General features: G+C 69.7%; 57 protein-coding genes and 1 pseudogene (2 of these 58 running past the window's edge). 22 read left to right on the top strand and 36 right to left on the bottom strand.

Annotated features, from left to right (window positions below; translation table 11 throughout):
• The 6 genes from AC1ROC_RS09855 to AC1ROC_RS09880 all read left to right on the top strand — a co-directional run.
• On the top strand, positions 1-761 hold the 3' portion of the coding sequence (locus AC1ROC_RS09855) for a Gfo/Idh/MocA family protein (protein ID WP_492999863.1). Its footprint begins 247 nt before the window's first position; the window shows 761 of its 1008 coding nt (coding positions 248-1008); its start codon lies beyond the left edge, outside the window; it ends in the stop codon at positions 759-761.
• Positions 762-902: 141 nt separating this feature from the next.
• Entirely contained in the window at positions 903-1925 is a 1023-nt protein-coding gene (locus tag AC1ROC_RS09860) for a Gfo/Idh/MocA family protein (RefSeq protein ID WP_492999866.1), read from the top strand.
• 102 nt (positions 1926-2027) lie between these two features.
• Entirely contained in the window at positions 2028-2546 is a 519-nt protein-coding gene (locus AC1ROC_RS09865) for a GNAT family N-acetyltransferase (protein WP_492999868.1), read from the top strand.
• 324 nt (positions 2547-2870) lie between these two features.
• The gene (locus AC1ROC_RS09870; RefSeq protein ID WP_179150687.1) at positions 2871-3416 is read left to right on the top strand and encodes an NUDIX hydrolase; all 546 of its coding nucleotides are present in this window, start codon (positions 2871-2873) and stop codon (positions 3414-3416) included.
• A 57-nt stretch (positions 3417-3473) separates the two neighbouring features.
• On the top strand, positions 3474-4124 hold the full coding sequence (locus AC1ROC_RS09875) for an HAD family hydrolase (RefSeq protein WP_085367329.1): 651 nt from the start codon (positions 3474-3476) through the stop codon (positions 4122-4124).
• A gap of 4 nt (positions 4125-4128) precedes the next feature.
• Positions 4129-4857: an SDR family NAD(P)-dependent oxidoreductase gene (locus AC1ROC_RS09880; RefSeq protein ID WP_492999872.1), complete on the top strand. Its 729-nt coding sequence runs from the start codon at positions 4129-4131 to the stop codon at positions 4855-4857.
• 62 nt (positions 4858-4919) lie between these two features.
• Here the strand turns inward: AC1ROC_RS09880 and AC1ROC_RS09885 are convergent, their stop codons facing one another.
• Positions 4920-5291 carry a cupin domain-containing protein gene (locus AC1ROC_RS09885; RefSeq protein ID WP_085367331.1) on the bottom strand — a complete coding sequence of 124 codons (372 nt, stop codon included), beginning with the start codon at positions 5289-5291 and terminating at the stop codon, positions 4920-4922.
• A 96-nt stretch (positions 5292-5387) separates the two neighbouring features.
• On the opposite strand from AC1ROC_RS09885, the gene AC1ROC_RS09890 reads away from it, so the two are divergent.
• The 3 genes from AC1ROC_RS09890 to AC1ROC_RS09900 all read left to right on the top strand — a co-directional run bounded on the left by AC1ROC_RS09890 (position 5388) and on the right by AC1ROC_RS09900 (position 6395).
• Positions 5388-5687, top strand: a complete 300-nt coding sequence (locus AC1ROC_RS09890; protein WP_085367332.1) for a hypothetical protein — start codon at positions 5388-5390, stop codon at positions 5685-5687.
• Between the two features lie 82 nt (positions 5688-5769).
• Positions 5770-5970 (top strand): hypothetical protein, encoded by a 201-nt coding sequence (locus tag AC1ROC_RS09895; protein ID WP_085367333.1) that lies wholly within the window; start codon positions 5770-5772, stop codon positions 5968-5970.
• Between the two features lie 182 nt (positions 5971-6152).
• Positions 6153-6395, top strand: a complete 243-nt coding sequence (locus AC1ROC_RS09900; RefSeq protein WP_085367334.1) for a hypothetical protein — start codon at positions 6153-6155, stop codon at positions 6393-6395.
• Positions 6396-6437: 42 nt separating this feature from the next.
• On the opposite strand, the gene AC1ROC_RS09905 is transcribed toward AC1ROC_RS09900, so the two are convergent.
• The 7 genes from AC1ROC_RS09905 to AC1ROC_RS09935 form a co-directional block, all read right to left on the bottom strand.
• A complete protein-coding gene (locus tag AC1ROC_RS09905) occupies positions 6438-6731 on the bottom strand; it encodes a hypothetical protein (protein ID WP_492999877.1) in 294 nt (97 codons plus the stop codon).
• Positions 6732-6823: 92 nt separating this feature from the next.
• Positions 6824-9115 (bottom strand): glycoside hydrolase family 3 C-terminal domain-containing protein, encoded by a 2292-nt coding sequence (locus tag AC1ROC_RS09910; protein ID WP_492999879.1) that lies wholly within the window; start codon positions 9113-9115, stop codon positions 6824-6826.
• A 122-nt stretch (positions 9116-9237) separates the two neighbouring features.
• Positions 9238-12072, bottom strand: coding sequence for a hypothetical protein (locus AC1ROC_RS09915; protein WP_492999881.1), 2835 nt, complete (start codon positions 12070-12072; stop codon positions 9238-9240).
• A 68-nt stretch (positions 12073-12140) separates the two neighbouring features.
• Positions 12141-12965, bottom strand: coding sequence for a carbohydrate ABC transporter permease (locus AC1ROC_RS09920; RefSeq protein ID WP_085367338.1), 825 nt, complete (start codon positions 12963-12965; stop codon positions 12141-12143).
• On the bottom strand, positions 12962-13930 hold the full coding sequence (locus tag AC1ROC_RS09925; RefSeq protein ID WP_492999884.1) for a carbohydrate ABC transporter permease: 969 nt from the start codon (positions 13928-13930) through the stop codon (positions 12962-12964). The genes AC1ROC_RS09920 and AC1ROC_RS09925 overlap by 4 nt, the downstream gene beginning before the upstream one ends.
• Positions 13927-15291, bottom strand: coding sequence for an extracellular solute-binding protein (locus tag AC1ROC_RS09930; RefSeq protein ID WP_492999886.1), 1365 nt, complete (start codon positions 15289-15291; stop codon positions 13927-13929). The genes AC1ROC_RS09925 and AC1ROC_RS09930 overlap by 4 nt, the downstream gene beginning before the upstream one ends.
• Positions 15292-15338: 47 nt before the next feature.
• The gene (locus AC1ROC_RS09935) at positions 15339-16310 is read right to left on the bottom strand and encodes a carbohydrate kinase family protein (protein WP_492999888.1); all 972 of its coding nucleotides are present in this window, start codon (positions 16308-16310) and stop codon (positions 15339-15341) included.
• A 213-nt stretch (positions 16311-16523) separates the two neighbouring features.
• On the opposite strand from AC1ROC_RS09935, the gene AC1ROC_RS09940 reads away from it, so the two are divergent.
• Positions 16524-17300 carry a DeoR/GlpR family DNA-binding transcription regulator gene (locus AC1ROC_RS09940; protein ID WP_085367342.1) on the top strand — a complete coding sequence of 259 codons (777 nt, stop codon included), beginning with the start codon at positions 16524-16526 and terminating at the stop codon, positions 17298-17300.
• Complete coding sequence (locus AC1ROC_RS09945; protein WP_492999890.1) at positions 17297-18655, top strand: 6-phospho-beta-glucosidase; 1359 nt, start codon at positions 17297-17299, stop codon at positions 18653-18655. Before AC1ROC_RS09940 ends, AC1ROC_RS09945 begins: the two co-directional genes overlap by 4 nt.
• Here AC1ROC_RS09945 and AC1ROC_RS09950 read toward each other — a convergent pair.
• The 10 genes and pseudogenes from AC1ROC_RS09950 to AC1ROC_RS09995 all read right to left on the bottom strand — a co-directional run bounded on the left by AC1ROC_RS09950 (position 18645) and on the right by AC1ROC_RS09995 (position 32397).
• Positions 18645-19388: an HAD-IIB family hydrolase gene (locus tag AC1ROC_RS09950; RefSeq protein ID WP_085367344.1), complete on the bottom strand. Its 744-nt coding sequence runs from the start codon at positions 19386-19388 to the stop codon at positions 18645-18647. The genes AC1ROC_RS09945 and AC1ROC_RS09950 overlap by 11 nt on opposite strands.
• 99 nt (positions 19389-19487) lie before the next feature.
• Positions 19488-20492 (bottom strand): annotated as a pseudogene (locus AC1ROC_RS09955) (LacI family DNA-binding transcriptional regulator); the annotation flags it as partial.
• Positions 20474-25060, bottom strand: coding sequence for a polysaccharide lyase family 8 super-sandwich domain-containing protein (locus AC1ROC_RS09960; RefSeq protein ID WP_492999892.1), 4587 nt, complete (start codon positions 25058-25060; stop codon positions 20474-20476). The gene AC1ROC_RS09960 and the pseudogene AC1ROC_RS09955, both read right to left, overlap by 19 nt.
• Before the next feature lie 39 nt (positions 25061-25099).
• Positions 25100-26194: a glycoside hydrolase family 130 protein gene (locus tag AC1ROC_RS09965; protein ID WP_085367347.1), complete on the bottom strand. Its 1095-nt coding sequence runs from the start codon at positions 26192-26194 to the stop codon at positions 25100-25102.
• Positions 26195-26234: 40 nt separating this feature from the next.
• The gene (locus AC1ROC_RS09970; RefSeq protein ID WP_085367348.1) at positions 26235-27107 is read right to left on the bottom strand and encodes a carbohydrate ABC transporter permease; all 873 of its coding nucleotides are present in this window, start codon (positions 27105-27107) and stop codon (positions 26235-26237) included.
• A complete protein-coding gene (locus AC1ROC_RS09975) occupies positions 27107-28018 on the bottom strand; it encodes a carbohydrate ABC transporter permease (protein WP_085367349.1) in 912 nt (303 codons plus the stop codon). Before AC1ROC_RS09975 ends, AC1ROC_RS09970 begins: the two co-directional genes overlap by 1 nt.
• A gap of 61 nt (positions 28019-28079) precedes the next feature.
• Positions 28080-29411: an ABC transporter substrate-binding protein gene (locus AC1ROC_RS09980; protein WP_085367350.1), complete on the bottom strand. Its 1332-nt coding sequence runs from the start codon at positions 29409-29411 to the stop codon at positions 28080-28082.
• Positions 29412-29602: 191 nt separating this feature from the next.
• The gene (locus AC1ROC_RS09985) at positions 29603-30628 is read right to left on the bottom strand and encodes a LacI family DNA-binding transcriptional regulator (RefSeq protein WP_492999895.1); all 1026 of its coding nucleotides are present in this window, start codon (positions 30626-30628) and stop codon (positions 29603-29605) included.
• Between the two features lie 72 nt (positions 30629-30700).
• Positions 30701-31594, bottom strand: a complete 894-nt coding sequence (locus tag AC1ROC_RS09990; protein ID WP_493000015.1) for an oxidoreductase — start codon at positions 31592-31594, stop codon at positions 30701-30703.
• Complete coding sequence (locus AC1ROC_RS09995; protein WP_492999897.1) at positions 31594-32397, bottom strand: AraC family transcriptional regulator; 804 nt, start codon at positions 32395-32397, stop codon at positions 31594-31596. The genes AC1ROC_RS09990 and AC1ROC_RS09995 overlap by 1 nt, the downstream gene beginning before the upstream one ends.
• 75 nt (positions 32398-32472) lie before the next feature.
• Here AC1ROC_RS09995 and AC1ROC_RS10000 point away from each other — a divergent pair, with 75 nt between their 5' ends.
• The gene (locus AC1ROC_RS10000) at positions 32473-33771 is read left to right on the top strand and encodes a CynX/NimT family MFS transporter (RefSeq protein ID WP_492999900.1); all 1299 of its coding nucleotides are present in this window, start codon (positions 32473-32475) and stop codon (positions 33769-33771) included.
• Between the two features lie 47 nt (positions 33772-33818).
• On the opposite strand, the gene AC1ROC_RS10005 is transcribed toward AC1ROC_RS10000, so the two are convergent.
• Together AC1ROC_RS10005 and AC1ROC_RS10010 are read right to left on the bottom strand one after the other, a co-directional pair.
• Positions 33819-34385: a TetR/AcrR family transcriptional regulator gene (locus tag AC1ROC_RS10005; protein ID WP_492999902.1), complete on the bottom strand. Its 567-nt coding sequence runs from the start codon at positions 34383-34385 to the stop codon at positions 33819-33821.
• Positions 34385-34852, bottom strand: a complete 468-nt coding sequence (locus AC1ROC_RS10010) for a nuclear transport factor 2 family protein (RefSeq protein WP_492999905.1) — start codon at positions 34850-34852, stop codon at positions 34385-34387. The genes AC1ROC_RS10005 and AC1ROC_RS10010 overlap by 1 nt, the downstream gene beginning before the upstream one ends.
• A gap of 180 nt (positions 34853-35032) precedes the next feature.
• Between AC1ROC_RS10010 and AC1ROC_RS10015 the strand changes: the two genes are divergently transcribed.
• Positions 35033-35974: a hypothetical protein gene (locus AC1ROC_RS10015; RefSeq protein WP_492999907.1), complete on the top strand. Its 942-nt coding sequence runs from the start codon at positions 35033-35035 to the stop codon at positions 35972-35974.
• A 350-nt stretch (positions 35975-36324) separates the two neighbouring features.
• Positions 36325-36555 (top strand): hypothetical protein, encoded by a 231-nt coding sequence (locus AC1ROC_RS10020; RefSeq protein ID WP_492999909.1) that lies wholly within the window; start codon positions 36325-36327, stop codon positions 36553-36555.
• Here the strand turns inward: AC1ROC_RS10020 and AC1ROC_RS10025 are convergent.
• Both AC1ROC_RS10025 and AC1ROC_RS10030 read right to left on the bottom strand, forming a co-directional pair.
• Complete coding sequence (locus AC1ROC_RS10025) at positions 36552-36752, bottom strand: hypothetical protein (RefSeq protein ID WP_085367363.1); 201 nt, start codon at positions 36750-36752, stop codon at positions 36552-36554. The genes AC1ROC_RS10020 and AC1ROC_RS10025 overlap by 4 nt on opposite strands.
• Before the next feature lie 35 nt (positions 36753-36787).
• Positions 36788-37420: a TMEM175 family protein gene (locus AC1ROC_RS10030; protein WP_492999911.1), complete on the bottom strand. Its 633-nt coding sequence runs from the start codon at positions 37418-37420 to the stop codon at positions 36788-36790.
• Between the two features lie 38 nt (positions 37421-37458).
• On the opposite strand from AC1ROC_RS10030, the gene mraY reads away from it, so the two are divergent.
• Positions 37459-38565: a phospho-N-acetylmuramoyl-pentapeptide-transferase gene (mraY, locus tag AC1ROC_RS10035; RefSeq protein WP_085367365.1), complete on the top strand. Its 1107-nt coding sequence runs from the start codon at positions 37459-37461 to the stop codon at positions 38563-38565.
• A 24-nt stretch (positions 38566-38589) separates the two neighbouring features.
• Here the strand turns inward: mraY and csrA are convergent, their stop codons facing one another.
• The 10 genes from csrA to AC1ROC_RS10085 all read right to left on the bottom strand — a co-directional run bounded on the left by csrA (position 38590) and on the right by AC1ROC_RS10085 (position 46832).
• Positions 38590-38829, bottom strand: coding sequence for a carbon storage regulator CsrA (gene csrA / locus AC1ROC_RS10040; RefSeq protein WP_085367366.1), 240 nt, complete (start codon positions 38827-38829; stop codon positions 38590-38592).
• A gap of 9 nt (positions 38830-38838) precedes the next feature.
• The gene (locus AC1ROC_RS10045; protein WP_492999916.1) at positions 38839-39621 is read right to left on the bottom strand and encodes a hypothetical protein; all 783 of its coding nucleotides are present in this window, start codon (positions 39619-39621) and stop codon (positions 38839-38841) included.
• A 4-nt stretch (positions 39622-39625) separates the two neighbouring features.
• Positions 39626-41674 carry a flagellar biosynthesis protein FlhA gene (locus tag AC1ROC_RS10050; protein ID WP_085367368.1) on the bottom strand — a complete coding sequence of 683 codons (2049 nt, stop codon included), beginning with the start codon at positions 41672-41674 and terminating at the stop codon, positions 39626-39628.
• Entirely contained in the window at positions 41674-42762 is a 1089-nt protein-coding gene (locus tag AC1ROC_RS10055) for an EscU/YscU/HrcU family type III secretion system export apparatus switch protein (RefSeq protein ID WP_085367369.1), read from the bottom strand. The genes AC1ROC_RS10050 and AC1ROC_RS10055 overlap by 1 nt, the downstream gene beginning before the upstream one ends.
• Complete coding sequence (locus AC1ROC_RS10060; protein ID WP_085367370.1) at positions 42759-43520, bottom strand: flagellar biosynthetic protein FliR; 762 nt, start codon at positions 43518-43520, stop codon at positions 42759-42761. The genes AC1ROC_RS10055 and AC1ROC_RS10060 overlap by 4 nt, the downstream gene beginning before the upstream one ends.
• A complete protein-coding gene (locus AC1ROC_RS10065) occupies positions 43520-43795 on the bottom strand; it encodes a flagellar biosynthetic protein FliQ (RefSeq protein WP_085367371.1) in 276 nt (91 codons plus the stop codon). Before AC1ROC_RS10065 ends, AC1ROC_RS10060 begins: the two co-directional genes overlap by 1 nt.
• Positions 43792-44565: a flagellar type III secretion system pore protein FliP gene (fliP, locus tag AC1ROC_RS10070; protein ID WP_143465522.1), complete on the bottom strand. Its 774-nt coding sequence runs from the start codon at positions 44563-44565 to the stop codon at positions 43792-43794. The genes AC1ROC_RS10065 and fliP overlap by 4 nt, the downstream gene beginning before the upstream one ends.
• 77 nt (positions 44566-44642) lie before the next feature.
• Positions 44643-45215 (bottom strand): FliO/MopB family protein, encoded by a 573-nt coding sequence (locus AC1ROC_RS10075; protein ID WP_492999922.1) that lies wholly within the window; start codon positions 45213-45215, stop codon positions 44643-44645.
• Positions 45216-45221: 6 nt separating this feature from the next.
• Entirely contained in the window at positions 45222-45944 is a 723-nt protein-coding gene (fliN, locus tag AC1ROC_RS10080) for a flagellar motor switch protein FliN (protein ID WP_143465480.1), read from the bottom strand.
• A gap of 6 nt (positions 45945-45950) precedes the next feature.
• Complete coding sequence (locus AC1ROC_RS10085) at positions 45951-46832, bottom strand: flagellar motor switch protein FliM (RefSeq protein WP_085367373.1); 882 nt, start codon at positions 46830-46832, stop codon at positions 45951-45953.
• Between the two features lie 78 nt (positions 46833-46910).
• Between AC1ROC_RS10085 and AC1ROC_RS10090 the strand changes: the two genes are divergently transcribed.
• The 5 genes from AC1ROC_RS10090 (at position 46911) to AC1ROC_RS10110 (ending at position 50325) form a co-directional block, all read left to right on the top strand.
• Positions 46911-47261: a GntR family transcriptional regulator gene (locus AC1ROC_RS10090; protein ID WP_085367374.1), complete on the top strand. Its 351-nt coding sequence runs from the start codon at positions 46911-46913 to the stop codon at positions 47259-47261.
• Positions 47258-48250, top strand: coding sequence for a DUF1648 domain-containing protein (locus tag AC1ROC_RS10095; protein ID WP_492999925.1), 993 nt, complete (start codon positions 47258-47260; stop codon positions 48248-48250). Before AC1ROC_RS10090 ends, AC1ROC_RS10095 begins: the two co-directional genes overlap by 4 nt.
• 118 nt (positions 48251-48368) lie before the next feature.
• Entirely contained in the window at positions 48369-48707 is a 339-nt protein-coding gene (locus AC1ROC_RS10100; protein WP_085367376.1) for a flagellar FlbD family protein, read from the top strand.
• Positions 48707-49510 carry a motility protein A gene (locus AC1ROC_RS10105; RefSeq protein ID WP_085367377.1) on the top strand — a complete coding sequence of 268 codons (804 nt, stop codon included), beginning with the start codon at positions 48707-48709 and terminating at the stop codon, positions 49508-49510. The genes AC1ROC_RS10100 and AC1ROC_RS10105 overlap by 1 nt, the downstream gene beginning before the upstream one ends.
• A gap of 2 nt (positions 49511-49512) precedes the next feature.
• On the top strand, positions 49513-50325 hold the full coding sequence (locus tag AC1ROC_RS10110) for a flagellar motor protein MotB (protein ID WP_434950511.1): 813 nt from the start codon (positions 49513-49515) through the stop codon (positions 50323-50325).
• Between the two features lie 9 nt (positions 50326-50334).
• On the opposite strand, the gene AC1ROC_RS10115 is transcribed toward AC1ROC_RS10110, so the two are convergent.
• Positions 50335-51084, bottom strand: coding sequence for an ABC transporter permease (locus AC1ROC_RS10115; protein WP_492999927.1), 750 nt, complete (start codon positions 51082-51084; stop codon positions 50335-50337).
• 81 nt (positions 51085-51165) lie between these two features.
• On the opposite strand from AC1ROC_RS10115, the gene AC1ROC_RS10120 reads away from it, so the two are divergent.
• Positions 51166-51597, top strand: a complete 432-nt coding sequence (locus tag AC1ROC_RS10120; RefSeq protein WP_492999929.1) for a VOC family protein — start codon at positions 51166-51168, stop codon at positions 51595-51597.
• 21 nt (positions 51598-51618) lie between these two features.
• Positions 51619-52692: a DNA glycosylase AlkZ-like family protein gene (locus AC1ROC_RS10125; protein WP_492999930.1), complete on the top strand. Its 1074-nt coding sequence runs from the start codon at positions 51619-51621 to the stop codon at positions 52690-52692.
• 86 nt (positions 52693-52778) lie between these two features.
• Here AC1ROC_RS10125 and AC1ROC_RS10130 read toward each other — a convergent pair whose 3' ends face one another.
• The 3 genes in view from AC1ROC_RS10130 to AC1ROC_RS10140 are tightly spaced (at most 50 nt apart) and all read right to left on the bottom strand, a layout consistent with a single transcriptional unit that may run on beyond the window.
• Positions 52779-53948 (bottom strand): flagellar hook protein FlgE, encoded by a 1170-nt coding sequence (locus AC1ROC_RS10130; protein WP_492999932.1) that lies wholly within the window; start codon positions 53946-53948, stop codon positions 52779-52781.
• Positions 53949-53978: 30 nt separating this feature from the next.
• A complete protein-coding gene (locus tag AC1ROC_RS10135; protein ID WP_085367383.1) occupies positions 53979-54431 on the bottom strand; it encodes a flagellar hook assembly protein FlgD in 453 nt (150 codons plus the stop codon).
• A 50-nt stretch (positions 54432-54481) separates the two neighbouring features.
• Positions 54482-55478: the 3' portion of a flagellar hook-length control protein FliK gene (locus AC1ROC_RS10140; protein ID WP_492999935.1), read on the bottom strand. Its footprint extends 581 nt past the window's final position; only the last 997 of its 1578 coding nucleotides appear in the window; its start codon lies beyond the right edge, outside the window; the stop codon is at positions 54482-54484.

Raw genomic sequence — 55478 nt, forward strand, 5'->3', positions numbered from 1 at the left:
TCCTGCGATCCATCGCTGCCGGCAAGCACGTCTTCACCGAGAAGGTGCTCGCGCCCACGGCCGACGAGGCGGAGGACATCGTCGCCGCGGCGGCGTCCGCTGGCGTGGCGCTCGTCGTCTCGCTGCCCCGCCTCTACGACGGGTACACGCAGGCGTTCCAGCAGCTCATCGACTCCGGCGCGCTCGGAACGCTGACGTACTCGCGCGTGCGGCTCGCGCACGACGGCTGGGTGGCCGGCTGGCTGCCCGACCGGTTCGGCAACCCGGAGGAGGCGATCGGCGGCGCGCTGACCGACCTCGGCTGCCACCCGGCCTACCTGACGCGGCTGTTCCACCGGGCCGAACCGCTCGCGGTCAGCGCGGTGTACGGCTCGGTCACCGGGCATCCGGTGGAGGACAACGCGGTCGTGACGGCGGAGTTCCCCGGCGGAGCGCTCGGCGTGTTCGAGGCGAGCGTCGCCTCTGCACCCGGCCAGTTCACGATCGAGCTGCGCGGCACGGAAGGCGTGGCCGTCTACGGCTTCGGCGGCCCGACGCTGCTGGTGGGCGGCGGCGAGCACGGCGACGAGTGGCGCGAGCTTCCGATCCCGGATGCGCTCGACGGCGCGTTCGCGGAGTGGGTCGACCGCATCCACTCCGGCACGACGGCCGACGCGAACCTGGACCACGCGCTGGCGCTCACCAGGATGGTCGTCGCGGCGAACGCGTCGGCGGCGAGCGGGGCTGCGGTGCCGGTCGCGGCTGCGCGCGCGGTCGTGTAGCCGGGTCTGTTCCTTCGTCGGCGCGTCGGGCGCTGGCGCGTCGCGCGCTTGCGCTCCGGGCGCTCGCGCGTCGCGCATCCACTGGTCGCCGGGCAGTCCAGCGACCCCTTCTCCTTCGCTTCACCCACCAGAAAGACACTCATGACTTCCAGCAACGCATCCACCGTCCGCATCGGCCTGATCGGGGCGGGCGGCATCGCCGGCGCCCACGTCGCCGGGTACGCCCTCAACCCGGACACGATCACGTTCGCCGCAGTCGCAGACCCGGTGCGCGCCTCCGCCGAGGCTCGCGCAGGCGACACCGGCGCCGTCATCTACGCCGACTACCGCGACATGCTCGCCGAGGCCGACATCGACGCCGTCGACATCTGCCTGCCGCACCACCTGCACAAGGATGCGATCGTCGCGGCCGCCCGCGCCGGCAAGCACATCCTGTGCGAGAAGCCGCTCTGCCTCACGCCGGAGGAGGCCCGCGAGGTCTCCGCGGCCGTCGACGAGGCGGGGGTGACGCTGATGTGCGCCCACAACCAGCTGTTCCTGCCCGCGGTGGCGGCGGCGAAGGAGCTGATCGAGTCCGGCAGGCTCGGCACCGTCTACGAGGTGCGCACGACCGACAGCTTCTACAACGACTTCGACCCGTCCACGATGGGCTGGCGTGCCAACGCGGCCACGAGCGGCGGCGGCGAACTGATCGACACCGGATACCACCCCAGCTACCTGCTGCTGCACCTCGCCGGCGGCTCCCCGGTGGAGGTGACGGCGATGCTCGCCACCCACCGCCTCACCTTCATGGAGGGCGAGGACTCGGCCACGGTGGTGGTGCGGTTCGACAACGGCGTGATCGGCACGGTCGTGACCAGCTGGGCGTACGACGCCGCCGACAGCACGGAGCGCTTCTCGGCGGTCGGCTCGCTCGGCAGCCTGACCAGCGACGGCACCACCCTCAGCTACCGCCTGCGCGGCAGCGAGCCGGTGGTCCTCGACCTGGAGCCCGTCGACCAGTTCGGCGAGGAGCTCGGGCACTTCGCGCGCAGCATCCTCGACGGCACCCGCCCCATCCACACCCAGAAGGAGGGCATCGAGGTGCTCGGCATCATCCTGGGCGCATACGACTCCGCGCGCACCCGCGCGGTCGCCGCCGTCCCCAGCCTCGCCGCGGTGTAGGGCCGGGCCGGGCTCGGCTCGCTGGCGAGATGCCGGTAACTGTCGCGCATCCCGGGCGTTTCGCGACAGTTGCTGGCATCTCGCCGTGGGTAGCGTGAGGGGATGGATGCGTTTCCGCGGGTGGTCGAGGTTGGGGTGGCCGGGGTGGTGCTGCGGAGGCTGGAGGCGGCGGACTGGCGGATCGAGCTGGAGCTCGCCCGGGTGCCGGATGTGCCCGTCTGGACGATGTACGCGGCCGACATGACGGAGGAGCAGGCGAAGGAGCGCGCCACGCGGAACGTGGCCCGGGCGGACGCGGGGTCGGGCATCCGGTACGTGGTCGAGGAGCACGGGGTGCCGGTCGGCACCGCCGGCTTCGGCCGCGGCGAGGACGGGTTCGAGGTGTTCTACGCGCTCACGCCGGAAGGCCGGGGCCGCGGGCTGGTGACGGCCTCGGTGAACTCGCTGGTCGCGTGGCTCGACGCCCAGGGCGTGCCCGAGGTCTGGCTGAGCACCCTCGACGGCAACGCTGCAAGCGAGGCCGTCGCGACCCGCTGCGGTTTCGTGCCGACACGCTCCGGCACCCACATCGACGGCCGCCCCCTCACGGTCTGGCGGCGTCTGGCCGCGAGATGCCAGTAACTGTGGCGCATCCCGGGCGTTTCGCGACAGTTACTGGCATCTCGGGGTGGAGTCAACGGGGTGGTGGGCATGGGCGGGGTGCGTACTGTGCTCGGAGGCGTCGTCCGAACGCCGCACTCCGCCGCCCCGTGGCTTTCAAACCCCCGCCGCTTTGGGCGGCGGAGCTGTGTCCGCTGCGTGCCGGGAGAGTGGGCCGCCGTGGGCCCGGAGCGCGTGCCGCGTCGGGCGCCGAGCGCTATCCGCCGCCATCGGCGGGCGCTATCCGCCGCGTGCTCGGAGCGCTACCCTCGTAGGAACCGAGACCCGCCGCCACCGAGGAGGACCGTGGACCGCGAGACCGCCAGCGAGTTCTTCACGACAGCGCCGCAGTGGTTCGGGCGGCCGGAGCGGACGCTTTTCGCGTCGGTGGCCGAACGCATCCACGGGGGCGAGGAGCTGCTGTTCAAGGGCGGCCCGGCGCACGTCACGGCGAGCTGCGTCGTGTTCGATCCCTCGCGAACGCGGGTGCTGCTCGCGTTCCACCGCAAAGGGCGGTTCTGGGTACAGTTCGGCGGCCACCTCGAACCGGGCGACACGGACATGGCCGCCGCTGCGGCGCGCGAAGTGACGGAGGAGAGCGGGCTCGAGTCGTTCCGGATGCTGTCCACCGAGGCCATCGACCTGCAAGCGCAGCAGCTGGGCGAACGGTTCGGCGGCTGCGACATCCACCTCGACCTGCTGTTCGCCGCCGAGGCGCCACGGGATGCGGTGCCCAGCGCCAACGAGGAGAGCGACGCTGTCGAGTGGTTCGACCTCGACGCACTGCCCGTCGACGCCGTCCGTGGGCTGTCGAAACGGCTGCGCACCGCCAGGGAGCGTCTGGCCGCCTGACCCGGCGCTCCGAGCCGCGCCCCTTGCCTCCCCGCGCTCAGCGAGTAGACAGGAAGCATGACGGTCACCGCTGTGCTCTTCGACGTCGACGGAACGCTCGTCGACTCCAACTTCCTGCACGTCGACGCCTGGCAGCGCGCGCTCGCCGAGCTGGGCTCCCCGACCGACGCGTGGCGCATCCACCGTGCGATCGGCCAGGACTCCGACCGGCTGCTGCGCGCGGTCGCCGGCGACCACGACGACGAGTGGATGAGCAGAGCCTCCGACCTGCACTCCCGCTACTACCGCGAGCTCGCGCCGCGGCTGCGCGCCTTCGACCAGGTGCCCGAGCTGCTGCGCGCCATCGCGTCCCGCGGCATCGCCGTGGTGCTGGCCACCTCGGCGCCGGACGACGAGCTCGACCTGCTGCTCGACGCCATCGACGCTCCGGATGCGATCCACGCCACCACCTCCGCCGACGACGTCGAGACGGCCAAGCCGGACCCCGGCATCCTGAACGTGGCGCTCGAACGGGCGGGCGCGACGCCGTCCGACGCGATCATGGTCGGCGACTCCGTCTGGGATCTGAAGGCGGCGGCGCGGGCGCACCTGCGCTCGGTCGGGGTGCTCAGCGGCGGTGTCGGCGAGCGCGAGCTGACCGACGCCGGGGCGTTCGCGGTGTTCGAGGATCCGGCGCAGCTGCTGAAGAACCTGGACGCCATAGTCTGAGGTCATGCCTCTCACCATCGTCACAGGTGCAGGCCGCGGCATCGGGGCGGCGATCAGCCGCCGTCTCGCCGCGGACGGTCACGACATCGTCGTCTGCTATCGCACAGACGTGGAATCCGCGGAAGCGGTAGCCGCCGATGTGCGCGCAGCGGGCAGGCGCGCGATCGTCTGCGCCGTCGACACCACCGACGAAGCACAGGTCGAGGCTGTGTTCGCGGCGGCGTCCGAACTGGGCCCGGTGACGGGACTGGTCAACAACGCGGGGTCGGCCAGCGCGTTCGGCCCGCTCGCCGAGGCCGACATCGCGGCCGTGCGCCGCGACATCGACGTCGACCTGGTGGGCGTACTGATCTGCGCGAAGCACGCCGTGCGCGCGATGAGCGCTCCCGGCGCGAGCGGCGGCGCCATCGTCAACATCTCCTCCGCGTCCGCCTACCTCGGCAGCCCCGGCCGCTACGTGCACTACGCGGCGGCGAAGGCGGCAGTGGATGCGGTCACCGTCGGCCTCTCGAAGGAGGTCGCCGCGCTCGGCATCCGCGTCAACGGCGTCGCCCCCGGCACGATCTGGACCGACTTCCATCCCGAGCCCGACCGTCCGGACATCGTGGCGCCGACGGTCCCGCTCGGTCGCGGCGGGCAGCCGGAAGAGATCGCAGGCGCCGTGGCCTGGCTGCTGTCGCCGGATGCGTCCTACGCGACCGGCACGACCATCCGGGTGACCGGCGGGCTCTAGCCGCGGCGCGGCCCGGGCTGCGCATCCGGCGTCTGCGCATCCCGCGGCTGCGCATCCGGCGTCTACGCGTCCGGCAGTTCGCGCAGCTGGCTCGTCCGCTCGCCGCCCACATCCCCGGTGTTGACCGTGCCCTTCGGCTCGAACAGCACGGCCCGCACCTCCTCCTCGGCGAGCGGGCAGTGCTCGACCCCGCGCGGCACGACGAACACGTCGTTCGGGCCGAGGTGCACATCCCCGTCGCGCAGCTGGATGGTGAGGCGCCCGGACAGCACCAGGAACAGCTCGTCGGTCTCCGGATGCGTGTGCCAGACGAACTCGCCGAGCAGCTTGACGACCTTCACGTCGTAGTCGTTGACGCTCGTGAGGCGGTGCGGTTGCCAGTGCTCGGCGATGGAGGCGATGGCGTCGTCGAGGTTGTGCACGGAGTCGCTCATGGGTCCAACCTAGGTCCGTGGCAGGAAAATGGTTGCGCAGAGGGCCGTGCGGGCGTTGGATGCTGCCTAACGAGCATCCGACGAGAGGGGCACGCTATGTCCGCCAGCGAACTCGAAATGTCCAGTGTGCGATTCCCGTATCGCAGCCGCATCTTCCACGTCGAGAAGCAGGCCCCCGGCCGCTGGGTGGTGCTGGACGAGTCCCACGCCGAGCTGGGCGTGCTGGTGCGGGTGGCCAGGGAGGGCGAGGAGCACGAGCCGGTGTTCGGCGCCATTCCGCCCGGGCACGTCGAGACGCTGCACGAGGGATCCGACTGGAAGATGCTGGTCGCGTCGCTCATCAACGAGGCGCTGGAGCCGGCGCCGGGCGCCACCGGCAACCAGGGCGAGGCCTGATCCGCCGCTCCTCCCGCTCATCCCCAGCGACCGGATGCGCGCGCCCCGGCCCTGCGGAGCAGTCCTGGCTTACGATACGAGCGTGAAGGCGACGTTGCGCACGACCCTCGGCTGGCTCGCCGCGGTGCTCATCAACGTCGGCGTCGTCGCGTTCGCCCTCGGCCTGCTGCTTCCGCGCGTCGGCGGCACAGCGCCCGTGCTGGTCACCGGGATCGCCCTCCTCATCGTCGGCGTGGCCGTCGGCGCCGCGTGGATGTTCGTGTCCCGCCAGCCCCCTCGCTGAGTTTTTCGCACGTCTCGCGTCAGGATTCCGGCAGTTCGCCGTCTCCTCTCGTGAGAGACATCCCATCGCGCGAGGTGCTCGCCTCTGCGGTCTCTCGGACGCTCGAACCGGGTGACGGCGTCCCCCGTGGGTGGGGCCGGTCGGGCCCCACCCACGACTGCGACCACTGAGGGAGGCCGACCGTGACCGACCGCGGAATGCGTTTCCGCGCACGAAGCGATGCGCTGACGGGCTATCTCGCCAGCTTCCTGCTCGTGCTGTTCTCCGCTGCGTTCGTCGTCGCGGCCTCACGCGGCACGTTCGCCGCCGACACCGGGCTGAGCCGGACGGCGGTGGGGCTGCTCGTCGCCGGTGCCGTCTGCGCCGCTGCGCTCGGTGTCGCCGGTGCGGTGTGCATCCACCGCTGGACACGACTGCCCCGCTGACCCTGTCGGGGGCCAGCGGGGCTTCCACGTCGATCGGGACGGCTAGTCAGGAGCCTCCGTGGTGTCGACGAGGTCGGGGTTGGACGGGTTCTGCGCCGGGTCGAGCTCGGCGGGCGGCGGCTCCGCACCCTCCGCGCCGGTGGAGGCGGCGTCGCCCGTGGTCAGGTCCGGCTCGGCCTGAGCGCCGGTGTCCGCATCCGGCGCGTCGGCGGTCTCCGCAGGCTCGGCCGACTGCGCGTCGCGAGCTGCGCCGTCACCGCCCTCGAAACGCGTCGGGTCATCCTCCGCAGGCACGCCCTCGCTCGTGGTGTTCGGCAGTCCGCTGGTGTCGCTCATCCGATGCTCCTCTCGCTCCGGTTCAGCCCCAGCAAACGCCGAACCCCCTCGCTCTCGCAAGGGGGTTCAGGCCGGTCCGGCAGCGGTGTACGTTACGCGGGCACGCTCGCCGGGGCGTTCGCTGCGGCCGCCGTCGCCGCGTTCGCGGCCGCCACCAGCTGGTGGATCTGCTCGGCCGTGACCGGGCTGCCGGGGAATGCGGCCACCCGGTTGAGCGGCATCGACTCCGCCATGCGGCGCAGGCTGGGATCGTCGAGCATCCCCGCGACGGCTCCGCCCCCGGACTGCGCGAGCGCGCCCATCAGGATCTGCCCGCCGACAGGATGCGCCAGCCACTCGCCCAGCGTCGAGTCGAAGGCCAGCAGCGGCAGCCCGGCGTCACCGGCCAGCGCCACCGTCGCCGTGCCGCGCAGGTCGCGCGACGACGCACCGACCGTCACCTCGTATTCGCCGCGCTCGACCACCCAGCGCTCCTGCGCCGTGTCGTAGACGGCCAGATCCTCGCTCGGGATGCGCACGCTCACGCGCTCGGACGCGCCCGCCGCCACCGCCACGTTGGCGAAGCCCTTGAGTTCGCGCACTGGGCGCTGCACCGACGAGCCGGGCACGGACACGTAGACCTGCACGATCTCGCGACCGTCCCGCTCCCCCGTGTTCGCGACGTCCAGCGATACCTCGATGCCGTCGGCGTCGCCGGAGACGGCGAGACCCGAGAACGCGAACTCCGTGTACGAGAGGCCGTGGCCGAACGGGAAGCTGACCTCCGCATCCCGCGCGTCGAAGTCGCGGTAGCCGACGAACAGGCCCTCGCCGTACCGGACGTGCCCCTTCTCGCCGGGGAAGTTGAGGTACGAGGCCGTGTCCTCCAGCCGCAGCGGGATGCTCTCCGCCAGACGCCCGGACGGGTTGACCACGCCGAACAGCACGTCGGCGATGGCACCGCCGCCCGCCTGGCCGAGCAGCCAGCCCTCGACGATCGCCGCCACCCTGTGCGCCCATCCGGAGACGCGGACGACGCCACCGTTGGAGAGGACCACCGTGACGCGCGCGCCGGTCGCGATGACCGCATCCAGGAGGGCGGTCTGCGCTGCCGGAAGTTCGAGGTGCTCGCGGTCGAAGCCCTCCGACTCGTCCTCGCCCGGCAGACCGAGGAAGACCAGCACGTCGTCTGCCGCCTGTGCGGCGGAGACGGCCTCGGCGGTGAGAGCTGCGGCGTCGGTGTCGGCGCCAGTGTCGCCGAGCGCGTAACCGGCTGAGAAGGTCACAGCGCTCTCGCCCGCCAGCGCGCGGATCTCGTCGAGTGCGTTGTCGAGCCTGTTGGGCACGATCTGCGACGAACCGGCGCCCTGGTAGCGCGGGGTGCGCGCGAACTCGCCGATCACGGCGATGCTGCGACCGGATGCGGCTGCGAGCGGGAGCACCCCGTCGTTCTTCAGGAGCACTACGCTGCGGGCGGCCACCTCGCGGGCGAGCGCGTGGTGCGCATCCCGGTCGTACGTCGCGGACGCGTCTGCGTTGTCGACGGCCTTCTGCACGAGGTCGATCACGCGCTCGGCGGCGGTGTCGAGCACCGACTCCTCCAGGGAGCCGTCCCGCACGGCGGCGACGAGCTGCGCGTCTGTGACGCCGTCGCTCGACGGCATCTCCAGGTCGAGGCCGGCGACCAGCGCATCCACCCGGTTGTTGACGGCGCCCCAGTCGGAGACGACGACGCCGTCGAAGCCCCACTCGTCGCGGAGCACGCGCGTGAGCAGCCACGGGTCCTCGCTGGCGTAGACGCCGTTGATGCGGTTGTACGAGCACATCACGGTCCACGGGGCCGCGTGCTGCACGACGTGCTGGAAGCCGCGGAGGTAGATCTCGCGCAGCGGGCGCTCGTCCACGTCGGCGCTCACGCGCAGCCGGTCGGTCTCCTGGTTGTTGGCGGCGAAGTGCTTCAGCGAGGCGCCGACGCCCTGCGACTGCAGGCCGCGGACCAGGGATGCGCCGAGCCGCCCGCTCAGGATGGGGTCTTCCGACAGGTACTCGAAGTTGCGGCCGCAGAGAGGAGACCGCTTGATGTTGATGCCGGGGCCGAGCAGCACGCCGACACCCTCCGCCTTCGCTTCCTCGCCGAGGGCGGCGCCGACGCGCTCGAGCAGTTCGGCGTCCCACGACGAGCCGAGGGCGACGGCGGGCGGGAAGCAGGTGGCCGGGACGCTGTCGCCGATGCCGAGGTGGTCCCCTCCCTGGGCCTGCTTGCGCACACCGTGCGGACCGTCGGTGAGGTAGATCGACGGGATGCCCACCCGGTCGATGCCCTCGGTCTCCCAGAAACTCGCGCCGCTCGTCAGCGCAGCCTTCTCTTCGGTGTTCAACGCGGACGCGCGTGCCAGCCGACCCATGATTCTCCTTCGAAGTGATCTGCCTGTGTGCGAATACCATACACCGCTCGGTTTCCTGAAAATCGAGTCCGACGTTGTTCACGGGTGGATGCGGCGTGTCGCGTGAATAGCTTCGGACTCGATTATTTGCGGGGGTGGGAGAGGAGGGTGATCATGCGGGTGAGGTTGGCGATGTACTGAGGGGTGGACTGGTAGTCGGGGTGGGTGGCGACCTTGACGAGGTAGCGCGGGGGACCGAACTCGTCCGCACCGCCGTCGACGGGGTTGGCGCGGTGGCTGAAGACCGGGAAGCCGAGGTAGTCGGTGCGCCGCCAGAGGTTGAACCAGGCGATCTCGCCGTTCGGCTGGGTGAGCAGGCCGACGAGGGTCGGGTCCGCCGTGTCCGCCGGCGGAGGAGGGACGTCGGTGCCGCCGTGGTCGGCCTGCACCTGCGTGAACCAGGGGTCCGCGCGGCGCAGGGACGGCGTGAGCTGGGTCGGCGTCCCGAGCGGTCCCGGTCCGAACAGTTCGGGGAAGAAGCGGCCGAAGTACGTGCGGAGCTGCGTGCCGTATGTGAGCAGGCCGACGTTGCGGAGCTGATCCTGCTGGGAGGGCCGCAAGGTGAACAGGCAGGAGACCGCGAGCACGGCGCCGAGACTGTGCGCGCTCAGGATCACGCTGAACGGCCGCTCATGGCTGAGCGCATCCTCCTCCTGCTGCTCCTTCCACGCCAGCTGCTCCGCGATGCTCAGACCGGGCGGCGGCTTCAGATCGTGGGTGAGCCAGTCGACGACGCGGTCGCGCAGCTCCGGCACGACCCGCTCGGCGTAGCAGGGCGGCCCGAACGGATGCCCTGCGCGCGGGAGGAAGCACATCAGATCCCACATCACCCCGATGGGGCGCTCCTTGGTGGTGATCGCGTTCTCGGCGATGAGCACGACAGCGCTCACCGCGATCAGCCCGAGCGCCGGGGCGACGAAGCCGTCGATCCAGGCGAAGAACTGGATCTTCGACACGGCGAGCGCCGCCACGAACCCCACAGCGAACAGCCCGGCGAGCACGCCGAGGATCGGCTCTCCGCGGTGGAAGAGGGCGGCGAACCGTCGGGCGCGCAACATCCGCATGGCGAGCCGGTCCGTCGTCCGTCCGCGCTCGATGACGCCGTCCTTGTACTCCTCCACCGGCTCGAGCAGCGGACGGGAGCCTCCCGGGGTCGGCGGGGTGGTCAGCTTGGGCACCCACAGCATCCTGAGCACCACGATGCCGGCGACGAAGAGCAGCAGCAGCACCGCGATCAGCGGCACGACGTCGCCGAAGTTGCTGAACGCGATCGGGGCGTCGAGCGCGCGGCCGACCGGGGCGGCGCAGCCGCAAGCCGGCGTGCCACTGCCGAGCCAGCTCTGCACGCCGAGGACGAGCAGCGTGGACAGCAGCATCGCCGCCCCGAGCGACAGCAGCATCCACACCCCTGGACCCATCCCGGCCCAGCCTTCCGTGCGGTACCGGTCCCTGGTGCCGTGGATGCGCGGCCACACCCCCACGAGCACGAGCTGCGCCGCCAGGAACAGCCCGGCCACGAGGTAGTACACCCACTGGAACGCGCCGGGCTGGCCGCCGAGCCGCGCCGGGTTCATCGACACCCCGATGAGGAAGGTGAGTCCGGAGACCGTCATCAGCGCGATGGAGAGCACGTGCGGAACGCCGCGGCGCCAGCCGAGCGCCGAGATGCAGATGGCGACCAGCACACCCAGGATGATCGACGGCGCGGAGACCAGGCCGAGGAACGCGAACGACGGCGACCGGTGGTACGCGCCGTTGGCGAACAGCGCGACCAGGACCAGCACGTAGAGGACCACCGAGGCGGCGAGGGTGACCGCGGCGACCGTCTCGCGGCGGCGCTGCTCGTCGCGGAGGAAGGCGGCGAGCCGTTCCCCCGAGTGGTTGACCGTGTCCGACGAGCGGACGATGCGGACCACGATCCAGACGATGCCCGCCGCGGCGACGACGCCCGCCGCCGTGAAGTACCAGAGGTCTCCGCCCGGGCCGAGGAGGCGGGCGACGCATCCACTCGGCCCGAACGACTGCAGCTCGCCGCAGCCGGGCGCACCGGCGAAGACGCGGTCCCAGACCAGCAGCAGCGCGATCAGGCAGAACGCGCCGGACAGGTGGAGCCATTCCGTCGGCGATCCGACGCGGGACTGCTGCCAGAAGCCCTCGACGCTGAGCGGGCGCCGCTCGGTGGCGCGCATCGGGGTGTCGGCGTTCCGCATCCGGCGCACGGTGTTGAAGATGCCGGCCTCGTAGCGGGTGCGCGCGCTGTGCGAGACGAGGTAGAGCACGATCACCCCACCGATCGGCACCAGCGACAGCACCGCCAGCTGACGACCGCGCTCGGCCAGGAAGCCGGACGTGAGGAAGTCGAGCACGCCGGAGGGCAGGGCGGGACAGGCGGCCCCGCCGAGACACTGGGTGCCGATCAGGTCGAGACTCACCGAGCCGAGGGCGCACACGTAGAGCAGGGTCAGCCCCAGCGCGAACACCCGCAGCGAGGTCACCCCCACGCCGCCCCGCCACTCGCCGCCCGCGTTCTGATTCGGGATGCGCCTGGTCCAGTAGGCGCTGTTCGTCAGCCCGAACGGCAGCAGCAGGAGCCACGCGATCTGCACGAAGAACTGCCCGATGATGACGAGGGCGCCTCCGCCGTAGCGCGCCATCGCGCCCCACGAGTACGCCTCGCGGCGCACATCCGGCGGAGGCACGGCTGGATTCGGGGTGTCGTCGTCAGGGTCGGGCTCCGGCAGGCGCGTCGCCAGCCAGAAGCCGCCGTTCTCGTCGCCCTGGTACTGCCGCAGATCGGACTTGTCGACGCCCAGCATCTCTGCCGGCGGCGTGTTCTTGATCCCGTGGATCCGCAGCTCCAGGATGTGGTTCGGCTTCGGCTTCCCGTCGGCGCCGCCGGCCGTCGCGCTGTCCGTCATGGTGCCCACCCCATCGTTGGTGACGGGCGAACACTACTCCGGGTGAGGTTTTGTCGTCTATAGCGGCGTCATTTCGCGGAGATGCCGCCGAGCATCCCGGAGATGAAGCGCTTCTGGAGGAAGAAGTACAGGACGACGATGGGGATGGCGACGATGATGCCCGCCGCGCTCAGGAGCGAGTAGTCGGTGAGATGCTCGCCCTTGAAGAATGCGAGGCCGAGCGGCGCCGTCCTGCGGTCCTCGCTGGTGATGAGGACGAGGGGCATCAGGAACTCGTTCCAGGTCCACATGGCGACCAGCACGCACATCGTCATGATGGGGGCGAGCGACGGCGGCACGATCACCTGCCAGAGCACGCGCAGGTCGCGGGCGCCGTCGATGCGGGCCGCCTCGATGATCTCGCCGGGGAAGGCGCGGAACTGGTTGCGCATCCAGAAGATGCCGAACGCGAGCGACTGCGCGGTCTGCGGCAGGATGAGGCTCTGGTACGAGTCGGTGAGGCCGACGCTGCGCAGGTTGAAGTACAGCGGGATGATGAACGCCTCCGCGGGCAGCATGAGCCCGGCGAGCATCACGAAGAAGATGATGCCGGAGCCGGCGAAGTCGAGGCGGGCGAAGGCGAACCCGGCGAGCACGGACAGCACGGTGGTGAGGACGATCACCCCGAGCGTGACGACGATGCTCGAGAACATGTACGTGGCGAAGTGCCCTTCGGTCCATGCCGTGGCGAAGTTGCCGAGGTCGATCTTCGTCGGAAGGGCGAACCCGCCCTGGTTGTCCGCCGACGGCGTGACCGCGGAGAACAGCACCCCGACCAGCGGGATGACGGCGAACAGGGCGAAGAGGGAGAGGACGATGTAGTCGACGATCTTCTCGCGGCGGGTGAGCCTCATTGCACGTCCTTCGGCTGGATCCGGCTGATCAGGGCGGTGACGACCATGATCACGAGGGTCAGGGCGATGGCCACGGCGGCGGCCGAGCCGACCTGTCCCGTGTTGAACGCCCGGTTGTACGCCTCGTACGCCGGCACGGTGGTCGAGGTGCCAGGGCCGCCTCCCGTCGTCACGTAGACGAGGTCGAAGGTCTTCAGCGCCGAGACGATGGTGAGGGTGAGCGCCACGGCGATCTGGCCACGCAGCGCGGGGAGCGTGATGGAGAAGAACTCGCGCGCCGCCCCCGCTCCGTCGAGCCGCGCCGCCTCGAACAGCTCCGGCTGGATGTTGCCGACGCCGGAGAGGAACAGCACGAGGCACAGCCCGATGTTGAGCCAGGTGCCGACGAACCCGATCGCGGGGAGCGCGAACGCGTAGTCGCCGAGCCAGACCCTGGCGAGCCCGTCGAGGCCGAGGAACCGCAGGGTCTCGTTGACCAGGCCGTCCTGCGAGTAGATCGAGACCCAGATCGTCGCGACGACGACCGAGGCGATCACCTGCGGGAGGAACAGGACGGTGCGGAAGGCGCTCATCCCGCGCAGGGCGTTCGCGCGGGAGATGAGGGCGGTGAGGAACAGTGCGAGCACCACGGGGATCACGGCGTAGAACACCATCAGGATGAGCGCGTGCCCGAACGCGCCGCGCAGCGCCGTGTCGGTGAACACCGAGACGTAGTTCGCGAATCCGGCCCAGGTGGCGGGCGAGAGGCCGTCCCAGTCGTAGAACGAGTACTGGACGGTCTGGATGAACGGCCAGCCGAGGAAGACCGCGAACACGAGGAACGCGGGCAGCACATAGAGGTATGCGACCAGGCTGCGCTTCCTGCGTCGCCCCGCCCGGCCGGAGCGTACTGCTCCGGCCGGGCTGACAGCCGGTCGGACGGCGGGGGCGACCGCCTGTCCGTCCTTGTGTGCGGTCACGGTCATCCGTTCTTCTTCGTGAAGGCGGCGTAGTCGTCCTGCAGCGTCTGCGTGAACTGCTCGGGCGTCGCCTTCTCGGCGATCAGATCCTGAGCGGCCGCGGTGATGGTGTCGTAGAACGTCGGCGTCGCGTAGTCGAGGTACGGGGTGATGCCGTTCGACTTCGAGATGGTGATGTAGTTCGCGGTGACGTCGCCGGTGACCGTGCCGGTGGCCTGCTCGGACCCGCTCGGCACGACCGTCGGCAGGTTGCCCGTCTTCACGAGCACCTCGGACGCGTTCTTGTCCGTGACGAAGTCGATGTACGCGGCCGCCGCGTTCGCGTTCTTCGACTTGGACGTGATCGCCCAGGCCAGGCCCTCTCCGCCCATCGTGACGGGCGTGTCCGATCCGGCGGGCTTCAGCGCGGTGAAGCCGATGTCCTTGGATGCCGTCGCCTCGGCCAGCGTCGCCAGGTACCAGGTGCCGGTGATGAGGAACGCCGAGTCGCCGTTGCCGAACGAGGCGACCGCCGCATCCCGGGAGACGCCGTTGGCGCCGGGGGTGATGTACCCGGACTTCTGCCAGCCCTGCACGACGTCGGCCGCCTTCACCTCGTCGGCGCCCGTCCACGAACCGCTGGAGCCGTTGACGAGGTCGTTGACCTTCTGCGATCCGGCCAGCGCCGACAACGCGAACCCGTACAGGTGGATGCCGGGGCTCTTCTCCACGTCGCCGTACGCCAGCGGCAGCGAACCGGCGGCCTTCACCTTGGCCATGTCCGCGGTGAGCTCGTCGAGCGAGGTCGGCGCCTCGCTGATGCCCGCCTTCTGCAGCACGGCCTTGTTGTAGTAGAGGCCGACGAGCTCGCCGGTCTGCGAGACGCCGTAGAGGTCGTCGCCCTGCCACTTCTTGCCGTCGGACGAGAACGAGTTGAGCTTGAGCAGGCTCGACGGGTAGTAGTCGTTCCACTTGTAGAGGTCGGCGTAGTCGTCGACGGGCCGGAGCAGCCCGGCCTTCACGAACGCGCCCATGTCCGGGTAGCCCTGATTGGCCTGGACCACATCCGGCGGGTTGTCGCCGGAGAGCGCGAGCTTGAGCGTGGTCTTCAGGTCGGAGAACGACCGGGAGACCCGCTTGATGGTCACGTTGGGGTACTTCTTGGTGAAGGCGGCGTTCAGCTGCTTCTGCGCGTCGTCGATGCCGCCGTCGGTGTTCTGATCCCACACGGTCAGGGTGACCTTGCTGCTGCCGAAGTCTTTGGAGACCGGTCCGAGGCTCTGCGTTCCGGATGGCGCCGAGCCGCCCGGCGCGCACGCGGTGAGTCCGAGAGCGATCGCGGTGAGGGCGCCGGCGAGCAGCGCCACCTTGCTGGTGTGTCTCTTCATTGCAGTGTCCGTTCGGTTGGGGTGCGAGGGTGCGAGGGATCGATGGGTCAGTGCGAGCCGGTGGGCACGCGCATGCGGTCGAGGAACGACCAATCGCCCGCCGGGTTGCGACGGTCGACGAAGTCGATGAGGTCCTGCGGCCGCGGCGCGCTGGCCGCGCCGCCGAGACCGGTGACGGAGATGGTCGCGCTGAGCGACGCGAAGCGGAGGCGGGTGCGCAGGTCCCAGTCGTGGCCGAGCGCTGCCATGAACGTGGCGACGAAGACGTCGCCCGCCCCTGTCGGGTCGACGGCCGCGACGGGCACGGCCTCCACCTCGACGATCTCCCCCGCCGCGGAGTCGACGGCGACGACGCCGCGCGGTCCCCTGGTGACGACGGCGAGCGGCACGTGCTCCGCCAGTGCTTTGGCCGCCGCCACCGCGTCGTCGGTGCGCGTGTACTGCATCGCCTCCGCGTCGTTGGGCACGAACACGTCCACCTCGGAGAGGCGGCGAAGCACGTCGCCCGACCAGTCTCCCGAGGCGTCCCAGCCGACGCCGCCGACCACCGTGGTGCCCGCTGCGCGCATCCGGCCGACCCAGGCGGGCAGTTCGTGGGCGACGCCGACGTGGGTCGCGCCGATGGGGCCGAGGTCGTCAGGGACGTCTTGGTGCCCGAGCTCCACCTGGTAGGTGATGAAGGAGCGGTCCTCCGGGGTGGTGAGCGACACGGTGACAGGGCTCTGATGGTCGGCGATGCGTTCGAGCAGGCGGGTGTCGAGGCCGGGCTCGTCGTCGAGCATCCGGTGGATGTGCTCGCCGAGCGGGTCGTCGCCGAGGCGCGACAGCAGCAGAGTGGATGCGCCGGCCCGCGCAGCAGCGACCGCCCGGTTCGCGACGCCTCCCGCCGTGATGGTGAAGGCGTCCGCGTAGACCTCTGCTCCCACGGCGGGGACGTCCACGCCGGAGAAGACGACGTCGCAGAAGATCTCGCCGGCGAACAGGAGCTCGGCTCCCTGGTGCAGCGGTCGTTCGATCACGGGCTCTCCTCTTCGTTGCGGATCCGCGGGGTTCGACACTCGATGCTCGACTTTGCGTGACTATGCGACGGAACCGCTGATATTCAGCAAGCTTGAGCAGCGAGTGTTTCGATTACATTACCTGCGTGACGCACTTTTGTTAAGTTTGCGTATCTGAGTATTTTCTCTGCTCGTGTTTGCGCGACTCTGCTCATCTGTGAGTAGAGTGTCACCATGATTCTTCGCGAACGGCAGAACCGCATCCTGTCTGCGCTGCGGACGGACGGCTCCGCCTCCGTGCGCGAGCTGGCCGAAGCACTGGCCGTCAGCGAGTCGACCATCCGCAGAGACCTGGAGCTGCTCGACCGCAACGGCGAGCTGACCCGCACCTACGGCGGGGCGGTCCTCACGCCCGGCGCCACCGTGGAGGACCACGGCCGCAGCGCGGAGGAGGGCACCTTCGACGAGACGACGGACGCCGACCTCAAGCGCCGCATGGCGGAGGCGGCGGCCGCGATGGTCACCGACGGCAGCGTCATCATCCTGGACATCGGCACGACCACCCCGCTGGTCGCTCGCCTCCTGCGCGGCAGGGACATCACCGTCATCACCTCCAGCCTCGCCGTCTTCGACGAGCTGCGCGACGACGACGCCGTGCGCCTGGTGCTGCTCGGCGGCGTCGTCCGCCGCAACTACCGCACCCTGGTCGGCTCGCTCGCCGAGCTCGCCCTCAGCCAGGTGAGCGCCGACATCGTGTTCCTCTCCTGCACGGGCGTGCGGGCTAACGGGCACGTCGTGGACAACATGGCCGTCGAGGCGCCGATCAAGCAGTCGATGATCGCCGCCTCCGACCGTGTGGTGCTGCTCGCCTCCGAAGCCAAGTTCCCCGGGACAGGAGCCCTGCGGCTCTGCTCCCTCACCGAAGTGGATGCGCTGGTCACCACGACCGGCGCTCCGGAAGAAACGCTCGCACTGTGCCGGAACGCCGGCGGAGAGGTCACTGTCGTATGAAGCTCTGCATCCTCGGAGGCGGCGGATTCCGCACGCCGTACGTCTACCAGGCCCTCCTGCGGGACACCGGTTCACCGCGCGTCGAAGAGGTGGCCCTCTACGACGTGGACGAGAACCGTCTGCACACGATGGTCGCCATCCTCACCGAGCTGGCCGCCGGGTTCCCCGACGCGCCGCGCCTCGTGCCGACCACCGACCTGCACCGCGCCGTCGAGGGCAGCGACTTCATCTTCGCCGCCCTCCGCGTCGGCGGCCTGGAGGGACGCCGCTGCGATGAGCACGTCGCCCTCGACCTCAACGTCCTCGGCCAGGAGACCACCGGCCCTGGCGGACTCGCATACGCCATCCGCACCGTGCCCGTGATGGTCGAGGCGGCGAAGGCGATCAAGGACCTCGCCCCCAACGCGTACGTGATGAACTTCACCAACCCGGCCGGCATCATCACCGAGGCCATGCAGTCGGTGCTCGGCGACCGCGTGCTCGGCATCTGCGACACCCCGTCCGGCCTCGGCCGTCGTGTCGCGGGCCTGCTCGGCCTCGACCACACGCGCGTGCAGATGGACTACGTCGGCCTCAACCACCTGGGCTGGATGCGCCGCCTCCTCTACGACGGCCGTGACGTGCTCCCCGAGCTGCTGGCCGACGACGCCCTGCTCGGCGCGCTCGAGGAGGGCCACGTGTTCGGGGCGGACTGGATCCGCAACCTCGGCTCCGTGCCCAACGAGTACCTGTACTACTACTACTTCAACCGCGACGCCGTGCAGACGATCCGGGAGTCCGGCAAGACCCGCGGCGACTTCCTCGCCGACTCGCAGAGCGCCTTCTACACCAAGGCGTCCGACGCCGGCCAGGGCGTCGCCGAGCTGTGGCGCACCACCGTCGAGCGTCGCAGCGCCTCGTACATGGCCGAGGCGAAGGGCGGCACCCAGGATGCGCCGACCCACGTCAAGGAGCGCGAGCAGGACCCGTCGCACCAGGGATACGCGGGCGTCGCCCTCGGCGTGATGGCCGCGATCAGCCGCAACGAGCGCCAGACGATGATCCTCAACGTGCGCAACAACGGCACCATCCACGGGCTGCCGGACGACGCCGTCGTCGAGGTGCCCACCCTGGTGGACGCGAACGGCGTGCATCCGCTGACCACCGACCAGCCCGACCTGCACCAGGTGGGCCTGATGTCGCTGGTGAAGTCGGTGGAACGGCACACCATCGCCGCGGCGCTCACCGGCTCGAAGGAAGAGGCGGTGGCGGCGTTCGCCCTGCATCCCCTGGTCGACAGCGTGACCGTCGCCCGCTCGCTCGTCGCCGGCTACATCGAGCGCATCCCGGAGGTGGCGGCGGTCCTCACGAAGTGACGAGCAGTCCTTCGACGATGGCCGCCGTCTCCGACGGATCGGACACCGACCTGGTGGGGATTCCGAGCGCGATCACGGGATAGTCGTTGCCGTCCGGGTCCAGCCGGTCTCCGATGAAGAGCATGTCGGAGAAGGGGATCCCGGTCAGCGACGAGAGCTTGGTCATCCCGTACGCCTTGTCCACGCCGTGGCGGGTGATGTCGATGCTCGTCGAGCCTCCTGCGCGCACCTCCAGGCCGGGAAGCCGGGACTGGACGGCGGCGCGGAGCAGGTTCCTCCGCGTCCCGTCGCGGTCCCAGGCGGCCTTCTTGTCGATGGGCGCCAGCTGACCGAGCCCGGAGAACGTGATCTGCGACCCGCGATCCTCCAGCACGGGACCCCAGGTGTCCTTCTCCCAGAGCCCGAGGCGCGACGCCTCTTCCTGGACCGTCGCTAGCGTTTGCGTCCGCTCCGTATCGGTCAGGTTCTCGGCGTACTGCAGTCTCCATCCCGCGCCGTCCCAGCGGTAGTAGCGCGTGCCGCAGGTGGGCATGAGGTGGAGCCGGTCGAGCCGTGCCGACCCTGGCAGCTGGGAGAGCAGCTGGTCGCGGAACTGCTCGAACCTCCCTCCCGAGATCACGCACACCTCGGAGACGTCGAGCAGGCTGGTGAGCAGCTCGATCATCCGGGGAGCGGCGGGCGACTTGGACGGGGCGAGGGTGTCGTCGAGATCGAAGGCGACGAGGCGGGGCATCAGCGGGACCTTTCGTGGGGGGGTGGTGGATGGTGGCGCCGTGCTGGCGCGCACGACGAGTTCTGCGGGCGGGAGCTCGGCCTCGGCGACGGGATCCCCGCCCAGCAGGGCGACCAGACGGAGGCCGCATGCCCGACCCCAGGCGTATGCGTCGCGTCGCACGCTGGTGATGGCGGGCTCCGTCACGAGCGCGAACGAGCTGTCGTCGAGGCTGATGACGGAAAGGCTCTCCGGCACCCGCATCCCCCGGCGCCCGATCACGCCCATCCCGGCCGAAGCCAGGAGTCCGGTGTCGTAGAGGATCCCGGTGGGCGGTGCCTTGAACCCGAGCAGCCGGTCGGTGGCCGTCCGCGCAGAGGCCGGCGACGGGTCGGTGAGGCCGATCACGCGCGCGGACAACCCGAGCGCACGCGATTCGTCGGCGAACGCCTTCTGCCGTCGCGCCGACCGCAGCGTCCCGGTCTCGGCGACGATGGCGATGCGCTCGTGTCCGGCCGCGGCCAGGTGGCGCACGGCCTGGGCTGTGCCCTCCCACTCGTCCGCATTCGCCACCACGTGCTCCGCGACGAGGAACGGGAGACCGAGGACGGTCAGAGCGGCCGGACGGTCGTCGGAGGTGCGCAGATCGACGATCAGGATGCCGTCGACCTGCGACTCGCGCACGAACCGGTCGTACGCACCCGTCTCCTCCGCGGCCGATGAGACCACCCGGACCACGAGGGCGGTGTCCGTCGCAGCGAGCGCCGTGCCGACCCCGTCGATGAACCCGGCGAGGTCGGAGCACGCGCCAGGGCTGACCCCGTGCCGTCCGACCACCAGGCCGACGCTCCTCGGGCGGTCCAAGGAGAGCGCCCGCGCTCGCGCGTTCGGCTTCCAGCCGAGGTCGTCCGCCGCCCGGAGGATGCGCTCCGTCGTCGCCTCGCTGAGGCCGCGGCGTCCGTTGAAGACGAACGACACGGCGCTCTTGGAGACCCGTGCTCGCGCAGCGACGTCCGAGATGGTGACGCGGCTCCTGCCCGCCTCCTGGACGACCCGCTGGGCGGGAACCGGACCCGAACCGGTTCCCGCCTGAAGGCCGGCGCCTGCTATCCGGCGACGGCCCATGGGCCGTTCGCGGAGCCAGGAGCCTGGTTGCGGGAGTACCACTTGGCGACGTAGACGACGCCCTTGTAGCTCGCCTTCTCCCCGGCGTTGAAGATGCGCGACGGAGTCCACAGCGCCGTGCCGTCCGGCGCGGTGGCGATCTCCTGCCACGGGCCGGTCGCCCCACCCGGGACATCCGAGCGGCTGTACCAGGAGGCCAGGTACGTCTTGCCCTGATAGACGACCGTTTCCCCGCCGTTGAAGACCCGGGATGCCGTCCACGCCGTCGCGCCGTCCTCGGTCAGCGCGAGCTCCTGCCAGGCGCCGGTGTTGCTCGCGCCGGGCTGCTCGCCCTTGGTCGACCATCCCGCCGTATACACCGACCCGCGATAGCTGACGATGTCCCCGGTCTTGTACGTCGTGGTCTTGCTCCAGGCGGCCGGGAGGGTGACCGTGACGACGACGGTCGTGCTGGCGCCCTCCACCGTGTCGCTGCCGGAGTACGTCGCCGTCAGCGTGTGGTCGCCTGCCGCAAGGCCAGAGGGGAGGGTGAACGTGGCGACGCCGTCACGCAGCGGCGCGACACCTCGATCCTTCGACCCCTCCGTCAGCGTCACCTGACCGCTGACCGGGAGCGGGGACGACACCGTGACGGTGACGGTCGCGGCGGTTCCCCATTTCGCGGTGACGGCCGGCGCACTGATGCTCGCCGTGGCGCGGAGCCCGTCGATCGCGGCCTTCAGCGCTGCGGCGCGGCCGTCGATCGCGGCCTGGGTGGCATCGGCGGCCTTGAGCGTCGCCCTCGCGGCTTCCAGGGCGGGCAGAACGGGCGCCCAGGTCGCGGCGGCGTACTGCGTGCTGTCGAGACCGGCGGCGCGGTCGACCAATGCCTGCAGCGCACTCCGGTCGACCGCCACCGTGACGGGGCACCGGACGAACTCGTCGCCAGCGGCGTGCACCAGCACGATGGAGGTGCTTCCCGGCGCCCCTGTCGTGAGGGCGACAGCGATGGTCCCGTCCGCAGCGGGCTGCGGCGCGGCCGAGACCGCCGCGACCGACGGGTCGAGCGAGTACGCCGTGAAGGAGTCCCCCGCGTCGACCGGGCTGATCTTCGCCGTCATCGTGGCAGTGCTCTCGCGGTCCGCCGTCACAGGAGCCTGGCAGGTCAGGCTGTAGCCGCCGTAGACCTCGAACTCCCAGATGTTGAGCCCGTACTTGGTCGCCGGCGAGCCGATCACGCGGACGTAGCGCGCCTCCGCCGTCGGGAAGTCCGTCGTGTCACGACGGTGATCCGCGGTGCCGGAGTTCTGCACGTGGGCGAGCTGGGTCCAGTCGGTGCCGTTCACCGAGCCCTCGAGCTGGTAGTCGGTCGAGTTGCCCGACTCCCACTCCACCACCGCTTGGGACACCGGCCGCACAGAGCCGAGGTCCACCTGCAGCCAGTTGCGGTTGGTGTACGGAGCAGTGCCGGTCGGCCGCGCCGACGACCACTTGGTGGTCTTCGAGCTGTCGGTGGCGGCGGTGGGCTGGACGTTCGCCAGGTTGTTGTAGACGCTGTCCGCCGTGGTCGGCTTGCCCGCGGCCAGGTTCACCCGCCCGCCGGCGGTCGGCGCCGCGGTGATGGCGCCGTCCCCGAACACCTCGAACTCCCACAGCGAGACCCCGTAGGTGGTCAGCGCCCGCTTCACCGTCTGCATCCGGACGTAGCGACCGGTCGCGTTCAGCGCCACGAGGTCCGTGCCGCCGTCGCTCCCCGCTGCCGGGGTGGCGTATGCATCGCGCCAGGTGCGGCCGTCGTCCGAGACCTGGATCTTGTACTGGCTGGCGTACGACGCCTCCCAGAACAACCGTGCTGCACCGATCTTCTGCACGCTGCCGAGGTCGACCTGCAGCCAGGACGCATCCGGTGAGCCCGTCCTGTCGGCGATCCACCTGGTGGTCGCGTTCCCGTCCGTCGCGCTCGCCGGACTCGTTCCGTCGGACGCCGTGGTGGGGGCGCCGAGGGCGAGGTTGACGCGGGAGAGAGCGGAGAACTCCCCGACCGAGTACGACCCGCCGCCCGGCCCGTCCAGGGGCAGGATGCGGACGAAGTTCGCCGCGGTGGCCGGGAAGTCGACGTGCTGGTGTCCACCCGTCCCGTTCTGGACGAGCTTCTGATCGGTCCAGGTCGTGCCGTCCAGGGAGGTCTGGACGAGGAACCGGGTGGCGTAGTCGCTTCCCCAGTCGACGTCGGCGCCCATGGCGTACGAGCCGGCGGTCAGCCGCTGGCGGAGCCACGGCGCTGCGCCGGACGACTGCCACGTCGTCGCGGTGTCCCCATCGCCTGCCAGCGACGGGCCGTGACCGGCCACAGACCCGCTCGCGGTGTACGGCGAGCCGGCCGAGTCGTCGGCGGCGAGCGGCTCCGTGACGGTCTTGCCCAGGTTCGCCCCTGTGCCGAGCACGAAGGAACCGTGGGACGCCGACGCTCCGCCGCTCAGGGTCACATCCACGAGGATCCCGGGCTGGCTGGGGTTCGACAGGCTCACCACCGGGGTCCCGGAGGACTCGTCGAGCATCACGATGCTCGGCTGGCTCACCGAGAGGGTGCGGCCGTCGCCGAGGTCGAGCGAACCGGCCCGGTAGAAGGTCGCCATCGTCCGCTTGAGGCCGGCGTGCTGGACCGCCTGCACCGACGAATCGTTGCGGAGGATCTTCACGGCGGGGTTCGCCGCGTACGCCTCGGTCTGCGCGGCCGACTTGGCGGGGAGCACGATGTACTCGTATCCGGCGTTGCTCGGCTTCACCCCGTGGTCGAAGTACAGCGAGAACGCGTCGTGGCTCTCCGGCTGGTCACCGTAGTAGCTGCCCGTCTGCGTCTTGTCGGAGACGGTCACCGCCTGGTCGGACGGGAACACGTAGCCGACCTTGTCGTTGTAGGCCCACGACGGGTCGCCGACGACTCTGCCGTCCGTCCCGGACTCGACCTTCTGCCCGTCCACCGACGCGTTGCCCTTCGCGGCGACCTGGTTGACCGTGGTGTGGATGGGCGCGGCCGACGTCGACTGGATGCCGGCGCCGAGCGCCACCATCTCGTCGTCGAAGTAGTAGTAGCTCTTCTGCGCCTGGGTGCCGACCCTGTCCAGGCTCTCCACCGTCGCGCCGTACATGCCGTCCGACACGCCGCCGGTGAACGCCCCGCCGTTGGCCGAGCGGCCGTCCTTGCCGAGGGTGGTCTCCTTCACGTACGGCACGGTGGTGCCGGGGTAGTGGAACCAGTCGAATGCCGGACCGAGGTCGGTGTACTCCTTGTTGGTCACCTGGATGGCCGTGGTGCCTGTGCGGTTCCAGACGACCTCGTTGCCGACGTCCTTGCGGATGGTGGACCGGTACTCGCTGCCCACGGTGCGGCTGGAGTTCAGACCGGTCACGATGCCGTAGTCCGCCCGCTGGTGCGACGAGAACTCCGACCGCCAGAAGTATGTGTCGCCGATCGCGCCGTTGCCGGCGGTCTTGCCCCGGATGTTGTCCGCCATCTGGCGGTAGGCGGTCGCGTAGAGCGGGTCGGTGCGCGCCATCCTGTCCAGTGGATCCAGGAAGACGGCCGCGTAACTCGTCACGCCGTCGACGGTCGTGGCCGGACGGTAGAGGAGGTACAGCATCTCGATCTCGCCGCGGATCAGCCAGCGGGTGCCGTCGACGATGTAGAACGCGATGGTGTCCAGCTGGTCGCGGGTGAAGGCCAGGCTCGTGCCGCGGGCGGAGTCCGCCCACATCGCCACCATCGTGAACAGCGCCATGCCGTAGCCCTCGCTGTAGAGCTGCGCGCCATGCGCCCAGAACGTCGCATCCGGCTGCACGGCTTCCTGCACGGTGCCGGAGTCGTCCACCGCCACCGTCTGCACCATCGTGGCGAAGCCCGCGGTGATCGCGGCGGCATCCCGGGTGGCGAGCGCCTTGTAGAGGTAGTCGGAGGTGCGCCAGGCGCCGTTCGCGCCCGCCGGATCGAGCTTGCCCTGGTTGTGCTTGATCGCCAGCGCCGCCGCATCCGGGCTCAGCGCGTCCCCGACGAAGATGGAGATGCGGCCCATGGCGATGGACTCGCCGATCTCGGTCTCCCACCAGTTGGTGTTCCCCGGATTCACCGCGTCCCAGTATGCGAGCGCCCGCTGCTCCGCGTCGATCAGCTTCGCGTCTCCGTGGCCCGTCGCCGATGGGTCGCGGTACGCCTGAGCGATCGCGACCATCCGGTAGAGCGCCTTGTACGCATCCCAGGTCTTGCCGTTCGCCGAGCTCGTCGTGTCCTGGTAGTTCACGTCCGACCAGGAGCCGTCCGCGTTCTGCGATGCGACGTAGTCGAGCGCGTTCGAGGTCTGCGCCAGGTAGATGCCGTTGGCGATCTGCACCTCGTCGCCCTGGCTCAGGTAGTAGTCCTGCAAGCGGTTGACGATCGTGGAGACGTCCGTCTCCAGATCCGCCGCCTGTGCGGGCGCGGCCAGGCCGGCGATGCTCAGCAGGGCGACGACGAGGGATGCGACCAGCGCCGACAGGCGCGAGCGGCGGGCGAGCGAGAGACGTGGAGCGTTCGGGTCTTCAGGATGACGCATCATTGCGCAGGACTCCTTGTTCGCTGAGGTGGGGGTTGGGGGTCAGGGGGTGCGGACCAGGCGTGCGACCGAGATCCGGGTGTCGGCCGCACCGTAGAAGACGAAGTGCTCCCCGCCGATCTTCTCGATCGCGGTGGGGAAGAGCACGTTCGCCACCGTGCCAGCGGTCTCGTCCGCTGTCTCGGGGGTCATCAGGGGCTCGCTGGTCCTGGCGAGGACCCGCGACGGGTCGTCGGCGTCGAGCAGCATGGCGCCGACGACGTAGCGCACGGTGAACGCCTGCGGCACGAACGAGCCGCCCGGCAGGTCGCCGGTGACGCCGTGGTGCAGCAGCAGCCAGCCCTCCGGCACGCGGAGCGGAGCGGGGCCTGCGCCGATCTTCAGCGCCTCCCAGTCGTACTCCGGGCCGGCGACGAACCGGTGGCCGGCCGGCCTGGTCAGCGCCGTCAGGTCGCGAACGGCCTCATCGACGGGGATGTACGAGATCCAGATGCTGGCGCGCGCGTCCGTCACACCGGCAGGCAGCGGTGGCTGCTCCTCGGGGCGCACGAAGCCGAAGTCCCACATCGGCCGGTGCAGCATCGCGAAGCTGGGGCGGCCATCCGGGTCGGAGACGATCTCGGGGAAGAAGACGACGTCCTTGTTCGGGAACAGGTTGAGGTCGGTGTCGAGGGCGTCGTCGTAAGCGAACTGGATCGGGCCGAGTCTGCGCCAGGTCACACCGTCGGTCGAGACGGCGAGCGCCGGTTTCGGGCCGAGCGGGCCGAACGCCACGTAAGACATCACGTGGATGCCGAGATCCTTCAGCGGGGTGATGCGCGGGTCCTCGACGCCGCCGTGACCCGTGCCGTGCTCCCAGCCGCGGTCCGCCTCCAGCGCGACCTCCAGCCCGTCGACTGCGGTCGGCACGCCGTCGGTCACCACGACCCTGGCCCGGCCGATGCTGGACACGTTGTGCTCGGCCACCAGACGGGGGAAGAGGTGCACGGTCCCATCCGGGTCCTGCACCGTCGCGGGGTTGAGCACGCCGTCGACCTGGCGCGGATCTGCCGGGTCCGGCTCCATGACGACGCCGGCGCGCTCGAGGACATACGGGACGGTGACAGCGGTGCTGACGGCGGGGACGGTGGTGGACAACAGGACCTCTCTTGCGGGGTAGATGGTGCGGGGAACGGGGTCAGCCCTTGACGGCGCCGACGACGCCGTTGACCAGGTAGCGCTGAATGAAGATGTAGCCGACGATCAACGGCGCGGCGACGATGAACGTGGCCGCCGCGAGGAGCGGCCACTGGTTGCCGTACGTGCCCTTGAACGCGTAGAGCCCGACGGTCACCGGGAACTTGGTGGGGTCGGCGAGCAGGACGGTCGCGAGGATGATCTCGTTCCAGATCCACACCGCCTGCAGGATGAACACGGTCACCAGGGCCGGGCGGGCCAGCGGCAGGATGAACGTGAAGAGGTAGCGCCAGTAGCCCACCCCATCCATCGCGGCGGCCTCGTCGAGCTCGCGCGGGATCGACTTCACGAACCCGCTCAGCAGCAGCGGGCCGACTCCGACGCCGACGCCGACCAGCAGGATGTAGCCGAGTTGCGTGTCGTACAGCCCGAGCCGCAGGAGCAGCTGGAACTGGGTGATCAGGGCGTTCGGCAGGAACAGCACGAGCACGAACACGATGGACCAGTACTTGGCGCCGCGGACGTAGCCGCGGGCGACCGGGAACGCCAGCACCAGCGTGAGCAGGGTGCCGATGGCCGATCCCGCTGCGGTGTAGATCACGCTGTTCAGGATGTACGCGCCGAAGTCACCCTTCTCCCACGCGGTGGCGAAGTTGCTCCACTGCGGGTCGGAGACCAGGCCGACGGGGTTCGCCACGAACTCCGCCTGCGATTTCAGCGCGGTGTTGAGCAGGTAGAGCAGCGGGAACAGGAACACGATCATCAGGATGAGCGCGCAGATGTACGCGCCGACCGGGATACGCCGCCGACGGCGCACCGTCGTCTCGCTGGAGCGTTCCCTCGTCGCCGGCAGCGATTCGGTGGACGTGGTCATCACAGTTTCGCCTCTCGTCGGCGCAGAATCGTCAGGGCGATGATCGAGACGACGGCCACCAGCACGAACTGGACCATCGAGACCGCTGCCGCGTAGCCCTGCGACTGCGACAGCGTCGTACCGGATGCTCCGCCGAAGCCCTGCACGTAGACCAGGAGCGAGAGCACCTGGGTGGAGCGGTTGTTCGGACCGCTGAGCACGTAGATCAGCTGATAGCTCTGCAGGGCGTTGACGATGCCGAGGAGCACGTTCGCCGTGATCGACGGAGCGAGCAGGGGCACCGTGACGCTCCGGAAACGCTGCCAGCCGTTCGCGCCGTCGATCTCGGCCGCTTCGTTCAGCTCCTCCGGAACCGCCTGGAGCCCGGAGAGGAAGATGATGACGGAGACGCCGAGCACCATCCACACCTGCACGACGATCACGAGCGTCAGCGCGAGGCGCGGGTCGCCGAAGAACGCCGACTTGCCGCCGAAGAGGTCGAGCAGCGACGCGGCCGGCCCGCCGCTCACGTTGAAGATCAGGGACCAGACGAGGCCGGTCACGGTCACGCCCAGGATGGTGGGCATGAACACCACGGCGCGGTAGAAGTTGCGGCCCCTGAGCCGGCGGTTCAGCAGCACGGCGATGGCCAGGGCGACCACGATCTGCACCACGGTGCTCGCGACGGCGAAGATGATGGTGTTCCGCAGCGCGTTCGCGCTGTCCGCCCATTTGGCCGGCGAGAAGAAGTCGACGTAGTTCTGCAGGCCGACGAAGTTGATCGGGAGGCCGGGCAGACCACGGAGGTCGGTGAAGGATGCGACGAGCACGCCGATCGCCGGCACGAAGCCGAAGATGCCGAGCAGCAGCATCCCGAGCCCGAAGGTGACCCGGACCGGCGTGCGGCGGGGGAAGGGGAATGATTCAGTCATGGTGTCTCTCGACGCCCGGGGCGGGTGGCCGGCACTGCTGCCGGCCACCCTCCCGGCAGCGTCATCCGGCCGCCGACCACGCCTTCTGAGCAGCCTCGGCGGCTTGCTCAGGCGTCGCGGAACCGAGAGGGCTCAGGGCGGGGTAGTTGAACGGGAAGACCGCATCCTGACCGGCCTTGTTGTTGGCGAACCAGACCTGGTCCCACGCCGGCTCGTACGACTTCGTGTACTCGCCGATCGACTGGAGGAACGCACTGGTGGATGCGTCCGGCTGAGCCGATGAGAAGCCCGACTTGCTGAGGAACAGCTCGTAGTTGGTCTTGTCGGAGAAGAACTTCAGCCAGGCGAGCGCCGCCGTCTTGTTCTTTGCGGAGGTCGGGACGGCGAGCTGGAGCTCGGTCTTCCCGTTCAGCAGCGCGTTGTCCGATGCCTTGTCCGATCCGGGGAAGGGGAAGTAGCCGTAGTCGAACGACTTCGCGACCGCCGCGTCGAGCGTCGGCTGATCCCAGGTTCCGTCGACCGTCATCGCGAAGTCGCCCGCCGCGAACCCGGCAGGGATGGAGGCGTAGTCGGCCCCCGCCGCACCTTGCTGCGAGTTCTGCAGCACGAATTCGGTCTGCTGCAGCACCTTGACCTCTGTCGGGTCGGTGAGCTTGGCCTTGTTCGTCCAGAGTTCCTTCGCCAGCTGCTGCTTGTCGGCGACCGTCGGGTAGAGCGACGCGACCGAGGCGAGCATCGGAAGACCGGCCGGCCAGCTGTCCTTGCCGCCCATCCCGAACGGGGTGACGCCCTTGGCCTTGAGCGCGTCGACGACGGCCGTGAACTCGCTCCAGGTGGTGGGGACCTTCAGCCCGTTGTCCGCGAAGATCTTCTTGTTGTAGAAGACGCCCGTGTAGTAGCTGACGCCGGTCGGCACCGCGTACTGCTTGCCGCCGATGGCCTGCGCGTCGAGCAGGCTCGGCGTGTACTTCTTCAGGAACGCCTCGTCGGTGAGGTCGACGAGGGCGCCGGCCTTGGCCAGTCGCGCGTCGTCCGTCGCGGCGTCCTTGGCGTACGAGGGCGTCTCCATGAGGCCCTTCACCACGAACAGGTCGAGGTTGCCCGCGGTGAGGCGGGACGACTTGGTGGCCGGATAGTTGTCGTTGGAGACGGTGGAGAAGACCACGTCCACCTTCGGGTACTTCTTCTCGAATGCGTCGTTGACCGCGCGGAATCCGGCGTCGGTGGCGTCGCTGCTCGAGACGAGGAGCTGGAGCTTGCCGCTCGGCTCACCGCCGTTCGTGTCGCCGGTGCCGCTGGAGCAGGCCGCCAGCCCGCCGATCGTGGCCGCCGCAACGACGCCGGCGATGATCCGCCGGCCGAGTGTCGTGCTGCGCAACCTCTTCGTCGCCATGTGATGTCTCCTCATCGAGTTCGGGTCGGTGCAGGTGCAGGTGCAGGTGCAGTGCTTCGGGTGTGTCCAAAACGTTTCGGATCGCACAGCGTGCGTTTACCGAAACGTTTCGGTAGCTCATGCTGTCATGCTTGAGTGCGCGAGGACAACCCCCATTCGGGGGTCACGCGGATGGAGCTCTACCGTGGGGCTCAGCGTCCGGCGGGAGCCGGCCCGGTGGAGTCCCTGGCGATGAAGGCCGCATCCGAGATGCGCACGTCGTCGACCGCGCCGTCGGCGATCAGGTCGATGAGCATCCTGCCGGACTCCCTGCCGAGCTCCCGCGGGCTGGTGTGCACGGTCGTCAGCGACGGCCGCACGTATGTGCCGAGGCGGATGTCGTCGAATCCGGCGACCGACAGCTCCCCCGGCACGTCGACGCCCAGGTGCTGCGCCTGGGCGATGAGCCCGATGGCGGACAGGTCGTTGGCGCACACCACGGCCGTCGGCGGCTCAGCGAGTTCGAGGAGCGCGGACGCGGCGGACGCGCCGGCGAGGTAGGTGAAGTCGCCGGGGACGACGGGGCCGGGCGTCAGCCCGAACTCGCGCATCGCGGTCAGCCACGCGCGCTCGCGCTGCGCGGAGTGGATCATGTCCTGCCGGCCGCCGACGTACGCGACGCGGCGATGACCATGCTCCACGAGGTGCTCCACGGTGGCCCGGATGCCCGCATCCGGATCCTGCCTGACCGCCGGGATGGGGAAGTCGGCTCCCGGATTGATCGCGACCGCCGGCAGGCCGAGCTTTTCGATGAGCGCGATGCGCGGGTCGTCGATTTCCAGGTCGTTGACCAGGACGCCGTCGACCCGGCGGTCGGCCGCGAACTTCTCGTAGCGCTGCAGCACCTGGTCGGACTCCGCGGTGATCTGCAGCACCAGCGCGTATCCGCGGGGGTCGATGGCGTCTTCGATCCCGCCGATGAAGCCGCCGAAGAACGGGTCGAGCTCCAGCACATCCGGATCCCGGTGCAGCACGAGGCCGACGGTGTACGCGCGGCGGCCGGACAGGCTCTTGCCGCGGAGCGACGGCACGAATCCGAGCTCGGCGGCGATCCGGACGATGCGGTCGCGGGTGACGTCCGACACCCCGGGACGTCCGTTGAGCGCGCTCGAGACGGAGCTGATCGCCACGCCGGCCTTGTTCGCCACGTCGACGATGGTCACACGCTCATCTGCCACCAGTGCACCCCATTTCCGCGCTCGCCGAGCGACGGACATCCTATGCCGAAACCGGCACGCCAGGATCGCGTGTCAGCCGGGGCCGTCGCTCGTCGCGGCCAGAAGCGGGACGAGCACGTCGCTGATCGGGGTGTCGATTCCGAGGGCACGACCGCGCCGCTGGACGATGCCGTTCCTGACGTCCCATTCGAGCGGCTGATGCGCCTCGCGGTCAGCGAGGATCGACGTGCCGAGGTCGGCGGGGAACGCGCGGAACTTGTCGAGGAGGCGGAGGGGCTCGTCGTCGTCGAGCCTCGCTCCCTCGGCCAGAGCGACCGCGAGACACTCCCGGAGGTAGGCGATCGACAGCGCGGCGATGTCGTCGCGGGCGAACATCCCGGCGCGGCGTCCCGTCAGGGCCATCAGACCGGCGACGGCGTTCTGCAGCAGCTTCCTCCAGGCGAGCGTCGTGAAGTCGCCGGAGACCTCGACCGCGCACATCGTGCCGTCGAACAGGCGCTGCACGGTGTCCGCTCCCGCGCTGTCCGGAAGGGTGAGCCTGGCCTCTCCGCGGAGCTCGACCGAGCCGTCGGGGTGGCGTTGAGCGGGGAACCAGACGATGGCAGGCAGCACGACGCTCTCCGGAGCCAGGGGCCCGACCGTCTCCACCTGCTCGACGCCGTTCTGCAGCACGCACACGATCGTCCGCGGACCGCACAGGACGTCGAGCCAGGGTGCAGCAGCGGCGATCTGGGTGGCCTTGACGGCCAGGAACACGACATCCACGGGGCCAGGCACACGGGCGGGATCGGTGAGGACCGGTCCGGGCACGACCACGGTGCCACGGTCGGTGCGGAGCCTCACCTCCGCGCGCGGAGAGCGGCCGACGATCGTGAGCTGCTGTCCGCGTTCGTGGAGCGCCGCGGCGACGGTCGTGCCGATCGCGCCGGGTCCGATGACCGCCACCGTCTGCCCATCCGGATCCATCACGCAGACAATCTACCTCCCGTGGATGGCGTGGCGGGTCGGAGCGAACTGCGGTACTGGCCGGGGGTCATCCCGACCAGCGGCGAGAACTGCGCGATGAACTGGCTCGTGCTCGCCCACCCGCAGGCCGCCGCCGCGTCGGTGACCGTTGCGCCGCCGGCGAGGAGCACGAGGGCGCGATGCACCCGGAGCTGGAGGCGCCACTGCCGGTATCCCATGCCCGTCTCTTCGCGGAAGAGCCTGCTGAGCGTGCGCGCGCCCACTCCGGTGTGCTCCGCGATGCTCACCAGCGAATGCGGAGACGCGAGATCCCGTTCGACCTCGCGCGCGACGGCGCGCAATCGCGGATCCCGCGGTTCCGGAAGGTGAAGGGGCTGCTCGGGGGTCGTCGCCGCCTCGTCGACGATCACGCTCCTGAGCCGGGCGAGCGCGGACTCCGACCGCGGCAGGCCCGAGGTGATCGCCAGAGCGGCCTCCCGCGCCAGGGCGGAGGCCACGAGCACGGCGGGCCGGTGAGGCAGGGATTCCGCGGCCGCGTCATCGAGATAGACGACCCGCATGTCCGTCCGCCCGTGGGCGCGGTGCGAATGCTCGATGCCCGCCGGCACCCAGGCGAACCGATTGGATGGGGCGATCCACGTGCCGTCGTCCGTCACGAGCGACAGCACGCCGGAGGCCGCGTGGACCAGGTGCCCGAGAGGGTGCGAATGGCGCGGCGAGGTGTCTGCGTGGGCGACGAGGTACGCGCCCTCCGTCGTGAGATCGCCGCCGGTGGTCTCGAGGCGGAGATCATCCAGAGCCACTGCTTGGCGAGAAACCGACACAATCTGGAAGTTTAGGTGTTTCGCGTGCCGGGTGACAGGTGCTGAACTGCCGGAATGACAACGATCAGTGAGCCACCGGACACCGCTTCGACCCCCGCCATCTCCCGGCGTCCCGCTCGCGGAGCGGCGTTCTTCAGCGCCTATGTGGCTGCCGGGCTGTTGCTCATCGCGTTCAATCTGCGCATCGGGGTCGCGTCGGTCGGCCCCGTGCTCTCCTCCATCGAGAGCGGTCTGGGCGTGTCGCCTGCGACCGCGAGCCTGCTCACGACCATCCCGGTCTTCGCCTTCGGGGCGTTCGCGTTCCTCACCCCGGCTCTCACCCGCCGCGTCGGGCTGCACCGGCTTCTCGGGATCACGATGGCCGCGGTCGCGATCGGCATCGGCGTCCGGTTGATCCCGTCGCCGATCGCCCTCTTCGGCGGCACTGTGCTCGTAGGCGCCGCCATCGCCGTCGCGAACGTGTGCATGCCCGCCGCCGTCAAGCAGGATTTCGGGCACCGGGTCGGGCTCATGATGGGGCTCTACTCGACCTCCCTGTTCATCGGCGCGGCCGTCGCCGCCGGTCTCACGGTGCCGCTCATGTCTGCGTTCGGCGGGTCGTGGAGGGAGGCGCTCGGGTTCTGGGTCGTCCCCGCCGTCCTGGCGCTCGTCGTCTGGATTCCGCGCGCGCTCAGGAGGCCTGGTCGGCCGCCGGTCGCGGACGCGCCGGTGGCCCACGCGCCGATGGCCGACGCCATCACCGAGCCTCGCGACGAACCGCGGTTCGCGCGCCTGTTCCGCGATCCCGTCGCCTGGGCGGTCACCGGGTTCATGGGGCTGCAGAGCCTGAGCTACTACGCGGCCCTGACCTGGATCCCGTCCATCCTGCACGACGCGGGAACCACCCAGCACGACGCGGGCCTCCTGCTGGCGTACTCGAGCATCCCTGGCATCCTCGCCGCGCTGACCGTGCCGGCGGCGATCGGCAGGCTGCGGCCGGCCTGGCTTCCGGTCGCGGGTTCCGCGGTGCTCTGCGCCGTCGCCTTCGCCGGGCTGCTCCTCGCGCCTTCCGGGGCGCTGCCCTGGGTCTGGATGACGGCCCTCGGCCTCGGGCAGGGCGCCGTCATCGCGCTGTCGCTGACCTACATCGTCCTGCGTTCGCCCGACGCCAGGCACACCGCGCACGTCTCGACGATGGCGCAGGGGATCGGGTACCTGCTGGCCGGATTCGGGCCGCTCGCGCTGGGCGCCCTCCACTCCGTCACGGGCGGCTGGGCGGTGCCGGTCATCACCCTGATCGTGCTGCTCATCCCGCAGCTCCTGACCGGCGCGGCGGCGAGCCGCGAGCGTCACGTGCTCAGTACTGGGCGCTGATCGAAGACTCTCAAAAGGGCGTGTCCGCATCGCCCCATCGAGTCCGCTCAGCGGACAGGGGCGAGCAGGTGCTGCTTGGCGCGGTCGACGATCCCGAGCAGGGTCGCGTCGTCGCCGTAGGCGCGGGCGAGGATCAGCCCGCCCTGGATCGCCGCGACTGCGTCGAGCGCGCGGTCGGCTGCCTCCTCAGAGGAGAGCCCGCCGGCGCGCAGCGCTCCCGCGAGGGCATCCACCCAGTCGGTGAAGTACTTCCGCACCGGGCCGGTGAAGGCCTCCTGCTCTTCACCCAACGTGATCGCGGCGAACAAGCACACGCGCTCACGGGAAATGAAGTACTCCGCCACCTCCTGCGAGGTCGCTTCGATCGCCTCGGTTGCGTTCTGGGCTGTGCGCAGGGGGGTGAAGATGCGCTCTTCGAACCAGTCGCTGACTTGCGCCAGTACGGCGGCAGCCATGTCCGTCTTCCCCTCGGGAAAGAAGTGGTAAAGGCTGCCGCGGCCGATGCCGGTCTCCTGCTGGATGACCGACAGGGAGCCGCCCTCGAACCCTCGCTTGCGGAACACCCCGGCGAGAGCGAGGACGGCGTCCGAGCGGTCGAGGACGGTTCGAGCCATCAGAGACCGAGTTCGCTCAGGCCGGGGTGGTCGGCCGGACGGGGGCCGGAGACATCCCAGAAGAACGTGCGCTCGGACTCGTCGATGGCGACGTCGTTGATGCTCGCGTGGCGGTGGGTCATCAGGCCCTCCTCGTCGAACTCCCAGTTCTCGTTGCCGTAGGCACGGAACCACTGGCCATCGATGTCATGGTACTCGTACGCGAAACGCACGGCGATCATGTTGCCCGTGTAGGCCCACAGTTCCTTGATCAGGCGATAGTCCAACTCGCGCTCCCACTTGTCGGCGAGAAACGTCACGATCTCCTCACGACCCTGCACGAAGGTCGAGCGGTTCCGCCACCAGCTGTCCTCGCTGTAGGCGAGAGAGATGCGCTCGGGGTCGCGGGTATTCCACGCGTCCTCGGCGGCGCGGGCCTTGAGGATCGCAGTCTCCTTGGTGAACGGGGGAAGCGGGGGACGAGACATGATGGGCTCCTTCGAGAGCAGTGTGTACTGAATGGTTTTGACTGTACCGTTTGGTACGGCGTGTACTAAACGGTACAGAATGGATACAGGCCTGTCAACTAGATGGCGATGATCTATGGAAATGGGGGACGGCACGATCGTCACTTGTGAGCAGAATGAGCCATTGATGCAGGAGGGACCATGAGCAACGAGACCAACTCGCCTCGCCGGCGCAACCAGCTGAGCGACCCAAAGTTCGAGGAACAGGGCGCCATCGCGCTGCCGTACCTATTCCGCCGTTTTGACGCCCTGAACGAGCCCGAACGATCGTTCGTTGGTGAGGGGAACTCGGCATTGCAAGGAGACGACGCCGCAACGCCCTATGAGCCCGTCTCGGACTTGGTGGCGTCACATTTTGCGGTGGCTATGGACCAACTTCATGCGGTGAAACTCGCGGTCGAAAGCGGCCGCGAGGCAGGCCAGTTAAACATCCTCCCGATGTCGATGTATACACTCATCCGGTCAGCGTTTGAGACGATCGGCACGGCTATCTGGCTGCTCTCACCACCGTCACGGGATGAGCGAGTCCTGCGAGCACTTCAACTCACGTACGACCACCGCCAGAGCGTGCGCACGGTCGCGGCAGAGCTTGGAGACAGCGAGGATCCCGGTTTCGACCGAATGGCGAGCCGTATGGAACAGCTCCGAGACGCCCGGCCGGGCCTTCGAGGCAGAAGCCTGAGGCTGAAAACTGTGACCCAACGGCTCGACGCTATCCCTAGCCGATTGCCAGACCTATTCATGCCGCCGCTAACGCTCTGGCGAATGTCGAGCGGTCTGGCGCACGGAAACAACGCGATGATTCGCTTCGTATTGGAGCACGAGCAGGTCACCGATTTCCGGAACGGGCGCGGTCAATTCCGGCTCACATCGAGTGTCGGTGTGCTTGCCCTGTTCTACATGTCCGCGTTGCAGATGGTCGACGGCCTCCTCGCGCTCCACGCGCTGCGGAACCGAGCGCCGACCCGTCCCCCCAGCCCAGCTCTCTGGGTAGGTCTGTTCGGGCCCGCTTACCTGACGTTGCCCAGCTGCGAGACACCGCCGCTAACGGTTATTACAGCAAACGTGACGGAAACGACCTGACGACGAGGCCACCTCGATAGCCTGCCCTCATGCACCGGTCACCATTGACGCCTGACGACACCCCTATCGCGATCAGCGCATTGGTGGACTTGGTGAATGCCGGAACGTGGGTGGCGAACGCCGGCATAGGACACGATCCGCCCTCGGAATGGATCGCCGCGTCGATGTACAGCGACTCCATCGACCGTCTTTAGGTCGCGAAGGCTGACGCCCGCAGCCACGTTCCGGATGCTGCACGAACGTGCGCCGCGCATCCCTAGCCGCGCCCCTGCCGCGGGCGTAGGCTCACCTCACGACAGCGTGCCGACGGCGAGCGAGGTCTGCTCAGCCTGTCGGCGGAAGGAGCCAGGATGAGCACGAACGAGTCAGAGCGCGAGCCGGTGGACCGCGACGACCTCGAAGGCAGCTACACCGAGGTGGACGGCGAAGCGCCCACGGAGCGCACCGTCCACGGCCAGTACACCGAGGAGGAGGGCGTCGGCCCCGATCCAGCGGTGAAGGGCAGCTACACCGACACGGACGAGACCGCCGAGGTCCCCGCGGAGGAGGAGCAGGGCGACTACACCGAGCGCGACAGCTAGCGGAGCTTCTTGGCGGCCAGCTTGCGCGCCTTCTCGGCGTTCTTCTTGGCCTCCGAGCGCGCCTTCTTCACGTTGGGGTCGTTCCAGAACGACGTGGCGGCCGAGGTGATCTGGTCGTAGCGCTCACGGCCGGCGCGCGCGCCGAGGACGTAGGCGATGCCCGCGATCACGAGGATGAGCAGAAACTTGGGACGCATCGGTTCTCCTGACTGTGTCGCCACGACGGTAGCCCTCAGGCCGTGCCGTGTGAACCCCGGCGACGGAAGACGAGGGCGAGCAGCCGGTGCAACGGCCGGCCGAGGAACAGCACGAGCAGCCAGAACAGGCCCACCGTCGGGAAGAGCACCGCGAGGACCAGCGCGACGGCGAGCAGGATGGTCGGCGAGATGCTGCGGAGCAGGTCGATGCTTTCGAGAGCGCCGTCGCGCAGCAGTTCGGGACGGCGGCAGATGTGCACCTCCATGATCCACATGGCGATGCTCGCGACGACCATGTTGCCGATGTAGACCGCATCCACGTCGCCGCGGTCGCCGCCGACGGTCGACACCAGGTTGGTGGCGAACGGAATGAACACGATCGAGGCCAGCCAGAGGAAGTTCAGCCAGATCAGGGTGATGGAGTAGTCGCGGATCCACTCGAAGACCTGGTGGTGGATGATCCAGAACCGGCCGATCACCACGAACGAGATGCCGAAGCCGAGCAGTTCGCCCTGGTGGTCGCCGATGAACGCGCCGACCGACTGGTGCTCGATGTCCGCCGCCACGTCGACGAGCGGCAGGATCAGCAGGGTGATCGCGATGGCGACCGCCGCGTCGGAGAAGTTGACGAGCCTGTCGAGGCCGCGCTCGGTCCTGAGGACTGTCATGCCAGTATTCTGCCGGGTCGACTGCCAGACTTGCAGCCGTGGGGACTCTTCTTCTGGCCGGCGCGCTCGCGCTCGCCTTCTCGCTCTTTCTGACACCGCTCTTCGTCCGGCTGTTCACGCGGCTCGAACTCGGCCAGTTCATCCGGGACGACGGCCCGCAATCGCACCACTCCAAACGGGGCACGCCGACGATGGGCGGCATCGTCATCCTGCTGGCGACGCTGTTCGGGTTCTTCGTCGCCGCACTCGTCAACGGTGGAGACGGCATCTCGCCGTCGTCGCTCCTGGTGCTTCTCATGTTCGTCGGGATGGCGGCGGTCGGGTTCGTCGACGACTTCCTCAAGGTGCACAACCAGCGCAGCCTGGGGCTCGGCGGCTGGGCCAAGATCGGCGGCCAGGCGGTCGTCGCGACCGTCTTCGGCCTGCTCGCCCTGCAGTTCCCGGATGCCTCAGGACACACCCCGGCGTCCACCGCGATCTCCGCCGTGCGTGACATCCCCGCACTCGACCTCGCGCGCATCGCGACGGCGGTGCCGGTGGTCGGGATCGTGCTCTACCTGATCTGGGTGAACGTCCTCGCCTCGGCGACCACGAACGGCGTGAACCTCGCCGACGGGCTCGACGGCCTCGCGACCGGCGCATCCATCCTCGCCATCGGCTCGTACGTGCTCATCGGGTTCTGGCAGTTCAACCAGTCCTGCTCCAACGCGAACATCCGGCCGGAGAACCTGGCCAGGTGCTACCCGACGAGCGATCCGCTCTCCCTCGCCGTGGTGGCCGCAGCCATCTGCGGCGCACTCATCGGCTTCCTGTGGTGGAACACCAACCCGGCGAAGATCATCATGGGCGACACGGGATCCCTCGGCCTCGGCGGTGCGCTGTGCGCCCTGGCGATCGAGTCCCACACCGAGCTCCTCCTCATCCTCATCGGCGGCCTGTTCGTCATCGAGGCGGGATCGGTCATCGTCCAGCGGGCGTACTTCAAGGCGACGCACGGCAGGCGCCTGTTCCCGATGACCCCGATCCACCACAGCTTCGAGCTGATGGGATGGGCAGAGGTGACCATCGTGGTCCGGTTCTGGATCATCGCCGGCGTGCTCATCGCGGTCGGCGTCGGGACGTTCTACTTCGAGTGGCTGAGCTAGCGCCCACGCCGAAACGACAGCCGGTCAGTCGAGGCCGAGCGACTTCTTGATGACGGCCTCCGGGTCGACCGTGGTCGCCGCGGATTCTGTCGCCTGCTGGTTGGCCTCGGTGATCGCGCGGATGACCTCGTCGCGCTGGATGCGGACCCCGCGCGGTGCGTCGATGCCGATCCGGATGCCGTCGCCGCGCGCATCCAGGATCGTCACGACGATGTCGTCGCCGATGAGCACCCGCTCCCCGACCTTGCGCGTCAATACCAGCATTGCTTCAGCCTAGCGGGGCGCGTCGTCCAGCCACAGGACGGGAAAGCCCAGCGCATCCACCGACTCCGGCGTGCTGGTGAAGGCGGCACCGGATGCGGCGATCCCGTCGACCGCGAGCACCGCATCCACTGCGGCCACCCAGGCGGCGGTGTCCTCGGCTTTGCGGGACGCGTCGACGGCCACCCAGACCTGATCGGGCGCGATCCCGGCGAGCGATTCGGCGAGCGCGGGCAGGTCGTCCGCGCCGTGCTCCAGGCCGTATGCGGCGATCACCGAGCGCTCCCTGCGCACCCCGTCCGCCCTGGCACGCAGTGCACCGCGGCGGTCGTCGACGCGCGGGGCGGCGGCGCGGGAGCAGCCGCCCGGCCGCACCTCTGCGTCCTCGACCGAGGCGGAGAAGACACGGGATGCGGAGACAGCGTCCGCGCCAAGTCCGACGACGAGCGTGAGGTCGCCGCGTCCGCGCAGGCGGGCAGGCGGTGCGGACGCGTGCGAGGGCGAGTCGGGCGGTGCGGGCGCGGGCGATGCGGGCGCGGGCGATGCGGGCGGTGAGACCGGAACGGCCTCCGCGGCCTCCTGCCGGGCTACGAGCGCGGCCTGCAACCGCTCATCCAGCTCCGGCGGCTCGGTCTTCTCCGGCGCCTCCTGCGTCTCCGGCGCCAGCGCACCGGACTCCGTCTCCCCCACGACGCGCACGAGATCGTCGAGGATCGCCGCGAACGCCGCCGACGAGGTGGACACCGCGGGCAGCACCTCCTCCTCGGCGTCGCCGCCGTACTCCGCAGCGTCCATCCACTCAGGCCGCGATCGGCTCCACAACGCGCACCACCCCCACCGTCTCGATCTGCGCAGGCACGGACGTGACCTCCTGGTACGACAGCACGGCGAGGCCGCTCAGCTGCCCGGCCACCAGCCGCCGGATCGCCGGGCGCAGAGCGGGGGCGCAGACCAGGATCGCCGAGACGCCCTGGTCGTCCAGCTGCGCGGCCGTCTGCCGCAGCGAGCTGAGCACCGCTTCGAGTCGCACCGGGTCGAGCACGATCTGTGTGCCGAACTCCGAGGGCCGCAGCCCTTCGAGCATGGCCTGTTCGAGGCCGGGGTCGATCATGATGACCCGCAGCGTCGACCCGTCCAGGTGCGGTGCGACGACCGCAGGGCCGAGGGCGGACCGCGCGGCCTCCACCAGCCCCTCCGGGTCGTTCGAGGTCTTCGCCCGCAGCGCGAGGGCCTCCAGGATGCGCGGCAGGTCGTTGATCGCGACCTGCTCGATCAGCAGCCCCTGAAGCACCCGCTGCACCTCAGCGAGGGTCAGCAGGTTCGGGATGAGCTCATCCACAGCGGACGGGCTCACCTGCTTCACGCCCTCGGTGAGCTGGCGCACGTCCTCGCGGGTGAGCAGCCTGGCCGCGTTCGCGGTGATGATCGACGACAGGTGCGTGATGAGCACGGAGACGCGGTCGATCACGGTCGCACCGCCGAGTTCGGCGCTGTGCCGCATCTCGCTCGGGATCCACTTCGCACCCAGCCCGAAGACCGGCTCGACCGTCGGGGTACCAGGCAGCGCATCCAGTGCGTCGCCGAGTGCGAGCACCCGCCCGCTCGGCGCCTGACCGCGCCCGGCCTCCACGCCGGCGATCTTGATGACGTAGGTGGACGGCGGCAGGTCCGCGCTGTCCCTGGTGCGCACCGGCGGCACGATGATGCCCAATTCGAGCGCGATCTTGCGGCGCAGGGCGCGCACCCGGGCGAGCAGGTCGTCCGACGCTCCGCTGACGATGTCGACCAGGTCGGGCGCGAGGGTGATCTCCAGGGCGTGGACGCGCATCTGCTCCAGCAGATCGTCCGTGGTCTCCCCCTTGCCGGCGTTCGCGACGGCGGCCTGCGCCGCCTGCGCCTTCTTCGCGGCGGCCTGCGAGTTCTTGAGCCGCTGCGCCGCGAGGATCAGGAACGCGCCGACCAGCACGAACGGGATGGGCGGCATCCCGGGGATGAGCGCCATCACGATGGCCGCGCATCCGGCGATGGTCAGGGCGTTGCGCGACTGGCTGAGCTGCCCGCTCGCCGTCGTGCCGATGTCGGCCTCCGCGTTGGAGCGCGTGACGATCATGCCGGTGGAGACCGCCATCAGCAGCGCGGGGATCTGCGTGACCAGGCCGTCTCCGATGGTCAGCAGCGTGTACGAGTTGACCGCGTCGCCGATCTCCATGCCGCGCTGGATCATGCCGATGGCGATACCGCCGACCACGTTGATGACGATGATCAGGATGCCCGCGATGGCGTCGCCCTTGACGAACTTGGATGCGCCGTCCATCGCCCCGTAGAAGTCCGCCTCCGCCGACACCTCTGCACGGCGGGTGCGGGCCTGCTCCTCGGTGATGAGACCGGCGTTGAGGTCGGCGTCGATCGCCATCTGCTTGCCGGGCATGGCGTCGAGGGTGAAGCGGGCGCCGACCTCGGCGACGCGCTCGGCACCCTTGGTGACCACGATGAACTGGATGACGATCAGGATGAGGAAGACCACCGCGCCGATGATGATGGAGCCGCCCACCGCCACATGCCCGAACGCCTGGATGACCTGGCCGGCGTATCCGTCGCCGAGCACCAGGCGGGTGGATGCGACGTTGAGGCCCAGCCGGAACAGGGTCGCCACCAGCAGCAGCGACGGGAAGACCGAGAAGTCGAGCGGCTTCTTGACGAACATCGTGGTGAGCAGGATGACCAGCGCCAGCATGATGTTGACGATGATGAGCGTGTCCAGCAGCCAGGCGGGCACAGGGACCACGAGCAGCATGATGATGCCGACGACCCCGATGGGCACGGCGACTTTGGTGGTGGTCGATCTCATCAGATGCCTCCCAGGATCGGGGTCATGGTGTGGGTTCCGTATGCGGAGCCGCGGGCCTTCAGCGACATGACGAACGCGAGCACCCTCGCCACCTGGTTGTAGAGGTCGACGGGGATCTCGTCGCCCAGTTGGCATCCGGCGTGCAGCGCGCGGGCGAGCGGGATGTCCTTCACGATCGGCACCCGCTCCTCCTCCGCCTTCTCGCGGATGCGCTGCGCGATGGTTCCGGAGCCCTTCGCGACCACGCGCGGGGCCGACTTGCCGGGCTCGTACTTGATGGCGATGGCGATGTGCGTCGGGTTGACGAGCACCACATCCGACATCGCGATGGCGGCGATCATCCTGTTGCGACTCATCGCGAGCTGGCGGGAGCGGCGCTGCGACCGGATCAGCGGGTCGCCGTCGCTGTTCTTCTGCTCGTCGCGCACCTCGCGCTTGGTCATGCGCGTCTGCTTGCGGTTGCGGCGCATCACGACGAGCACGTCGAGTCCCGCGAGCACCAGGCCGGCGCCGACCGCGGCCTGCAGCAGGCCGGTCGCGCCGCTGGTCGCGGCGGCGAGCAGGGAGTTCAGCGACAGGCTGCCCGCGGTCAGCAGCACGGGCATGAGCCCCTGCACCACGAGGTAGAGGCCGACGGCGACGACCGCGGACTTGAGCAGGGTCTTCGCGCCCTCCCAGAGCGCGCGCATCCCGAACACCCTGGCGACGCCCTTGACGATGTTGAACTGCTCGTACTTGCCCTCGAGCTTCTTGAGATGCACGCCGCCCTGGGCGGCCGCCGCGCCGATGATCGCGATGGCGGCGACAGCCAGCAGCGGGCCGATGGTGCCCAGGATGCTGCCGAGCCCGTCCCCGAGGGCCTTCAGCGCTGCCGCGGGGTCAGGGTTCTCGATGATGGAGCGCACGGTGAACAGCTGGTCGACCCCTGCGCTGCTGCCGAGCCCGATGGTGAACGGCAGCATCACGGCCGCCGCCCCGACGCCCACCCACGCGGTGAGGTCCATCGACTTGCCGAGGCGGCCCTTCTCGCGGGCCTCCTTCATCCGCTTGTCGGTCGCCTGTTCTGTGCGTTCCTGCGCGTCGCTCATCGGCCCACCCCCAGCATCGTCTTGACAGCAGTACCGGTCAGGCCCTCGACGACCCCCGGCAACGCAACGAACAGCACCGCGGAGAGCACGACGGTGAGCATGATCTTCAGCGGGAAACCGAGCGAGAACGCGTTGAGCGCCGGTGCCACGCGCGTGAGCAGGCCGAGGCCGACGTCGGCCAGGAACAGCACCACGATCAGCGGCCCGGCGATCTGCACGGCGGCCACGAACATCTGCGTCACCCCGGTGACCATCTGCTTGGCGGGGTCGGAGAGGTCGATGCCCGCCGCCAGCGGGATGGCGTCGTACGAGCGGATCAGCCCGCCGATGATCAACTGGTACGCACCGGATGCGAACAGCAGCGCCAGCGCCGTCATCTGGAACAGCCGGGTGAACTGGGCGCCGTTGATCATCGACTGCGGGTCGAACGCCTGCGCAAGCTGGAAGCCGCCGAACAGGTCGACCAGGCTGCCGGCCGACTGCACGGCGGCGAACACCAGGTAGACGAGGAAGCCGAGCGTCGCGCCGACCGCGAGCTCCCGCAGCAGGTCGACGAGGAACATCCCGATGTCTGCGGAGTGGTACCCCGCAGCGACCCGCGGGGCGACGGCCACGGCGAGGCCGATGGCGAGCATCCCTTTGATCTGGGCGGGGATGCCGTTGTAGGAGAACGGCGGCGCGATCACCAGGAACGCGACCATGCGCAGCGACGCCAGCGCGATGGCCTCGATGGTGGACAGGTCGATGGGGATGTACATCAGCCGCCGCCCAGCAGCGACGGGATCTTCTCGAACAGCACGTTCGTGAAGGTGATCAGCTCGGAGATCATCCAGTGGCCGCAGACGATGAGTGCCACGCCGACCGCAGCGGCCTTCGGCACGAACGAGAGCGTCACCTCCTGGATCTGGGTGATCGACTGCACCAGGGAGATGGCGAAGCCGACCACGAGCGCCGTGACCACGATCGGGGCGGCCAGCTTGGCGGTGATCATCAGGCCCTGCATGGCGATGTCGAGGACCGCGTTCGCGTTCATCCGCCACCCCGATAGCTCGTGATGAGGCTCGTGATGACGAGGCCCCAGCCATCCACCAGCACGAACAGCAGGATCTTGAACGGCAGCGAGATCATCACCGGCGGGAGCATCATCATGCCCATCGACATCAGCGCGGCGGAGACGACCATGTCGATCACCAGGAACGGCACGAAGATCACGAAGCCGATGATGAACGCGGCCCGCAGCTCCGAGATCATGAACGCCGGGATGAGCGTGAGCATCGGGACGGCGGACGGGCTCGCCGGGTTCGGGCGCCCGGCCGCACGCGTCATCAGCGCGATGTCCTCCTCGCGGACGTGCGCCAGCATGAACCCGCGCAACGGCCCCTCGGCCAGATGCACCGCCGCGGTGAAGTCGATGTGGCCGTTCAGGTACGGCTGAACGGCCGAGTTGTTGATGTCGATCAGCACCGGGCTCATGATGAACAGGCTGAGGAACAGGGCGAGGCCGGCGAGCACCTGGTTCGGCGGGATCGACGGCAGCGCGAGGGCGTTCCTGGTGAGAGCCAGGACGACGAAGATCTTGGTGAACGACGACATCATCAGCAGCAGCGCGGGCGCGACGGACAGCAGGGTGATGCCCAGCAGGGTCAGGATGGCCGCGGACGGTGTGCCGTTCGGGCCGTTGATGTCGATGGTGACGCCGCCCGTGCCTCCGCCCGGACCGGCCGGACCGGTCGGGGTGGGGACGGGCTCAGGCACCATCGGCAGCGGGGCTGCGTGCGCGACATTCGCCGTGAGCAGCACCATCGCGACCGCCGAGATGACGGCGAGCACGATCGCGATCACGAACCGTGGGGAGCGGATCAGCCGCCCGGCCGCGGCGATCACTTCTTGGGCCGCACCGCCGAGCTCGCCTGCCTCCACGTTGCCGGTGACAGGATCGAGCCCTTGAGGGCCTCGTCGAATACGGAGGCGCGTCCCTGCGCCGTCAGGTAATCGGCATCCTGCCTGGTGTTCTTCGCGGGCTTCACGGCGCCCACCTGCCGTCCTGCTGCTGCGGACGGGAGCGCATCCTGCGCGTCGTCCTGGGTGGTTATGGGGTGGTCTTCGATGGTGCTCTGCTGGTCGAGCGGGCTCTGCGGGTTGATCGGTTTGGCGAACGTCTGCCGCACGCGGGCGATCGGGGTGACCTCCGCCTCCAGGTCGACCGGGCGGTCACCGGAGGCGAGCACGTTGACGTTCCGCTCCGTGACGCCGAGCACGAACCGGGTGCCGTCCACATCCACCACGACGACCGACGCCTTCGAGCCGACGCCCTGGCGGCCGACCACGGTCACGGCGTTGCCGCGGCGCACGCCGCGCTTGCCCTTGGTGACGCGCCGTTGCACGTACCAGAGCAGAGCGACGATCACGCCGAGAACGACGAGAACGCGCAAGGCGACGAACAGGGTGTCCACGAAAAGTCAGTCCAGGTCTTCCGAAGCGTCGAGGATCTTGGTGATGCGCACCGCGTAGTCCTGGTCGACGACCACGATCTCGCCGTGCGCGATCAGACGGCCGTTGAGCAGCACGTCCGCGGGCGACCCGGCTGAGCGGTCCAGTTCGATGACCGCGCCGGGCTCCATCGCGAGCACGTCGCGCACGGGCATCCTGGTGCGGCCGATCTCCACCGTCAACGCCATCTCGACGTTGCTGATGCGGCCCAGCTTCCCCGCGATCGACCCCGAGCCGAGGTCGCGCTCGTTCGCGCTCGCACGTCCCCGGATGGCGAACCAGCCGACGATCCCGGATGCACCGGCCAGCTCGAACACGACGGTTCCCGCGTCCTCGAACAGCTGGGTCGCGTCCTCGACCCGCGCGTCGTCGAGCACCCCGGCGCCGAGCGTGTCGCTGGCCGCCTCGATGGCCGGCTGCAGCACATCCTGGATGGCGACGACGGGCGAACCGTCCGCCGCGTCGTCGACGATGCTCGGCGCATCCAGCAGCACGACGGCCAGATCGGCGGACACGGCGCCGACGAAGCTGGCGACCACGGCGCTGCCTGTCGCCCCGGCGAACGCGCCGAGCGTGTGCAGGCGCGGGGTCAGCGGCGTGCCCGTCGGCAGGACGCCGACGAGGGCGTTCGCCGCGGCGAGCGCATCGGATGCGCTCAGGGCGGACGCCGTACCGGTGGTGGTCATGCTCATGGTCTGTCAGTCCTCTGTGTTCACGATCACGCACGCCAGGCGCGAGCCGCTGGAGCCCAGCGCTGCACCGGCGACGGGGTGGCCCCCGACGGCGAGATCGAACGGTCGGTGTTGCGGATGCGGGATCGGGAGCAGGTCGCCGACGGCGAGCCCGAGCACGACGCTCGGCTTGACCCGCGCGGGGGTGAGCCGCAGGGAGACGTCGACGGGCACGTGGGCGAGCTGCGCATCCAGAAGCTCGCGTGCGTCGTCGGCACTGCTGGTCGGGTTGGTCTCCCCCAGCTGAGGGAGCAGGACGATGGCGGGAAGGGCGAGTGTCGCCGGTGCGACGTTCTCCCCCACCCGCAGCTCGAAGGTGGCGACGATCATCAGCTCGGCGGTGGCCGCCGCCTGCGCGAACTGCGAGTTGTACTGGATCGCGTCGACGCCGATCGGCGTGACCAGCAGGGCGCCCAGCGAATACCGCAGGTCTTCGAGCGCGTCGTCCATCAGGCGCCGCACGAGCGCGTGCTCGATCTGCGTGAAGGTGCGCTCGGCATCCACCGGGTTGCCCGTTCCGCCCAGCATCGCGTTCACCCAGGACAGGGCGGCGACGGTCGGGAACTGGATGACGCCCTTCGGCGCGATGCCGTCGAGCTCGCAGAGCACCATCGCGGTGGTCGCGGGCAGCGATGCGGCGTACTCGTCGTACGTCTGCATGGCGACGGACTCGCACTCCACCTGGCTGAGCACCCGCACCTTGGCGGTCAACTGCGTCGCCCACTGCCGCGCGAACGTCTCGAACGCGAGCTCGAGCACCCGCGAGTGCTCGCGCGCCAGCGTCGTCGGACGCCGGAAGTCGTACACCGGCGCCTCTGGCGCAGTCTCAGGAGCGTGCAGGGTGGTCACGGTGCCGACTATCGGCGGGGAGGGGGGATGCGTTAGGGACTTTTCTCCCTTTGCCACTTGTTTGTATAGAATGCGAACATGTTGATCCGTCTGGAGGCCGAGTCCGCCGCGTCGTTCGCCGAGCAGATCGTCGCGCAGGTGCGGCTCGGCGTGGCCGGCGGCGAGATCCGCGTCGGAGAACGTCTGCCGTCCGCGCGGGAGCTGGCGGGGTCGCTCGGAGTGAACATGCACACGGTGCTGCGCGCGTACGACACCCTGCGCGAGGCCGGGGTGATCGACCTGCGGCGCGGGCGAGGCGCTGTCGTCGTGGCCGGGGACACCGCCTCCGTGCGCACCGTCTTCGAAGCGGCGGCCTCCCTCGTCGCCGAGGCCGCGAAGGCCGGGATCAGCTCGACAGAGCTCTCCGTGATCATCAAGGGGATCGCATGAGCCGCCGCGGAGCTGTCCGCCGCAGCATCGCGGTCGCCCTCGCTCTGGTGCCGCCGGCCTGGCTGATCATCACGGCCGTGACCGTCGGCCCGAAGCTCGGCTCCCGGATGGCGTCCCACTGGTCCGGAACGGGCACCCCTGACGGTTTCGCGGACACCTGGCCCACGTTCTGGATGTTCGCAGCGATCGTCACCGGTCTGACGGCCGGTGCGATCGCCCTCGTCGTCGCCGCGCGGACCACACCCCAGGCCCGGATGTGGGTGGGCATCGTCGTGGGCCTGGCCGGGCTGACCGCCCTCGCCTGGACGGCATCGGCGGAGGCCACAGCTGCGGCCGCGACACCCGAGGAGGCCGTGCTCGGCGCCCGGCTCCTTCTGCTCATCCCCGTCGTGGGGCTCGGGGCGCTGGCGTTCCTTTTCGTTCCTCCCACAGAGGGGCAGACGGACAGCGATGGCGACAACGACGACGACCGGCGCGAGCGCCCGACCCCTCCGCTGCGCTCGGGCGATCGGCTGGTCTGGTCCGGCACCACCGGCAGCGCGTGGTTCGGCGCGCCGGCCGCCGCACTGATCGCTGGCGGGATCCTGTGCCTGGTCGCCGCCATCGCGACACCGGCGCTGATCGCCGCCGCGACCTTCCTGCTTCTGCTGGGATGCACGCTCCTTCTGCTCGCGAGCGTGCGGCTCGTCGTCGACGCCCGGGGCATCCGGCTCGTCTCCACGGTCTTCCGCATCCCGCTCATCCGGGTGAAGCTGGACGACATCGACGCGATGTCGGCCGAGCAGATCAGCCCACTCCGCTGGGGCGGCTGGGGCTTCCGGATCTCGACCAGGGGCATCGCGTACGTCACGCGCAAGAGCGAAGGCATCGTGATCACCCGGCGTCGCGGCGCGGATGTCGCGATCACCATCGGCGCCGCCGAGCAGGCCCGCGCGGCGGCCGAGCTCCTTGTCGACCAGCACCGGGCAGGGATGCGCCGAGCCGACTGACCTCGGCGGCCGGAGCGGTTGCCCGCATCCATCGGCCACGCGCCCTTACGCCTGGCCCCCTCCGGCCGATAGTGCCCCTGTGACGGCTCACCCGGAGCCGAGACCAGGATTCGCCCTCATGATCGTCGTCACCCGACTGAACGACAGCCAGTTCGCGGTCAACCCCGACCTCATCGAGCGCATCCACGCGAGCCCGGACACCACGCTCGTGATGGTCGACGGCGCGAAGTTCATCGTGACGGAGAGCATGTCCGAGGTCATCGAGAAGATCGCCGCATACCGGGCGCGGGTCATCGCGCTCGCCCACGATCTGCCCACCGCGAACACGCGCCCCTCCGGCGCCCCGCAGCTCGGCCTGGTTCCCCCCGCGGACACCGGCCGTGACGACGAGGCCCCGGATGCGCACCGCGAGCATCCCGAAGCTCGGACCGTTCCCCTCCGCGCAAGGAAGAAGTAATGGATCCCGCAACCATAATCGGCATCGTCCTGGCGTTCGGCGCCGTCGTCGCCATGGTGACGATGGAGGGCGCGCACCTCAGCGCCCTCGTGCTTCCCGCTCCGATGGTGCTCGTCTTCGGCGCCACGTTCGCCGTCGGTATCGCCAGTGGGACGCTCAAAGACTTCATGGTGGCCATGAAGTCCATCCCGCGTGCACTGCGGGGCAAAATCGAGCCGCCGCAGCAGGTCATCGACCAGGTTGTCGACCTCGCGGAGAAGGCCCGCGCCAACGGACTGCTCGCGATGGAGCAGGAAGCGGACACCATCGACGACCCGTTCCTCAAGCGCGCCCTGCAGAACATCGCGGACGGCACGGACGGGGACGAGCTCCGCGTGCTGCTGGAGGACGAGATCGCCACCAAGTCGAAGAAGGACAGGGTCGCGGCCAAGTTCTTCAGCGGCATGGGCGGCTACGCGCCGACGATCGGCATCATCGGAACCGTCGTCTCGCTCACCCACGTGCTCGAGAACCTGGCGGAGCCCGGGGAGCTCGGGCCGATGATCGCGAGCGCGTTCGTGGCGACCCTGTGGGGCCTGCTGTCCGCCAACTTCCTCTGGCTGCCGCTCGGCGCCCGCCTCCGCCGGCTGTCCGAACTGGATGTGGAGCGCATGACCCTGCTGATGGAGGGCGTGCTCGCCGTGCAGTCCGGCAGCCAGCCGCGCCTCCTCGGCGAGCGCCTGCGCGCGATGGTCCCGGATGCCGGCAGCAGCAAGAAGGACGCCAAAGAGCCCAAGGCCGAGAAGCTCAAGGAAGCTGCGTAGCGATGTCCGCACGCCGCCGTCGCAAGCACGAGCCAGAGGAGGAGCACGAGAACGAGGAGCGCTGGATGGCCTCCTACATGGACATGGTCACCGTGCTCATGTGCATGTTCATCGTGCTGTTCGCGATGTCGACGGTGGACCAGAAGAAGTTCGCCGAGCTGAAAGACTCGCTGGCGACCGGGTTCGGGCAGGTGAAGTCGCAGAAGATCGACACGGCCACCGGCGTGATCGTCCCGCCGTCCCAGGTGGACGACAAGGGCAAGAACACCGACCTGGCCCTCGCCCAGCAGGAGGCGCAGAACCTCAAAGACCTGAAGGACCGCATCCTGGCCGCGCTGACCAAGGACGGGCTGCAGGATGCCGTCCAGCTGCGCATCGACGCACGCGGGCTCACGATCGGGCTGGTGGGGAACGAGACGTTCTTCGCCTCCAACCGCGCGGAGCTGAGCGTGCAGGCGACGCAGGTGCTCAACGACATCGGCCCCGTGCTCACGCCGACGCCGTACCAGGTGTCCGTGGAAGGCCACGCCGACCTGCGGCAGCCGGGCGCCCCGTACCCGACCAACTGGGAGCTGTCCGCCGGGCGCGCGACGAGCGTGCTGCGTCACCTGGTGGAGACGGACGGCTTCCCCCAGGAACGCATCGTCGCCCTCAGCTACGGCTCCGCCCGGCCGCTCGCCAGCGCCACCGGAACGACCGACGCCGACCTCGCCCTCAACCGCCGAGTGGATGTGGTGGTCCTGTCGAACCAGGAGGACGCCATCCGGAAGCTCATCCCGCAGGTGCTCGGATCGACGACCACGGCGTCCGGATAGCCGTCGCGGTCAGTCCAGCACGACGGGCCGCGTCCGCACCGGCGCCAGCCAGGCGGAGACGATGACCGCCGTGATCGACCCCGCCGCCATGATCGCCGCGAGGACCACCACCTGGAACCGTCCGGCTTCGAGCGGTGACACCCCGCCGAAGATCGCGCCGACGAACGCGCCGGGCAACGTCACGAGACCGGTCGTCTTGGTCTGGTCGACCGACGGGATGAGCGCGGAGTAGACGGCGCCACGCGCCAGGTCGAGGGTCGACCGCCTGGGGGTGGCGCCGAGCGCGAGCCAGCCTTCGACCTCATCCCAGTGGTCGATGGTCGCCTCGGTGAATCGGCGTCCGGTGAGTGTCGCGATGCTCATGGCGTTCCCGATCACGATGCCGCCGATCGCGAGCGCGTAGCGGGCGGAGAACTCGATGGCCCCGGTGAGGAACACGACGGCAAGGGTCACGACGATGCCGGTCGCCATCGCGACGCCCATCATGGTCGCGTGGTCGACCGACCAGCCGACCCGCCCCGTCGCGGTCGCGGCGGCCACGGAGAACATGACGAGCAGGGCGAGCGCCACCCACACCGGACTGGTGATGACTCCCGCCAGGATCAGGCTGATGACCGCCAGCTGCAGCGCCCCGCGGAGGATCGCCAGCAGCGGAGCCCACCGGCGGGGCACCCGGTACACCGTGAGCACGGCGGTGGCCAGCGCGGCGAGCAGCAGCACGCCCAGGATGGTCGGGCCGAGCTCGCGGATGATGGGCACGGGACGAGCATACGGTCGGCGGGCGGCCCTCAACGCCTCCGACGCCTTCTCGCCGGGCTGCGGAGGCCATACCCTCTACTCATGACCGCGCGCATCGCCAACGTCACCATCCACGCGGAGGACCCTGCGGCCCTCGCCCGCTTCTGGAGCGCGGCGATGGGCTATCCGGAGCCGACAGGATGGTCGGACGACGAGCTCGCCATGCTGAAGGCCAACGGGCTGGACGACGACGCGATCGCCTCCCGCGCCGTCGCCTGGGACGGGGACCGCAGCCACCAGCGCTTCTACTTCACCCGCTACCGCCACGAGCGCAGGCAACGCAACAGGATGCACATCGACATCACCCCGTTCGAGGACCGTCGGGCATCCCGTGACGAGCTGGAGGCCGAACGCGACCGCCTCGTCTCCCTGGGGGCAACGGTCGAGAAGCCGCTCATCGGTTCGTGGGGCCCGTTCGAGGAGTTCGCGATCATGATGCGCGACCCCGAGGGCAACGAGTTCTGCCTGCAGTGAGGAGAGAGCGGGGACTCCGTGATGCACCGGCTCACCCGAGACCAGGCCCGCCGCATCGCCGTGCAGGCGCAGCTACTGGACGCCGGTCGCCCTGACGATGTCGTCGGGATCGCCGAGCAGCTCGGTGCCATCAAAATCGACCCGACGGCCACCATCGCGCCGGCGGAGCACACCATCCTCTGGTCGCGGATCGGCTCCGCGTACGACGGAGGCCAGCTTGCGAAGGCCGTCGAATCGGATCGGCTGCTGTTCGAGTTCGACGGAGCCTTCCGTCCGGTGAGTCTGCTTCCGCTGATGCTGCCGGCCATGCGGCGCTGGCCGCGGAGGGAGAGCAGCCGCCAGTGGCTGGAGGCCAACGACCGTTTCCGGACCGACGTCCTCGCACGTTTGCGGGCCGAAGGTCCGCTGCTGGCCAGCGAGATCCCGGACACCGCCGACGTCGCCCGTCCGCCCGATGGCTGGTCGGGATCGAACCAGGTCGTGCACATGCTCGACTTCCTCCAGCGGCAGGGCGAGGTCGCCGTCGCGGGACGGAAGGGACGCCATCGACGCTGGGATCTGGCCGAACGCGTCTACCCGCCCGATCTGCCCGAATTCGACGACGAGGAGGCCGAACGGCTACTGAACGAGCGCAGGCTCCAGGCGGCCGGCATCGCCAAGCAGCGATCCCCCTGGACCCCCGTGGGGGAAGCAGGCGAGCCCGCCACGATCGACGGGATGCGCCAAAAATGGCGCGTCGACCCCGAGGCACTCGCAGCGCTCGAGGATGACGAAGGCGGCCGCGCCGCGTTCCTCAGCCCGTACGACGGCATGCTCTTCGATCGCCCCCGGCTGCGCGAGATTTTCGAGTTCGACTACGTCCTCGAACAGTTCAAGCCGAAGCCGCAGCGAAAGTATGGGTACTTCGCCCATCCGATCCTGTTGGGCGACCGGTTCGTGGGAATGCTCGACGCCGAAATCGACCCCGAGCACGACGAACTGAGGGTCACCGCCGTTCACGAGTTCGAGCCATTCGACGAGGACGAGCACGCCGCGGTCCACTCAGAGATCGCTGACCTGGGGAGGTGGCTGGGCGTCGACGTGCCGGAATGGTGACGCCGACTGCCCGGACAAGCCAGAAGGGCCCCCGGCGTGCGCCGGAGGCCCTTCTGCCGTGAGACGCCGCGCGTCCCGACGCGCTGCTACCGCTTCAGGTTGGTCAGCTCCTGGAGCACCTCGTCCGAGGTGGTGATGATGCGGGCGTTCGCCTGGAAGCCGCGCTGGGCGACGATCAGGTTGGTGAACTCCTGCGACAGGTCGACGTTGGACATTTCGAGGGAGCCGCCCTGGATGGAGCCGAGGCCGGCGTCGCCGGGGCCGCCGAGCTGCGGGTTGCCGGAGTTGACGGAGGCGCGGTAGCCGGAGCCGCCCGCCTTCTCGAGGCCGCCCGGGTTGACGAAGGTGGCGAGGGCGATGCGGCCGACCGCCTGCTTGTCGCCGTTGGAGAACAGGCCGATGAGGGTGCCGTCCTGGGAGAGGCTGAACGATTCGAGCGTGCCGGCCTGGCGGCCGTTCTGCTCCTTGAACGCCACCGTGGTGAGGTCGGCGTAGCCGGTGACGGCGCTGAGGTCGACCGCGACGCCGCCGACCGTGATGCTGGCCGGGCCGGTGAGCACGCCGTTGTTGAAGGCGAGCGTGCTGGTGCCGGTGGCCGTGCCGTCGGTGCCCGCCACGTTCCAGCCTGCGCCGGTCTTGGTGAAGGTGAGCGACAGGGTGCGGGCGACGCCGGTGGAGTCGTAGACCTTCACGTCGCGCACGAGCTGCTCGCCGATGGCGGTCCCGGACGGCAGGTTGCCGGTGACGGTGCCCGTCGTGGTGGCGGAGGCGGGGGCGACAGCCTTCAGGGGGATGGTCACGTCGCCGAGCGCCCCGCCCTGCTGGATGACGCCGTTGACCGCGTTCCAGCCCTGCAGGATCGCGCCGCCCGGGCCGACCAGGCGACCCTGCGCATCCGGGTCGAACGAGCCTGCGCGGGTGTACAGGGTCTCGCCGCCGACCTTGGTGACGAAGAAGCCGTCGCCGTTGATCATCATGTCGGTGGCGCGGCCGGTCGCCTGCGCAGCGCCCTGGGTGAAGTTGGTGGAGATGCCGGCGACGAGCACACCGAGGCCGATCTGGGCCGGGTTGGTGCCGCCGGCCGCGCCCTGGCCGCCGCCGGCGCCGCGCACCAGCTGGGAGAGGGTGTCCTCGAACTGCACGGCGGACGCCTTGAAGCCCGTGGTGTTGACGTTTGCGATGTTGTTGCCGGTCACATCCAGCATGGTCTGGTGCGAACGGAGGCCGGAGATTCCGGAGTAGAGGGAACGGAGCACGATGCTGCCTTTCTGTGAGGTTCGGTGATGTCAGGCGGTCGGCGCGGGGTCAGGGGTGGGGGTGACCACACCGGAGATCGCGTCGAGGTTGATCTTCTGGTCGCCGACCGTGACGACGGGGACGGACCCCGCGTACGAGACGGACGAGGCGACGCCGGTCTTGGTGGCGCCGTCCTTGTCGAGGTAGCTGACGGTGTGCCCGACGAGGGCGGCCGCCGCTGTGCGCATCTGCAGGGCGAAGCCCTCCTGGCTGGTGGTGTCCAGGTTGGTGAGCTTCTCCATCGTCGCGAGCTGCGTGGTCTGGGAGATCATCTGGTTGGTGTCCATCGGCGAGCTCGGGTCCTGGTTGCGCAACTGGGTGACCAGCAGCTGCATGAACGCCTCACTGTCGAGAGACTGCTTGGGCTGCCTGGTGGGTAGCGTGGAGTAGATGCCGCCTGTGGCGGCGGTGTCGTTCGCTCCGGTGACGGGGTCGACGGCCACGGTGGCTCCCTTCTGTTCTGAGGCTGGTTGGGTCGGTCGGTCGGTGGGTGTCAGACGACGAGGTCGATGGTGTGACCTGCGCCGCCGTAGCGTGCAGTCCGCTGCTGTTCGGGGGTCCTGTCGGCGGCGGTGCCGGCTTGCTCCGCCCGGGATGCGGTGGGGGCGTTCCCCTGCCGGTCCGCCGTTCCGCCGCGCTGGTCGTCGGTCTGCGGCTGGTTCTGGCTGGACAGGTCGAGGCTGCCGGAGAGTCCCGCGCCGCTGAGGTCGCGCCGCAGGTCGGGCAGGATGGCGCGCAGTGCGTCACGGCCGCCATCGGTCGGGGCGAACAACTCGACGCGCACACCCTCCGCACCGACGTGAGCCCGGACCGTGACCGGCCCGAGCGTGTCCGGCGTGACGTGCACAGTCATCACGTGGTCGCCCCTGCCCGCGGACGCGAGGGTGAAGATCGGTCGCGCAAGCTGCTGCGGGAGCGCCGGGGGTGCTGCGGGCGCCGGGGTGGGGCTGGAGGTGGGTGCCGGGGCGGAGGTCGCGATGGTGGGGGTGGTGGCGGCGGGCGCGGCCAGTGCTGCGGGGGCGGCGACGGCGGTGGATGCGGTCGGTGCGGCGGGCGCGGACGGTGCGTCGTCGGCGGTGCGGGGTGAGGGGGGCGCGCTGGCGGCGGTGAGGGTAGCGGCCGTTGCGGTGACCGCTGTGGGTGCGGAGGCCGTGGTTGCGGCAGTCGCGGAGGCGGCGGAGGCGGCGCCAGTCGCGGAGGTGGCCGTCGCAGCGGAGGCGGCGGTCGCGGTCGCGGTCACAGGGGTGGCGGGGACGGCTGGCGCGGGCGAAGTCGCGGCAGTGCCAGCGGCATCGGCGGAAGAAGCGGACGCTGCCGAAGCAGTGCCGGAGAGTGCTGTGCCCGAACCTGCGTCAACGGCCACCGCGCCCAAAGCTGCACCGACCGCCGTCGACGCCGAGCTCGTGGCGGTGGCAGCGCCAGCCGCCCGAGCAGCCGGACCGGAAACCGTGCCCGCCGCGGCACCTGTGGCCGCCGAAGTCGCGCCACGA

This window comes from Leifsonia sp. GW821-FHT13C05, from assembly GCF_058806515.1.

Bases quoted from the DNA above. Each gene is read 5' to 3' on its own strand.
- AC1ROC_RS10065 (WP_085367371.1), bottom strand. From the start codon at position 43,795: ATGAACGCGAACGCGGTCCTCGACATCGCCATGCAGGGCCTGATGATC.
- AC1ROC_RS10005 (WP_492999902.1), bottom strand. From the start codon at position 34,385: ATGGCTCGAACCGTCCTCGACCGCTCGGACGCCGTCCTCGCTCTCGCC.
- AC1ROC_RS10120 (WP_492999929.1), top strand. From the start codon at position 51,166: ATGACCGCGCGCATCGCCAACGTCACCATCCACGCGGAGGACCCTGCG.
- AC1ROC_RS09945 (WP_492999890.1), top strand. From the start codon at position 17,297: ATGAAGCTCTGCATCCTCGGAGGCGGCGGATTCCGCACGCCGTACGTC.
- AC1ROC_RS09885 (WP_085367331.1), bottom strand. From the start codon at position 5,291: ATGAGCGACTCCGTGCACAACCTCGACGACGCCATCGCCTCCATCGCC.
- AC1ROC_RS10095 (WP_492999925.1), top strand. From the start codon at position 47,258: ATGAGCCGCCGCGGAGCTGTCCGCCGCAGCATCGCGGTCGCCCTCGCT.
- fliN (WP_143465480.1), bottom strand. From the start codon at position 45,944: ATGAGCATGACCACCACCGGTACGGCGTCCGCCCTGAGCGCATCCGAT.
- AC1ROC_RS10055 (WP_085367369.1), bottom strand. From the start codon at position 42,762: ATGAGCGACGCGCAGGAACGCACAGAACAGGCGACCGACAAGCGGATG.
- AC1ROC_RS09950 (WP_085367344.1), bottom strand. From the start codon at position 19,388: ATGCCCCGCCTCGTCGCCTTCGATCTCGACGACACCCTCGCCCCGTCC.
- csrA (WP_085367366.1), bottom strand. From the start codon at position 38,829: ATGCTGGTATTGACGCGCAAGGTCGGGGAGCGGGTGCTCATCGGCGAC.
- AC1ROC_RS09890 (WP_085367332.1), top strand. From the start codon at position 5,388: ATGTCCGCCAGCGAACTCGAAATGTCCAGTGTGCGATTCCCGTATCGC.
- AC1ROC_RS10010 (WP_492999905.1), bottom strand. From the start codon at position 34,852: ATGTCTCGTCCCCCGCTTCCCCCGTTCACCAAGGAGACTGCGATCCTC.
- AC1ROC_RS10060 (WP_085367370.1), bottom strand. From the start codon at position 43,520: ATGTACATCCCCATCGACCTGTCCACCATCGAGGCCATCGCGCTGGCG.
- AC1ROC_RS09865 (WP_492999868.1), top strand. From the start codon at position 2,028: ATGGATGCGTTTCCGCGGGTGGTCGAGGTTGGGGTGGCCGGGGTGGTG.
- AC1ROC_RS10110 (WP_434950511.1), top strand. From the start codon at position 49,513: ATGTCCGCACGCCGCCGTCGCAAGCACGAGCCAGAGGAGGAGCACGAG.
- AC1ROC_RS09990 (WP_493000015.1), bottom strand. From the start codon at position 31,594: ATGGATCCGGATGGGCAGACGGTGGCGGTCATCGGACCCGGCGCGATC.
- AC1ROC_RS10090 (WP_085367374.1), top strand. From the start codon at position 46,911: ATGTTGATCCGTCTGGAGGCCGAGTCCGCCGCGTCGTTCGCCGAGCAG.
- AC1ROC_RS10045 (WP_492999916.1), bottom strand. From the start codon at position 39,621: ATGGACGCTGCGGAGTACGGCGGCGACGCCGAGGAGGAGGTGCTGCCC.
- AC1ROC_RS09905 (WP_492999877.1), bottom strand. From the start codon at position 6,731: ATGAGCGACACCAGCGGACTGCCGAACACCACGAGCGAGGGCGTGCCT.
- AC1ROC_RS10020 (WP_492999909.1), top strand. From the start codon at position 36,325: ATGAGCACGAACGAGTCAGAGCGCGAGCCGGTGGACCGCGACGACCTC.
- AC1ROC_RS09920 (WP_085367338.1), bottom strand. From the start codon at position 12,965: ATGAGGCTCACCCGCCGCGAGAAGATCGTCGACTACATCGTCCTCTCC.
- AC1ROC_RS10025 (WP_085367363.1), bottom strand. From the start codon at position 36,752: ATGCGTCCCAAGTTTCTGCTCATCCTCGTGATCGCGGGCATCGCCTAC.
- AC1ROC_RS10105 (WP_085367377.1), top strand. From the start codon at position 48,707: ATGGATCCCGCAACCATAATCGGCATCGTCCTGGCGTTCGGCGCCGTC.
- AC1ROC_RS10125 (WP_492999930.1), top strand. From the start codon at position 51,619: ATGCACCGGCTCACCCGAGACCAGGCCCGCCGCATCGCCGTGCAGGCG.
- AC1ROC_RS09910 (WP_492999879.1), bottom strand. From the start codon at position 9,115: ATGGGTCGGCTGGCACGCGCGTCCGCGTTGAACACCGAAGAGAAGGCT.
- AC1ROC_RS10030 (WP_492999911.1), bottom strand. From the start codon at position 37,420: ATGACAGTCCTCAGGACCGAGCGCGGCCTCGACAGGCTCGTCAACTTC.
- AC1ROC_RS10100 (WP_085367376.1), top strand. From the start codon at position 48,369: ATGATCGTCGTCACCCGACTGAACGACAGCCAGTTCGCGGTCAACCCC.
- AC1ROC_RS09880 (WP_492999872.1), top strand. From the start codon at position 4,129: ATGCCTCTCACCATCGTCACAGGTGCAGGCCGCGGCATCGGGGCGGCG.
- AC1ROC_RS09980 (WP_085367350.1), bottom strand. From the start codon at position 29,411: ATGGCGACGAAGAGGTTGCGCAGCACGACACTCGGCCGGCGGATCATC.
- AC1ROC_RS09930 (WP_492999886.1), bottom strand. From the start codon at position 15,291: ATGAAGAGACACACCAGCAAGGTGGCGCTGCTCGCCGGCGCCCTCACC.
- AC1ROC_RS09960 (WP_492999892.1), bottom strand. From the start codon at position 25,060: ATGATGCGTCATCCTGAAGACCCGAACGCTCCACGTCTCTCGCTCGCC.
- AC1ROC_RS09915 (WP_492999881.1), bottom strand. From the start codon at position 12,072: ATGACGGACAGCGCGACGGCCGGCGGCGCCGACGGGAAGCCGAAGCCG.
- AC1ROC_RS09925 (WP_492999884.1), bottom strand. From the start codon at position 13,930: ATGACCGTGACCGCACACAAGGACGGACAGGCGGTCGCCCCCGCCGTC.
- AC1ROC_RS09975 (WP_085367349.1), bottom strand. From the start codon at position 28,018: ATGACTGAATCATTCCCCTTCCCCCGCCGCACGCCGGTCCGGGTCACC.
- AC1ROC_RS09860 (WP_492999866.1), top strand. From the start codon at position 903: ATGACTTCCAGCAACGCATCCACCGTCCGCATCGGCCTGATCGGGGCG.
- AC1ROC_RS10050 (WP_085367368.1), bottom strand. From the start codon at position 41,674: ATGAGATCGACCACCACCAAAGTCGCCGTGCCCATCGGGGTCGTCGGC.
- AC1ROC_RS09970 (WP_085367348.1), bottom strand. From the start codon at position 27,107: ATGACCACGTCCACCGAATCGCTGCCGGCGACGAGGGAACGCTCCAGC.
- AC1ROC_RS09940 (WP_085367342.1), top strand. From the start codon at position 16,524: ATGATTCTTCGCGAACGGCAGAACCGCATCCTGTCTGCGCTGCGGACG.
- fliP (WP_143465522.1), bottom strand. From the start codon at position 44,565: ATGGTGCTGCTCACGGCGAATGTCGCGCACGCAGCCCCGCTGCCGATG.
- AC1ROC_RS09875 (WP_085367329.1), top strand. From the start codon at position 3,474: ATGACGGTCACCGCTGTGCTCTTCGACGTCGACGGAACGCTCGTCGAC.
- AC1ROC_RS10000 (WP_492999900.1), top strand. From the start codon at position 32,473: ATGACAACGATCAGTGAGCCACCGGACACCGCTTCGACCCCCGCCATC.
- AC1ROC_RS10015 (WP_492999907.1), top strand. From the start codon at position 35,033: ATGAGCAACGAGACCAACTCGCCTCGCCGGCGCAACCAGCTGAGCGAC.